At 73.2% G+C, this 54,971-nt stretch carries 53 protein-coding genes and 3 pseudogenes (1 of these 56 cut by a window edge); 33 read left to right on the top strand and 23 right to left on the bottom strand.

Going from position 1 to position 54,971, the window contains the following annotated elements; all coding sequences use genetic code 11:
• Positions 1–855, top strand: the 3' portion of a protein-coding gene (locus tag ACFYUY_RS24890) for a RimK family alpha-L-glutamate ligase (RefSeq protein ID WP_387903764.1). 39 nt of this gene lie to the left of the window's left edge; 855 of the gene's 894 nt are visible here — the last part of the coding sequence; the start codon falls outside the window, past its left edge; it ends in the stop codon at positions 853–855.
• A gap of 118 nt (positions 856–973) precedes the next feature.
• Here the strand turns inward: ACFYUY_RS24890 and ACFYUY_RS24885 are convergent, their stop codons facing one another.
• Positions 974–2,077, bottom strand: a complete 1,104-nt coding sequence (locus ACFYUY_RS24885; protein WP_387903762.1) for an NADH:flavin oxidoreductase/NADH oxidase — start codon at positions 2,075–2,077, stop codon at positions 974–976.
• Between the two features lie 107 nt (positions 2,078–2,184).
• Positions 2,185–2,901, bottom strand: coding sequence for a GntR family transcriptional regulator (locus ACFYUY_RS24880; RefSeq protein ID WP_360206587.1), 717 nt, complete (start codon positions 2,899–2,901; stop codon positions 2,185–2,187).
• Between the two features lie 186 nt (positions 2,902–3,087).
• Here ACFYUY_RS24880 and ACFYUY_RS24875 point away from each other — a divergent pair, with 186 nt between their 5' ends.
• The 6 genes from ACFYUY_RS24875 (at position 3,088) to ACFYUY_RS24850 (ending at position 7,569) form a co-directional block, all read left to right on the top strand.
• On the top strand, positions 3,088–3,885 hold the full coding sequence (locus ACFYUY_RS24875) for an SDR family oxidoreductase (protein ID WP_360206590.1): 798 nt from the start codon (positions 3,088–3,090) through the stop codon (positions 3,883–3,885).
• Positions 3,886–4,031: 146 nt separating this feature from the next.
• Positions 4,032–4,316, top strand: coding sequence for a hypothetical protein (locus tag ACFYUY_RS24870; protein WP_360206593.1), 285 nt, complete (start codon positions 4,032–4,034; stop codon positions 4,314–4,316).
• Between the two features lie 214 nt (positions 4,317–4,530).
• A complete protein-coding gene (locus ACFYUY_RS24865; protein ID WP_360206596.1) occupies positions 4,531–5,328 on the top strand; it encodes a GNAT family N-acetyltransferase in 798 nt (265 codons plus the stop codon).
• 112 nt (positions 5,329–5,440) lie between these two features.
• Positions 5,441–5,665 carry a translation initiation factor IF-1 gene (gene infA / locus ACFYUY_RS24860; RefSeq protein WP_360206599.1) on the top strand — a complete coding sequence of 75 codons (225 nt, stop codon included), beginning with the start codon at positions 5,441–5,443 and terminating at the stop codon, positions 5,663–5,665.
• A 554-nt stretch (positions 5,666–6,219) separates the two neighbouring features.
• Entirely contained in the window at positions 6,220–6,573 is a 354-nt protein-coding gene (locus ACFYUY_RS24855) for a beta/gamma crystallin domain-containing protein (protein ID WP_360206601.1), read from the top strand.
• Between the two features lie 273 nt (positions 6,574–6,846).
• A complete protein-coding gene (locus ACFYUY_RS24850) occupies positions 6,847–7,569 on the top strand; it encodes a hypothetical protein (protein WP_387903756.1) in 723 nt (240 codons plus the stop codon).
• 283 nt (positions 7,570–7,852) lie between these two features.
• Here the strand turns inward: ACFYUY_RS24850 and ACFYUY_RS24845 are convergent, their stop codons facing one another.
• Positions 7,853–8,293: an ATP-binding protein gene (locus ACFYUY_RS24845; protein ID WP_387903754.1), complete on the bottom strand. Its 441-nt coding sequence runs from the start codon at positions 8,291–8,293 to the stop codon at positions 7,853–7,855.
• Positions 8,294–8,451: 158 nt separating this feature from the next.
• Positions 8,452–8,841 carry an STAS domain-containing protein gene (locus tag ACFYUY_RS24840; protein WP_360206610.1) on the bottom strand — a complete coding sequence of 130 codons (390 nt, stop codon included), beginning with the start codon at positions 8,839–8,841 and terminating at the stop codon, positions 8,452–8,454.
• 221 nt (positions 8,842–9,062) lie between these two features.
• On the opposite strand from ACFYUY_RS24840, the gene ACFYUY_RS24835 reads away from it, so the two are divergent.
• The 11 genes and pseudogenes from ACFYUY_RS24835 to ACFYUY_RS24785 all read left to right on the top strand — a co-directional run bounded on the left by ACFYUY_RS24835 (position 9,063) and on the right by ACFYUY_RS24785 (position 20,852).
• Positions 9,063–10,718 (top strand): PP2C family protein-serine/threonine phosphatase, encoded by a 1,656-nt coding sequence (locus ACFYUY_RS24835; protein WP_387903752.1) that lies wholly within the window; start codon positions 9,063–9,065, stop codon positions 10,716–10,718.
• Positions 10,719–10,729: 11 nt separating this feature from the next.
• Positions 10,730–11,839, top strand: a complete 1,110-nt coding sequence (locus ACFYUY_RS24830; protein WP_387903816.1) for a B12-binding domain-containing protein — start codon at positions 10,730–10,732, stop codon at positions 11,837–11,839.
• Positions 11,836–12,195 (top strand): STAS domain-containing protein, encoded by a 360-nt coding sequence (locus ACFYUY_RS24825; protein ID WP_360206613.1) that lies wholly within the window; start codon positions 11,836–11,838, stop codon positions 12,193–12,195. The genes ACFYUY_RS24830 and ACFYUY_RS24825 overlap by 4 nt, the downstream gene beginning before the upstream one ends.
• 191 nt (positions 12,196–12,386) lie before the next feature.
• Positions 12,387–14,351, top strand: coding sequence for an APC family permease (locus ACFYUY_RS24820; RefSeq protein WP_360207162.1), 1,965 nt, complete (start codon positions 12,387–12,389; stop codon positions 14,349–14,351).
• Between the two features lie 315 nt (positions 14,352–14,666).
• Positions 14,667–15,509, top strand: coding sequence for an STAS domain-containing protein (locus ACFYUY_RS24815; protein WP_360206614.1), 843 nt, complete (start codon positions 14,667–14,669; stop codon positions 15,507–15,509).
• Complete coding sequence (locus ACFYUY_RS24810; RefSeq protein ID WP_360206616.1) at positions 15,506–15,883, top strand: STAS domain-containing protein; 378 nt, start codon at positions 15,506–15,508, stop codon at positions 15,881–15,883. Before ACFYUY_RS24815 ends, ACFYUY_RS24810 begins: the two co-directional genes overlap by 4 nt.
• Complete coding sequence (locus ACFYUY_RS24805; RefSeq protein WP_360206618.1) at positions 15,880–16,296, top strand: anti-sigma regulatory factor; 417 nt, start codon at positions 15,880–15,882, stop codon at positions 16,294–16,296. Before ACFYUY_RS24810 ends, ACFYUY_RS24805 begins: the two co-directional genes overlap by 4 nt.
• Positions 16,284–17,552, top strand: a complete 1,269-nt coding sequence (locus ACFYUY_RS24800; RefSeq protein WP_387903750.1) for an ATP-binding protein — start codon at positions 16,284–16,286, stop codon at positions 17,550–17,552. Before ACFYUY_RS24805 ends, ACFYUY_RS24800 begins: the two co-directional genes overlap by 13 nt.
• Positions 17,549–19,396 carry a hybrid sensor histidine kinase/response regulator gene (locus ACFYUY_RS24795; protein WP_387903749.1) on the top strand — a complete coding sequence of 616 codons (1,848 nt, stop codon included), beginning with the start codon at positions 17,549–17,551 and terminating at the stop codon, positions 19,394–19,396. The genes ACFYUY_RS24800 and ACFYUY_RS24795 overlap by 4 nt, the downstream gene beginning before the upstream one ends.
• A gap of 206 nt (positions 19,397–19,602) precedes the next feature.
• Positions 19,603–19,767, top strand: a pseudogene (locus ACFYUY_RS24790) (hypothetical protein); the annotation flags it as partial.
• A gap of 389 nt (positions 19,768–20,156) precedes the next feature.
• Complete coding sequence (locus ACFYUY_RS24785; RefSeq protein WP_387903813.1) at positions 20,157–20,852, top strand: STAS domain-containing protein; 696 nt, start codon at positions 20,157–20,159, stop codon at positions 20,850–20,852.
• A 263-nt stretch (positions 20,853–21,115) separates the two neighbouring features.
• Here ACFYUY_RS24785 and ACFYUY_RS24780 read toward each other — a convergent pair.
• Both ACFYUY_RS24780 and ACFYUY_RS24775 read right to left on the bottom strand, forming a co-directional pair.
• A pseudogene (locus ACFYUY_RS24780) lies at positions 21,116–21,322 on the bottom strand (response regulator); the annotation flags it as partial.
• A 41-nt stretch (positions 21,323–21,363) separates the two neighbouring features.
• Positions 21,364–22,842 carry an ATP-binding protein gene (locus ACFYUY_RS24775; RefSeq protein WP_387903746.1) on the bottom strand — a complete coding sequence of 493 codons (1,479 nt, stop codon included), beginning with the start codon at positions 22,840–22,842 and terminating at the stop codon, positions 21,364–21,366.
• 16 nt (positions 22,843–22,858) lie between these two features.
• On the opposite strand from ACFYUY_RS24775, the gene ACFYUY_RS24770 reads away from it, so the two are divergent.
• The 4 genes from ACFYUY_RS24770 (at position 22,859) to ACFYUY_RS24755 (ending at position 25,198) form a co-directional block, all read left to right on the top strand.
• Positions 22,859–23,080, top strand: coding sequence for a hypothetical protein (locus ACFYUY_RS24770; protein ID WP_387903743.1), 222 nt, complete (start codon positions 22,859–22,861; stop codon positions 23,078–23,080).
• Between the two features lie 158 nt (positions 23,081–23,238).
• Entirely contained in the window at positions 23,239–24,219 is a 981-nt protein-coding gene (locus ACFYUY_RS24765; RefSeq protein WP_387903741.1) for a SigB/SigF/SigG family RNA polymerase sigma factor, read from the top strand.
• Positions 24,216–24,614, top strand: coding sequence for an STAS domain-containing protein (locus ACFYUY_RS24760; RefSeq protein ID WP_387903738.1), 399 nt, complete (start codon positions 24,216–24,218; stop codon positions 24,612–24,614). Before ACFYUY_RS24765 ends, ACFYUY_RS24760 begins: the two co-directional genes overlap by 4 nt.
• Before the next feature lie 104 nt (positions 24,615–24,718).
• Entirely contained in the window at positions 24,719–25,198 is a 480-nt protein-coding gene (locus ACFYUY_RS24755) for an ATP-binding protein (RefSeq protein WP_387903810.1), read from the top strand.
• Between the two features lie 251 nt (positions 25,199–25,449).
• Here ACFYUY_RS24755 and ACFYUY_RS24750 read toward each other — a convergent pair whose 3' ends face one another.
• The 3 genes from ACFYUY_RS24750 to ACFYUY_RS24740 form a co-directional block, all read right to left on the bottom strand.
• The gene (locus ACFYUY_RS24750; protein ID WP_387903736.1) at positions 25,450–27,180 is read right to left on the bottom strand and encodes a thiamine pyrophosphate-dependent enzyme; all 1,731 of its coding nucleotides are present in this window, start codon (positions 27,178–27,180) and stop codon (positions 25,450–25,452) included.
• A 498-nt stretch (positions 27,181–27,678) separates the two neighbouring features.
• On the bottom strand, positions 27,679–27,849 hold the full coding sequence (locus ACFYUY_RS24745; RefSeq protein WP_387903734.1) for a hydrophobic protein: 171 nt from the start codon (positions 27,847–27,849) through the stop codon (positions 27,679–27,681).
• Positions 27,850–28,428: 579 nt separating this feature from the next.
• Positions 28,429–29,871: a bifunctional phosphatase PAP2/diacylglycerol kinase family protein gene (locus ACFYUY_RS24740; RefSeq protein ID WP_387903731.1), complete on the bottom strand. Its 1,443-nt coding sequence runs from the start codon at positions 29,869–29,871 to the stop codon at positions 28,429–28,431.
• Between the two features lie 357 nt (positions 29,872–30,228).
• On the opposite strand from ACFYUY_RS24740, the gene ACFYUY_RS24735 reads away from it, so the two are divergent.
• On the top strand, positions 30,229–30,933 hold the full coding sequence (locus ACFYUY_RS24735) for a metal-dependent hydrolase (protein ID WP_387903729.1): 705 nt from the start codon (positions 30,229–30,231) through the stop codon (positions 30,931–30,933).
• Between the two features lie 90 nt (positions 30,934–31,023).
• Here ACFYUY_RS24735 and ACFYUY_RS24730 read toward each other — a convergent pair whose 3' ends face one another.
• Positions 31,024–31,617 carry a hypothetical protein gene (locus ACFYUY_RS24730; protein ID WP_387903726.1) on the bottom strand — a complete coding sequence of 198 codons (594 nt, stop codon included), beginning with the start codon at positions 31,615–31,617 and terminating at the stop codon, positions 31,024–31,026.
• Between the two features lie 114 nt (positions 31,618–31,731).
• Here ACFYUY_RS24730 and ACFYUY_RS24725 point away from each other — a divergent pair, with 114 nt between their 5' ends.
• Entirely contained in the window at positions 31,732–31,956 is a 225-nt protein-coding gene (locus ACFYUY_RS24725; RefSeq protein ID WP_360206656.1) for an e9imm peptide, read from the top strand.
• A 103-nt stretch (positions 31,957–32,059) separates the two neighbouring features.
• Here the strand turns inward: ACFYUY_RS24725 and ACFYUY_RS24720 are convergent, their stop codons facing one another.
• The 5 genes from ACFYUY_RS24720 to ACFYUY_RS24700 form a co-directional block, all read right to left on the bottom strand.
• Complete coding sequence (locus ACFYUY_RS24720; RefSeq protein ID WP_387903723.1) at positions 32,060–32,221, bottom strand: hypothetical protein; 162 nt, start codon at positions 32,219–32,221, stop codon at positions 32,060–32,062.
• A 19-nt stretch (positions 32,222–32,240) separates the two neighbouring features.
• Positions 32,241–33,008: a 4'-phosphopantetheinyl transferase gene (locus ACFYUY_RS24715; protein ID WP_387903720.1), complete on the bottom strand. Its 768-nt coding sequence runs from the start codon at positions 33,006–33,008 to the stop codon at positions 32,241–32,243.
• A 173-nt stretch (positions 33,009–33,181) separates the two neighbouring features.
• Positions 33,182–34,678: an FAD-binding protein gene (locus ACFYUY_RS24710; protein WP_360206664.1), complete on the bottom strand. Its 1,497-nt coding sequence runs from the start codon at positions 34,676–34,678 to the stop codon at positions 33,182–33,184.
• A gap of 208 nt (positions 34,679–34,886) precedes the next feature.
• Positions 34,887–36,479, bottom strand: coding sequence for a flavin-containing monooxygenase (locus ACFYUY_RS24705; protein ID WP_387903717.1), 1,593 nt, complete (start codon positions 36,477–36,479; stop codon positions 34,887–34,889).
• Between the two features lie 18 nt (positions 36,480–36,497).
• Positions 36,498–37,385 carry a class I SAM-dependent methyltransferase gene (locus ACFYUY_RS24700; RefSeq protein WP_360206670.1) on the bottom strand — a complete coding sequence of 296 codons (888 nt, stop codon included), beginning with the start codon at positions 37,383–37,385 and terminating at the stop codon, positions 36,498–36,500.
• 3,236 nt (positions 37,386–40,621) lie between these two features.
• Here ACFYUY_RS24700 and ACFYUY_RS24695 point away from each other — a divergent pair.
• The 4 genes and pseudogenes from ACFYUY_RS24695 to ACFYUY_RS24680 all read left to right on the top strand — a co-directional run.
• Complete coding sequence (locus tag ACFYUY_RS24695; RefSeq protein ID WP_360206673.1) at positions 40,622–40,882, top strand: hypothetical protein; 261 nt, start codon at positions 40,622–40,624, stop codon at positions 40,880–40,882.
• A 21-nt stretch (positions 40,883–40,903) separates the two neighbouring features.
• Complete coding sequence (locus tag ACFYUY_RS24690) at positions 40,904–41,887, top strand: beta-ketoacyl-ACP synthase 3 (RefSeq protein WP_360206675.1); 984 nt, start codon at positions 40,904–40,906, stop codon at positions 41,885–41,887.
• Positions 41,884–42,639, top strand: a complete 756-nt coding sequence (locus ACFYUY_RS24685; protein ID WP_360206677.1) for an SDR family NAD(P)-dependent oxidoreductase — start codon at positions 41,884–41,886, stop codon at positions 42,637–42,639. Before ACFYUY_RS24690 ends, ACFYUY_RS24685 begins: the two co-directional genes overlap by 4 nt.
• A gap of 839 nt (positions 42,640–43,478) precedes the next feature.
• Positions 43,479–43,782: pseudogene (locus tag ACFYUY_RS24680) on the top strand (transposase); the annotation flags it as partial.
• Between the two features lie 53 nt (positions 43,783–43,835).
• Here the strand turns inward: ACFYUY_RS24680 and ACFYUY_RS24675 are convergent.
• Complete coding sequence (locus ACFYUY_RS24675) at positions 43,836–44,147, bottom strand: hypothetical protein (protein WP_360207169.1); 312 nt, start codon at positions 44,145–44,147, stop codon at positions 43,836–43,838.
• 482 nt (positions 44,148–44,629) lie between these two features.
• Here ACFYUY_RS24675 and ACFYUY_RS24670 point away from each other — a divergent pair, with 482 nt between their 5' ends.
• Entirely contained in the window at positions 44,630–45,016 is a 387-nt protein-coding gene (locus ACFYUY_RS24670; protein ID WP_387903712.1) for a hypothetical protein, read from the top strand.
• A 36-nt stretch (positions 45,017–45,052) separates the two neighbouring features.
• Here the strand turns inward: ACFYUY_RS24670 and ACFYUY_RS24665 are convergent, their stop codons facing one another.
• The gene (locus ACFYUY_RS24665; RefSeq protein ID WP_387903710.1) at positions 45,053–45,538 is read right to left on the bottom strand and encodes a hemerythrin domain-containing protein; all 486 of its coding nucleotides are present in this window, start codon (positions 45,536–45,538) and stop codon (positions 45,053–45,055) included.
• A gap of 310 nt (positions 45,539–45,848) precedes the next feature.
• Between ACFYUY_RS24665 and ACFYUY_RS24660 the strand changes: the two genes are divergently transcribed.
• Positions 45,849–46,106: a DUF6221 family protein gene (locus tag ACFYUY_RS24660; RefSeq protein ID WP_387903707.1), complete on the top strand. Its 258-nt coding sequence runs from the start codon at positions 45,849–45,851 to the stop codon at positions 46,104–46,106.
• A 126-nt stretch (positions 46,107–46,232) separates the two neighbouring features.
• On the opposite strand, the gene ACFYUY_RS24655 is transcribed toward ACFYUY_RS24660, so the two are convergent.
• Positions 46,233–46,634 (bottom strand): DUF6188 family protein, encoded by a 402-nt coding sequence (locus tag ACFYUY_RS24655; protein ID WP_387903705.1) that lies wholly within the window; start codon positions 46,632–46,634, stop codon positions 46,233–46,235.
• A 562-nt stretch (positions 46,635–47,196) separates the two neighbouring features.
• Between ACFYUY_RS24655 and ACFYUY_RS24650 the strand changes: the two genes are divergently transcribed.
• Both ACFYUY_RS24650 and ACFYUY_RS24645 read left to right on the top strand, forming a co-directional pair.
• Positions 47,197–47,442, top strand: coding sequence for a hypothetical protein (locus ACFYUY_RS24650; protein WP_387903702.1), 246 nt, complete (start codon positions 47,197–47,199; stop codon positions 47,440–47,442).
• 255 nt (positions 47,443–47,697) lie between these two features.
• Entirely contained in the window at positions 47,698–48,597 is a 900-nt protein-coding gene (locus ACFYUY_RS24645) for an aminoglycoside phosphotransferase family protein (protein ID WP_387903699.1), read from the top strand.
• A gap of 600 nt (positions 48,598–49,197) precedes the next feature.
• Here the strand turns inward: ACFYUY_RS24645 and ACFYUY_RS24640 are convergent.
• From ACFYUY_RS24640 to ACFYUY_RS24620, 5 genes are all read right to left on the bottom strand, one after another.
• Complete coding sequence (locus ACFYUY_RS24640; protein ID WP_387903696.1) at positions 49,198–49,686, bottom strand: tyrosine protein phosphatase; 489 nt, start codon at positions 49,684–49,686, stop codon at positions 49,198–49,200.
• A gap of 239 nt (positions 49,687–49,925) precedes the next feature.
• Positions 49,926–50,678, bottom strand: coding sequence for a dienelactone hydrolase family protein (locus tag ACFYUY_RS24635; protein ID WP_387903694.1), 753 nt, complete (start codon positions 50,676–50,678; stop codon positions 49,926–49,928).
• A gap of 546 nt (positions 50,679–51,224) precedes the next feature.
• Positions 51,225–51,869, bottom strand: a complete 645-nt coding sequence (locus ACFYUY_RS24630) for a response regulator transcription factor (RefSeq protein ID WP_360206703.1) — start codon at positions 51,867–51,869, stop codon at positions 51,225–51,227.
• Positions 51,857–53,077 (bottom strand): sensor histidine kinase, encoded by a 1,221-nt coding sequence (locus ACFYUY_RS24625; protein WP_387903689.1) that lies wholly within the window; start codon positions 53,075–53,077, stop codon positions 51,857–51,859. Before ACFYUY_RS24625 ends, ACFYUY_RS24630 begins: the two co-directional genes overlap by 13 nt.
• A 68-nt stretch (positions 53,078–53,145) precedes the next feature.
• Positions 53,146–53,904, bottom strand: a complete 759-nt coding sequence (locus ACFYUY_RS24620) for a DedA family protein (protein WP_387903687.1) — start codon at positions 53,902–53,904, stop codon at positions 53,146–53,148.
• A gap of 539 nt (positions 53,905–54,443) precedes the next feature.
• Between ACFYUY_RS24620 and ACFYUY_RS24615 the strand changes: the two genes are divergently transcribed.
• On the top strand, positions 54,444–54,683 hold the full coding sequence (locus ACFYUY_RS24615) for a hypothetical protein (RefSeq protein ID WP_387903685.1): 240 nt from the start codon (positions 54,444–54,446) through the stop codon (positions 54,681–54,683).
• Positions 54,684–54,971: the final 288 nt, after the last annotated feature.

Below are 54,971 nucleotides of genomic sequence, written 5' to 3'. Positions count from 1 at the left end.
GGGATCGAGTTCGACGAGGACCTGCCGCTCATCGTGCGGGCGCTGCGCGCTGACGGCCTCTCGGCCGAGTCCGCGCGCTGGGACGACGGCTCGGTGGCCTGGCCGGAGTACGACCTGGCCGTCATCCGCTCGACCTGGGACTACGTGGAACACCTCGACGCGTTCCTGGCGTGGGCCGACGGCGTGGCGGCCGCCACCCGGCTCTGCAATCCGGCGCCGGTGGTGCGCTGGAACAGCGACAAGCACTACCTGAGGGAGCTCGCCGCGCGCGGGGTCGCCGTGGTGCCGACCCGGTTCCTCGAACCGGGGGAGCGGTTCACCGCCGCGGACCTCGACGGGATCGGCGGCGCGGACGGCGTGGTGGTCAAGCCCGCGGTCTCGGCGGGTGCGCAGGACACCGCGCGCTACCGGCCCGGAGGGTCGGCGGACGCCGCCCGGCACGTCGGGATGCTGCAGGAACGGGGACGCGCCGCGATGGTCCAGCCGTACCTGCCGCGGGTGGCGGAGGGGGAGCGTGCCCTGGTCTTCCTCGGCGGCGTCTTCAGCCACGCGATCCGCAAGGACCAGCTGCTCACCGAGCCCGGGCTGATCGACAACGACCGGATGCCGCACCTCGGCGTCACGCCGTACCGGCCGACCGGTGCCGAGATCCGCACCGCGCTGGCGGCGCTGGCGGCCGTCCCGTCGCCGGACGCGCCGCTGTTCGCCCGGGTGGACCTGGTCCTGGACGGGGCCGGGGAGCCGGTGGTGCTGGAGCTGGAACTGATCGAGCCGAACCTGTTCCTGGCGGCGAACCCGGACGGGCTGGGGCGTTTCGTCGCGGCGGTGGCGGCACGGGCCGCGGCGCCGCGCTGAGCGGGGACCGCTCCGGCCGGGCTCTTCGCGGGCCGGGTCCTGTTCGGGCCGGGCCGCTCGGGCCGGCGCCGACCCCGGGTGAGGCGAAGGGCCGCCCGGGGTCGGCGCGCGGGGCGGCTCAGGCGCGGTGGTACTGGATCGGCCTGGTGACCTCGCCGCCGAGCTCGGCGGCGGCACGGCGGGCCCAGGAGGGGTCGCGGAGCAGCTCGCGGCCGAGCAGGACGGCGTCGGCCCGGCCCTCGGCGAGGATGGCCTGGGCCTGGGCGGGCTCGGTGATCAGGCCGACGGTGGCGACGGGCATGCCGGTGCCGTTGCGCACCGCCTCGGCGAAGGGCACCTGGTAGTCCGGTCCGGCCACGATCCTGGCGTCGGGGGCGTTGCCGCCGGTGGAGACGTCCATCAGGTCCACGCCGTGCGCCAGCAGCTCCTTGGCCAGTCGGACGGTGTCCTCCGAGGTCCAGCCCTCGCGGTCGTCCTCGGGGTTCTCGGTCAGCCAGTCGGTGGCGGAGATGCGGAAGAACACCGGCAGGTCCTCGGGCCACACGGCGCGCACGGCGTCGACGACCTCCAGGGCGAGGCGGATCCGGCCCTCGAAGGAGCCGCCGTAGGCGTCGGTGCGGCGGTTGCTGTACGGGGAGAGGAACTGGTTGATCAGGTAGCCGTGGGCGCCGTGGATCTCGACCCCCTGGAAACCGGCCTCGAGCGCGCGGCGGGCGGCGTCCCCGAACTGCCGGACGATCCCGGCGATCTGCTCGGTGGTCAGCTCCTCGGGCGTGGTGGACGCCGCGTCGAACGGGACGGCGCTGGGGCCGACCGGGGTCCACCCGTGCGGCTCGTCCGGGGCGAGCGCGCGGCCGCGCTCGATCCAGGGGCGCTCGGTGGACGCCTTGCGGCCGGCGTGGGCGAGCTGGACGACCGGAACGGTGCCCTGCTCCTTCAGGAAGGAGGTGATCCGCCGGAACGCCGTGGTCTGGGTGTCGTTCCAGAGCCCGAGGTCGTACGGGGAGATGCGGCCCTCGGGGCTCACGGCCGTCGCCTCGGTGATGATCAGCCCGGTGCCGCCGGCGGCGCGGGCCGCGAGGTGGGTGAAGTGCCAGTCGTGCGGGACACCGGCCGCGTCGCCGTCGGGGGCCGCGCTGTACTGGCACATCGCCGCCATCCAGATGCGGTTGGGGACGGTGAGTTCCCGCAGGGTGTACGGGGCGAAGAGTGAGGTGCTCATGTCGGACTCCCGGTGAGGCTGTCGGCGCGGTGGTTGCGGCCGATCTTTGCGCGTGAACACAATAATTGTGCACGCGCGTAAGTTGCAAGCGCTGCCTATTTTTCCCGTCAGGCGACGCCTGGGTCGTGCCCGGGGCCGGTGCCCGCCTCGCCGGGCAGCAGGGCGAGCAGGCTGCGGCGGGCCGAGTCGACGTGCTCGCCGGCCAACCGGTCGAGCTCCTCCGGCGCGCCGCCGCCCCGCAGCAGCCGGGCCAGCTCGCGGTGCTCGTCGACGACCAGGGCGCGGTACTGCCCGCGGGCGAGCGCGACCCGCTGCAGCTGGAACAGGAACACCTGGGAGCGCACCGCCTGCCAGGCGTCCGTGAGGCGCCGGTTCCCGGCGGTCGCGTACACCTGGTCGTGGAAGGCCATGTCCAGTGCCAGCAGGTGCGGCACCCCGGCGCCGTCGGCCAGTGCGGCCGCCATCGACTCGACCAGTCGGTCGAGCTCGTCCAGCTGTGCCGGTGTCGCCCGCCGGGCGGCGGTCACGGCGGCCAGCCGGTCGAGCGCGGCACGCACCCGGTAGACCTCCTCCACGTCGTCGGCGGTCGCCGCCACCACGGTGGTCGGGCGGTGCCAGCCCGTCCGGACCAGCCCCTCCCGCTCGAGCCGGGCGATGCCCTCGCGCACGGCGCCGCGGCTGACGCCCAGCGAGTCGGCCAGCTCGGTCTCCCGCAGCGGGGAGCCGGGCGGGAAGTGCCCGTCGAAGATCGCCTCGCGGACCCGGTCCGCGACCTCGTCGGCCAGCCCTCTGCGGGTGGCCTTCATCAGGGGTAGGTCACTCATGCCCGAATGTTGACATTCGGACGCTGTCGGGATCAAGGTGGAACCGCCGCCGTGTCGTGCACGGTGCGTCCCGCTCGCGACCCCCAGGGAGCGTCACCCATGACCCGTCCAGCCCCCGCGGCGACTGTGCCGACCGCGGAGCCGGAAACGACCGTGGTTCCCGCGGAGCCGGGAACGACCGCGGACGTGACGGCGTCCGCAGCGACCCCGGCGTCCCGTCCGGTCCGGGGCGTCCTGGTCACGGGAGCCTCCCGGGGCATCGGCCGCGCCGTCGCGCACGCCTTCGCCGCCGCCGGCGACCGCGTCGCCGTGCACTACGGCTCGAATGCCGCACAGGCCGAGGCCACCCTGCTCGCACTCCCCGGCGACGGCCACGTACTGGTGGGCGGTGACCTGAGCGACCCCGCGACCGCGCAGCGCGTCGCCGACACCGCGCACGCGGAGCTCGGCGGGGTGGACGTCCTGGTCAACAACGCCGCCGTCGCCACCTCGGAGGCCAACGCGCACCCCGTGGCCACGGTCCCCTACGAGGACTGGCAGCGGATCTGGCGGCAGATGGTCGACGTCAACCTGCTCGCCGCGGCCAACCTCAGCCACTGCGTCGCCCGCCACCTCATCGCCCGCGGCGCACCCGGCCGGATCGTGAACATCGGCTCCCGCGGGGCCTTCCGCGGCGAACCGGACCACCCCGCCTACGGTGCGACCAAGGCCGCCCTGCACGCACTCGGCCAGTCCCTCGCCGTCGCCCTGGCCCCGCACGGCATCTCGGTGACCTCCGTCGCCCCCGGCTTCACCGCCACCGAACGCGTCGCCGACCGGCTGACCGGCCCCTCCGGCGACACCCTGCGCGGCCAGAGCCCCTTCGGCCGGGTCGGCACCCCCGAGGAGGTCGCCGCCGCCGTTCGCTACCTCGCCTCGCCCGAGGCCACCTGGGCCTCCGGCACCGTCCTCGACCTCAACGGCGCCTCCCACCTGCGGCTCTGAGCGGCCCGGGCCGCCGCAGTCCGACGGCGGCCGCCCGGTCGTCCGCGCGCCGTCGAACGGGTGGGTAGCCTTCCCTGCGGCAGGGGTTCCACCCGAACCGCCCCGGAGCGATCCGGGTCGTGCCGCGGTGACCCGGGGGAGGCGTCGTGCCGATCGAGTTCGTCCGTCGCGTGGACGGCCTGGTGTACCGCTTCCGGGAGGACGGGACGTTCAACGGCCGACCGTCCTACCGGCGGCTGGACCTGGACGTCCGGTGCCGGTGGCTGCCGGAGCGGGGCTGGTGCACCGTCGACGCCGACGGAACCGCCAACTCCTGGCCGCTGCACGGCCGGAGCGGCGAGGAGGAGGTGCCGCCGCGCGGCCCGTGGCGCAGCTGGAAGGCCGGCAGGTCGTACCTGTACGACCTACGGCACCTCGACGAGCCGCGCTGAGGGCCCCGTGCGCCGCGGCGCGGGCCGCGTGCGTAAATCGGTTGGGCGGACGACATCCGGCTGGTAACGTCTGCGCAGCCGTGAACGAACGCGAGGAGGTGAGACCCATGAAGGCTGTCAGCAGGTGGGTGCTCCCCCTTGTCGTCACGGCGGGCGATTGACGAAGGTGTCGCCGGGAGCGCCTCGGAACAGGTACTCCCGAAAGGCCACACCCATGAACCCTTCCCATCCCGCCTCGAACCAGGTCGACCGCGAGGTCGCGGTGACGAGGATCTCGGACACCCAGTGGCAGGCCGTCGCGGACGACCAGGTGGTCGGCTGCGGCGACGCCTCGCGCCGACCCGACGGCCGGCTCTTCGTCAGCGTCGACGTCTGGCAGGACGCGGACTTCGACCTCGTCGCCACCGCCATGCTGGCGGACCTGGCGGTCCCGCTGTACACCGTGGTCGACGAGGCCGACCCCGCGTCGACGGCCGCCTGGCAGCGGGTCGGCTTCGCGGTCGAACGCCGCGAGTGGGGCTACGTCGTGCCCACCGACCCGCAGGTCACCGGACTCGGCGAGGTGCAGCCGCCCGCCGGCGTCACCGTCCTGCCCGCCGGCGAGGCACAGGAGGCCCCGCTGCTCGCCCTGGACCGCGTCGTCCGCGACGAGGTCGAGGCCTCCGTCGGCTGGTGCTCGATGCCGGCCGAGGTCCTGCCGCGACCGGCGGGGACGACCGTCGTCGACTCGTCGCAGTACGCTGTGGCTCGGCAGGGCGACGAGTACGTCGGCCTGATCCGGGTGAAGCGGCTGCCGAGGCAGCCGCGGATCGGACTGGTCGCCGTCCGCGCCGACCAGCACCGCCGCGGGGTCGCCCGGGCGCTGCTCGCCCACGCACTGGGCGAGCTGCACCGCTCCGGCACCGCCACGGCCTGGGCCGAGGTCACGGAGACCAACACGGCCGCCACCGCCCTGTTCGAGGGCATCGGAGCCCGTCGCTCGGGCAGCACCCTCGAGCTCGTCCGCCGCTGACGCCCTGTCACGCGTTCGGCGTCTCGTCGCACGACCGTATGACCGCACGATCGCCACACCGCCAAGCCGTATCCGCACCCACCGTACGTCGACGAACGAAGAAATGAGACTCATGACCAAAGCAGCAGGAAGCAGCATCGAGGTCGAAGGCACCGTCACCGAGTGCCTGCGCAACGCCACCTTCAGGGTGGAGCTCAAGAACGGGCACACCGTGCTCGCCCACATCAGCGGGAAGATCCGGAAGAACTACATCAAGATCCTCCCGGAGGACCGGGTCCTGGTGGAGCTCAGCACCTACGACCTGACCCGCGGCCGCATCCGCTACCGCTACAGGTAGGACCGCAGCGACGCCGGCGCCACCCCACGGTGGCGCCGGCGTCGCCGTGTCCGGGCCCGTGCCGCCCGCCCGTTCGGCCGAGGGCCCGTCCTGCCGAACCCGTGGGGCGGGGGCGCAGGATATATCGCGCGCCGGTCGGGCGCCTCGCCCGCCGGGGCGCCGCGGCCGGTTCCACTCATCCGGCGGACGGTTGCCGCCACGGCCGCTGCCCCGCGCCACCGGCGGCCCGGCGGACGGACCGGGGATGAGCCCGTCGGCCCAGGTCAGGACGGGGGTGATCACCGCGGGGCCGGCTGCTGGCGGCCACCGCCGCGTCCGCGTGTCGCCCCGTCGCACGCGCCCCACCCGCCCGACGAGCCCCGCCACGCACGGGCGAGGCGGATGGATCTGGCCGATAAGCCGTCAGTCCGTGGTCGATGAGATTGACTGCGAACGAAGGGGCTGGGGATGCTGATCGGGCACGATGCAATCGCCAATCGGTTGCGCGGTGGATTCCGGGCTCCGGATTCCGGGTTCTGATTCGGAATTCGATTCCATTCGGATGAGGAGAATTCGTGATCTCGAAGACGAAGAAGATCGTCGGCTCGCTGACCGCCGCGTTCGCCGCGGCGGCGGCGTTCACGGTGGCGGTGCCGTCCGGCACCGCGTTCGCCATCGACCACATCGAGTGCCGGGGCGGGGAGGACTTCCTGAAGATCTGGTCGCACAGCGGCGGCAGCCAGAGCGTCGACTGTTACGCGAACGCCGGCCGGACGTCCTTCGGCGGCTGGTGGGTCGACCGGATCTCCACCGGGAACAACGACCTCATCTACTACGATGCCAACGGCGACTCCGTCAAGATCCCGCGCTGGACCGACATCTCGTTCCCGAACCGACCGCCGCAGGTGAACTCGATCGAAATCCTCTGACGGACCGCCGGTTGAAGGCCGGGCGCAGGCTCTCAGCCGAGTTCCGGAACGGCTGAGCGCTCGCGTCCGCCGACCCGACTCCGGGTGGATACCGAATTCCCCTGCCAAAGGAATGCGCCCACCCGGCTCCGTCCCCGCGGCCGTCCCCGGATCCGTCCCCGGGGCCGGCCGCGGAGGGCGTCCTGGCCTCGGTGGTACGCCGCCTCACCGCGGTGACGCTGGGTGACCCGGGGCCCAGGACAGATGACGGACCGCCACCACTAGACTCCCCGCGTGTCTTCCCATCAGCTGATAAGCCTGGCCTCCGGTCTGAGCCTCGTCACAGCACTCGTCGTCCTGGTCAGTCGCTGGAGCGCCGGCGCCCGGGCACCGGAACGGCCGTCGGTCGCGCTACCGACCTTCGAGTACCGGGCGCACGGCGGTTCCGGCTGGATCGACCAGACCCTCGCCATCACCAACCCGAACGCCGTCGACGTGGCCCCGGTCCTCGCCTTCACCCCCGTGGACGCCGACGGGCGCGCCCTGCGCAAGGTCCGCGTCGGCACGGCGTACGGCAGCGACCGGGGCGAGCTCGTGGTCCACCCCGACGGCGGCTTCGACGTACTGAACTTCTCCGGCCCGGACGCGGACCGGGTGGCCGACGTCCGGGTGACCGTCACCAAGCTCCTGGTGCTGCCCGCCGCCGGCCCGTCCGGCTACATCGAGGCCAAGCCGACCCGCGGCGGCGAGGCGGTCAGCCGCTTCGCCACCTTCGACGCCGTCGTCCTGGAGAACCCGCATCCGGAACCGGTCACCCGACGTGTGGTGCACCTGGTCTACGACTCCCCGCGGCCCGGGGCCTCCCAACAGGTCGTCCACGTGACCCCGATCGGAGACCTCGCCGTGGTGCCCCCCGAGGGCCACCTGGTCGTCCCGGTCACACCCCCCGTCGCCGCCCTGATCCGCGACCGCGGCGCCGGCCAAGCCGTCAGTCTCAAGACCTACCCCTCCCGCTGACCCACCGCCCCTCGGGCCCCCGGGAACCGGCCGCCCCACGGCCCAGGGACGCTCTGATCGCCGTTGCTGCGCGCCGGCCCGGTCGGGTGCAGCCCCGCTGCCCGCGTTCCCGCGGCCGGCGCCGGGCCGGCGGCACAGCCGCGTACGGGACCGAGGGCGGGACGAGGCCAGCCCGTTCCGGGCTCTGCCGTCCGGTCGTCCTGTCGTGCCTCCGGCTCGCCGACGGCTCCCACCGGGAGCGCCCGGAATCGCCCCGCAGACGGGGTTGACGACGGTGCAAGCCCTAGCGGACGGGAACCGTGATGCTGATGCGCTTGCCGCCGGTGGGCAGCGGCCGGACGGTGCAGCTGGCGGAGATCCGGCGGACGATCATCCAGCCGCGGCCGCCGAGCCGGCTCGGGTCCCGGCCGTCGGGCTCGGGCTCCCGGGGGCACTGGCTGGTGGCGTCCTCGACCTCGATGCAGAGCACCGTGGCGTCCGCGACCAGCCGGGCGCGGAACGCGGTGAGGCCTCCGCCGTGGCGTAGGGCGTTGGTGACGAGTTCGGTCGCCGCCAGGTGGGCGTCCCGACGGGCGGCGCCGGTGTCACCGGGGACGTGGTCGAGCAGGCCGGTGATGACTGCCCGGGCCTGCGCGGCCGTGGTCACCGCGCGGCCGGCGTCGACCGGCCCGGACAGCGGCTCGTCCGCGAGCTCTCCCGCGGGGGCCGGTACGTGTGCGGACACGGGGCTCGCCGTGCGGTCGGGGCGGGGGGACGGTTCCGGCATGCGAGGACCTCGAATGAGTGGAGTCGCAGGGCGTCCGGCGGCGTGCGGGGCCCCCGAGGCGTCGGCTGCCGCGTGCCCCGGAGGTCGGGCACGCCGCCGCACCGCACCGGCCGCGGTCATCGGCGGTCGCCCCTGCGCGGCTTCGTGACGTCCGCGCCGGCAGCCGCCTCCCTGGCCGAGGCTGCGAAGTGGAAGTAGCCGGCGGTGGCGGAAACGTCGAACAGTCGCTGCACCACCGGGTCCAGCGGACCGGCGATGACGAGTCGCCCGCCGGCTGCGGCGAGGCCCCGGTGCGCCTCGAACAGGGTGTGCAGGGTGGAGGAGTCGGCGAAGGTCACCCCGGACAGGTCCGCGATCAGCAGGGCCGGACGGCGCCCACGGGCGCAGCGGATCCTCTCGGCGAAGTCCTGGGCGCTCTCCCAGTCGAGATCGCCCCGGGCGCACACCACTTGATGGCCATCCGGCTCGCGGGCTTCGCGGCTGCCCGCCTCGGCGTTCTCCGTCATAGCGGGATGCTACGGCATCCCGCTGTGACGGTGCCGGGCGGGTCCCCCGTCCCTGTGCAGGACGTTACGATCGCCCGGTACGGGGCGTACTGTCGACTCTGTCGGCCTTGGACGGACATCGGGCCACCGGCGTGGTTCGTCCCCGTCCGCGCCGCATCCGCGGTGGTCTCCGGCCGCTGACAGCACGAGTGACGAGGTGATGGTCCGACAGGGCCGACGCGATGGTACCCCTTCCGACGGACACCCCCCGCACGACGGCCGAACCCGGGCTGACCTTCCTCGGTGATGCCCCTTATCCGGTCCTGGTCCTGGCGGCCGACGGATCGGTCGTACACGGCAGCGACGCTGCCTGGGAGCTGATCGGCGGCCCCGCCGGAGCGGAGGGCGGGACGATCGCACCGTGGCTGCTCGACGCGCACCTGCGGATCTCGGCCGACCGCGACGGCCGCGACCACGACCCCCGACCGGCGGCGGTGCCGGTGCGCGGGCTCCTCGCCGGTGGCGAGGTGGAGGCCCATCCGTCGGTCCGGGCGGACGGCACCGTCGTGTGGTGGCTGGTGGACGGCGCCGACCGTGGTGTCGCACTCGCGGTCGAACGCGAACGTTGGTCACTCCTGGCCCAGTTGTCGAGCCTGCTGCTCTCCTCGCTGAACGTCCAGCGGTGCCTGGAAACCACCGCGCAGCAGGCGGCCGCCCACCTCGCGGACGCGGCGGTGGTCATCTCGCCGACCAGCGGCCGGGTCTTGCGCTTCGTGTCCTGTGTACGCGGCGGCCGACCGGTGCACGGCGGCGTACGGGCGGACCCGGCGGAGGTCCCCGGCCTAGCGGAGGCCCTGCGCGGCTTCCCGCCGGTTCCGTCGCGCTGGATCGACCCGGATGCGGCGCCGGACTGGCTGCTGCCCGACGGTCTGGACGCCCTCGGCGCGGTGTCCGTCACCCCGCTGCCGGGTCACGGCGTGCCCGCAGGGGCGCTCGTGCTGCTGCGCGGCCCCGGGCACGGCGCGTTCGCGCCGTCGGAGGAGGTCTTCGCCCGGCTGTTCGCCGCCCGGGCGGGCGCCGCCGTCTCCGCCGCGGTGATGTACTCGGAGCAGGCCGCCGTCACCGACCTGCTGATGCGCGAGCTGCTGCCGCCGCGGCTGGAGCAGGTCAACGGAACGGACTACGCGGGTGGCTACCGGGCCTCCGTCGACCGGGACCGGATCGGGGGCGACTTCTACGACGTCCACCCCGCCGCGGATCCCGATGGTGAGACGCTGGCGGTGCTCGGCGACGTCTGCGGAAAGGGGCTCGAAGCCGCCGTGCTCACCGGCAAGATCCGCAACACCCTGCACGCGCTGCTGCCGATGGCGGACGACCACCCCCGGTTGCTGACGCTGCTCAACCGAGCCCTGCTGACCTCGCACCACACCCGGTTCGCCACGATGGTGCTGGCCTCGGTCCGCCGCCGGGAGGAGCGGGTGACGGTCCGGCTGTCGGCGGCCGGCCACCCGGCTCCGCTCATCGTCCGTGCCGACGGGCGGGTGGAGGCGGCCCGCACCTCAGGGAGCCTGGTGGGCGCGCTCCCGGAGACCACCGTCGAGTCGGACACCGTCGTCCTGGCACCGGGCGAGGCGTGCGTGCTGTACAGCGACGGCGTCACCGAGGCCCGCGGCGGCCCCCTCGGCGACGCGATGTTCGGCGAGGAGCGTCTGCGCCGGGTACTCGGCGAGTGCGGGTCCATGCCCGCGGAGGCGATCGTCGAACGCGTCCTGATGCTCGCCTCCCAGTGGGTCGGCAGTGGCCGCCACGACGACATGGCCGTCATGGTCGTCGCCGCGCCGCGCAGCGGCGGGCTGCCCGGGGACGGCGGGCGCGGCATCGACGGGTTCGCCGCGTGACGGCCCTCGACATCACCGTCACGACACCGTCGGCGGGCGCGGCGGACCACTGGGCCGACGAGCTGTGGGCCGCGGTCGCCGCCGGCAGCGAGTCGGCGGCTCGTGCCGTCGCCTTCGGAGCACTGAACGCGGGCGTGAGCCCCGAGTCCGTCCTCCTGGACGTGATCGCCGAAGTCCAGGCCAGGGTCGGCCACGCCTGGGCGGCGAACCGGATGACGGTGGCGCAGGAACACGCGGCCACGGCCGTCAACGACCGGGTCGTCACCGCGCTTGCGCACCACCCGGCCGTCCTCGACGCCACGCCCCGGGATTCCCGGGGGCGGGTCACCGTGTCGTGCGTCGACGGTGAGTGGCACGCCTTTCCCGCCCGGTTGCTCGCCCAGGTGCTGAGTCTGCACGGCTGGGAGGTCGACCACCTCGGCGCCCAGGTGCCGACTCCGCACCTGATCGGCCGACTGCACCGCAGCGCCCCCGTCGCCCTGGCGCTGTCCGCCTCGCTCGCCCCGCGCCTGCCCGCCGCCCACACGGCGATCACCGCCGCCCAAGCCGCGGGCGTCCCCGTACTGGCGGGCGGGGCGGCCTTCGGCCCCGACGGCTGCTACGCCCGTCTGCTCGGCGCCGACGGCTGGGCGGGGCACGCCCGGGGCGCGGCCGAGTGGCTCGCCGACGGCCCGCCCGCCCCCGTGCGGCACCAGCCCCTGGACGACCTGCCCCACCTCGCCGACCAGGAGTACACCCTGGTCAGCCGGAGCGCGCCGCGCCTGGTCGGCGCCGTCATGTCCGGCCTGGCCGAGCGGGTCCCCGCCGTGCGCGGCTACGCCGAGGTCCAGTTGCAGCGCACCGCCGAGGACATCGCCCACATCGTGGACTTCCTCGCCGCGGCCCTCTACACCGACGATCGGGACCTGTTCGGCCGGTTCCTGACGTGGACCGCCGGCGTCCTCACCGTCCGCGCGGTCCCGGCCGCCTCCCTGCTGCCCGCCCTGGACGTCCTCCGCCACGAGCTACGGGACCTGCCGCGCTCCGTCACGATCCTCGATCACGGCCGCACGGTCGTCGACCTCCTGACCGACCCACCGAACGTCCTCCACCAGCACCAGCACCACGGAAACCCGGCATGACCGCGACCCCCGAACCCGTTCCCGACGTCCTCACCCCCGAGCCGTCCGCGACGCTCACCGTCGAGGTCGAGGGGGACCTCGACCACGAGACCTGCGACGCGCTCCTCACCGACGTCACCACCGGGCTGTCCGCCCGGCCGTCCGTGACGACCGTCCACCTGGACTGCAGCGCCATGACCATGTGCGACTCCATGGGCCTGTCGACCCTGCTCCAGATCCGCCGACACGCCGACGCCGCCGGGTTGAGCCTGCTGATCGAACCCCGTCCGGCGCTCCTGGACCGCGTCCTCCAGCTCACCGGCACCTCCGACTACCTGCTCCGCCGGTCCCCAGGGAGCGGCTCCCCGGGCCTCTGACCCCCGCACGCCTCACCCGAACGAGCGGCCTTTCCACCGTCGCCCGACACGTTCGGCATGCTCCGCGGTTCCCGGGGCAGTCGAGCGGGAGCCTCCGGCAGAACGCCGGACGGACCGCCCGAAGGGGGACGAGGGTGACGGTCACGGAGCGGACGCGGGCGGAGCAGCGGCAGGTCGCCGCGGCGGGCGAGGTGCCGGAACGCCTCGGGTACCGGGTCAAGCGGCTACTGCTGGGGCCGCCCCTGGTGACGGCGCAGCTGCGCGAGGAGACGCTCTCCAAGCCGGTGGCGCTGGGCGTGCTCGCACCGGACTGCATCAGCTCCAGCGCCTACGGCACGGAGCAGATGCTGACGCAGCTCCTCCCCGTGGCCGGCATGGCGGGCTTCGCCCTCGTCATGCCGGTGACCGGGGTCATCCTCGCCCTGCTGCTCCTGCTCACCCTGTCGTACCGCGACGTGGTGACCACCTACACCCGGGCCGGGGGTTCCTACGTGGTGGCGCGGGAGAACTTCGGCCCGCGCACCGCCCAGATCGCGGCGGTGGCCCTGCTGATCGACTACGTCGTCACCGTCGCGGTGCAGACCGCCGCGGGTACGGACGCCCTGGCCTCCATGGCACAGCTGCTCCTCCACACCGACATCGGCCCGGACAAACTGTGGATCTCCGTGGGGGTGCTGGGCCTCCTGTGCTACGGGAACCTGCGCGGCATCAGGGAGGCGGGCAAGGCGTTCTCGGTCCCCACGTACCTGTTCGTCGCCGCCGCCGGCCTGACCGTCGTGGTGGGGCTGGTCCGGTTGGCGGCGGGCAGCCTGCCGAGGCTGGGCACGGCCGAGCTGCACGCCGTCGGTGCCGTGCCGGTGGGCACGCCGGGCGACGGCCTGCTGATGGGCGCCTCGCTGTTCGTCCTGCTGCGGGCCTTCGCCAACGGCGGGTCCTCGCTCACCGGCCTCGAGGCCATCTCCAACGGGGTCGGCGCCTTCCGCGAACCGCGGGGCGTCAACGCGCGCCGCACCCTGGTGGTCATGAGCGCGGTCCTCGGCGGCCTGGTGCTCGGGATCTCCGCGCTCGCCTGGTGGACACACGCGATCCCGTACACCTCCGGCAGCCCGACCGTGCTGGCCCAGGAGGCGCACCTGGTCTTCGGCGGGAGTGCCCCGGGACAGGCGATGTTCGCACTGGTCCAGGTCGCCACCGCGCTGATCCTCTACACCGGCGCGAACACCTCCTTCAACGGCTTCCCGTTCCTGGCCGGCTTCGTCGCCGAGGACTCCTTCCTGCCGCGCCAGCTCACCCGGCGCGGCCACCGGCTCGCGTTCTCCAACGGCATCCTGGTGCTCACCGCCGTCTCCCTGGCCCTGCTGCTCGTCTCGCGCGGCAACCTCACCCACCTCGTCTCGCTGTACGCGATCGGGGTCTTCACCGGCTTCCTCATGGCGACCGCCGGCCTGGCCAAGCACCACTGGCAGCGCCGGGGGAGGCACCGCACCGTCAAGACCGCCGTCAACGCGGCCGCCGCGGCCGCCTCCGCCGCCGTGGTCGTCGTCTTCGTCGTCACCAAGTTCACCGAGGGCGCTTGGCTCGTGGTGGTCGTCTTCCCGGTCGGCGTGTGGGCCCTGATCCGCACCAACGAGCGGTACCGCAACGAGGCCGAGGCCCTGGAGGCGGCGCCCGCCACCGCCACCGGCGCGACCCGCCCGCGCCACGTCGTGCTGGTGCTGGTCGACCGGCTCGACCTCGCGGTCCTCACCGCGCTGCGCTACGCGCACACCCTGCGCCCCGACGGGCTGCGCGCCGTGCACGTCGCCCTCGACACGGCGCACGCCGAGCACCTGCGGCGTTGCTGGGAGGCCAGCCGGGCCGCCGACGTCCCGCTCGACCTGGTGGAGTGCCCGGACCGCCGGCTGCACCGCGCGATCGCCCGGCTCGCGGGCCGCACCACCGCCGACGGCCGCACCCAGGTCACCCTGCTGATCCCGCGCCGCTCGTACGGCCCGGTCCTGGGACGCCTGCTGCACGCCCGCAGCGGGGACTCGATCGCCCACGCGGTGAGCCGGCTGCCGCACACCGCCGCCACCATCGTGCCCTTCGACGTCTCGGCGGCCGTCCGGGAGCACCGGCACGGCGGACCACCGGCGGCGTCGTCGCGGTGCCCCTGAGCGCACGGGTCGTCGCCGGGTGCCTGCTGCTCAACGGGTCCGGATGGTCCGCAGGGAGGGCGGCCTCCCGGCCGACCCGCTCGCGCTGCCGGCCGGGCTCGCCGTCCTGGGCACGCCCGGACGGCCGGTCGCGGCGACCCCCGCCGAGACGGGCCCGTCGCGGCCGTGATCCGGGCCGATCGGAAATCGGCGGGCCCGAACGTGCATGGGATCCGGATCGCGGGGCAGACGGGGCCCGGTTGACCCGGGGCGACGGGTCGGGCCCCGGCCCGGGTCTCCCGGGACCGGTATGCCTGTGATGGAAGGGTGCGCCTGATGGCGGTAGAGGAATCGTCCGAACGGCTCGTCGAGCTCCTGACGCGAAACGACGCCGTGCTGGACCAATGGGTGGAGGCCGTGTCGGCCATCCTGCGCGGCCGGATCAGCCGGGCCGAGCTCGAGAAGGAACTGACGGACCTGTACCAGGCCCTGGCCCAGGCCCTGCGCCAGGGCGGCCTGGAGTGGCAGGAGGAGGGGTACTCCGAGGTGCGGGCGCTGCTGGTGGAGCTCTCGCGCAGCCGGGCCCGGCACGGGTTCACACCCACCGAGACCGCGATGAGCGTCTTCGCCTGCAAGGACGTGCTGGAGCCCACCACCGCCAGTTCCGCCGAGGACATCACCGCCTACCTCCAACTCGCACGCTTGCTGGACGCGTTGGGCCTGTTCACCATCGAGGTGTACGCCCGCACCCGCGAGGAGATCATCAGCGCCCAGGCCGAGCAGCTGCTCGAACTCTCCACCCCGGTGGTGAAGCTGTGGGAGGGCGTACTGGCCGTGCCGCTGGTCGGAACCCTGGACTCGGCTCGCACCCAGATCGTCATGGAGACGCTGCTCCAGAGCCTGGTGGACTCCGAGGCCGAGCACGCCATCATCGACATCACGGGTGTACCGGCGGTGGACACCGAGGTCGCCCAGCACCTGCTCAAGACGGTCGTGGCCGCCCGGCTGATGGGTGCGGAGTGCACCATCTCCGGCATCCGGCCGCAGATCGCCCAGACTCTCGTGGCGCTGGGCGTCCAGTTCGGGGACATCGTCACCAAGGCGACCCTGGCCGACGCGTTGCGGTACGTGCTCCAGCGCATCGGTGGCGACCACGCCGTGACCGGCGGTCACCAGTGACCGAGCGCGTCCCCATCCTCAAGCTCGGCCGGGTCCTGCTGGTGTCGATCCAGATCGACCTGGAGGACCAGACCGTGGTCGACCTACAGGACGACCTCGCCGCACGGATCGTGGCGACCGGTGCCATCGGGGTCGTCATCGACATCACCGCGCTGGAGATCGTCGACTCCTTCGTCGGCCGGATGCTGGCCAACACCGCGGCGATCTCCCGGATGCTCGACGCCGAGACGGTCGTCGTGGGCATGCGGCCCGCGGTGGCGATCACCCTGGTCGAACTCGGCCTGTCCCTGGGCGGGGTGCGCACCGCCCTGACCCTGGACAAGGGCCTCGCCCTCCTGGACCGCGACCGCACCGCACGTGCGGACCGCGCATGACAGGGTCAGCCGGAGAAACGGAGCAGACGGTCCCGATCATGTCCAACGACGACGTCGTCCGGGCCCGGCAACTGGTGCGCACCCTCGCGCAGCAGGCCGGGCTCTCCCTGGTGGACCAGACCAAACTCGTCACCGCCGCGAGCGAACTGGCCCGCAACACCCTGGTCTACGGCGGCGGTGGAGCGATGCACTGCGGCACGGTGCGCCGGGACGGACGGAAGGGCGTGCACGCGGTGTTCGAGGACAGTGGCCCGGGCATCCCCGACATCCACCTCGCCCTGACCGACGGTTGGACCTCCGGCGGGGGCCTCGGGCTCGGCCTGAGCGGTGCGCGCCGCCTGGTGGACGACTTCGCCCTGGAGAGCGCGGCCGGGGCCGGCACGAAGGTGTCGGTGACCAAGTGGCGACGCTGACGGTCCCGTTGCTCGAGTGCGAGGACGCGGTCTGGTTCCGGGACGCCGAATCGTTGCCCGCCGCCGCGCGCAGTGCGGCGCGGGCCATCGCGCACCGCGCCGGGCTGCTGCCGGAGAGGGTCGCCGAGGTCGGGCTGGCGGTCAGCGAGGCGGCGACCAACCTGCGTCGCCACGCGGTGGACGGCTCGCTCCTCCTGCGGGTGGTGCGCACCGACAGCGAGGCGGCCGTGGAGTTCGTCGCTCTGGACAGTGGCCCCGGGATGGCAGACGTCCCCCGCTCGCTCACCGACGGAGTCTCGTCCGGAGGGACGCTCGGCATCGGCCTGGGCGCCATCGTCCGGCTCGCCGACACCTTCGACGTGCACTCGCTGCCGGGCAGGGGCACCGCGATGACCGCGCGGTTCTGGAACCACACGCCCGGCGGCCGCCGCGCGGCGGCCGGCAGGGAGGCGGTGGTGGCGGGCGTCACCCGGCCGATGAGCGGCCAGGAGCTCTGCGGGGACGCCTGGGCCGCACGGCCCGTGCTCGTGGCACCGCCGGCCGGACCGGACCGGGCGCCCGCGGGGGCCGGAGCAGGACGGTCACGCCGCCAGACCGCCGATGGAACCGTCCTGGACTGGTCGGTGCTCACGGGCGCGGCCCGGCGCTCGGCTCAGCCCCCCCTTCAGGACCACGGCACGCCGGTCTCCTCACCCGGCGGGCCGACCCGGTCGACCGGGCCCGTGGGGTCGACGGCCGACCCCACCACCGGGGCGTTCCTCGTCATGTTCGTCGACGGGTTGGGCCACGGGCCGCTGGCCGCCAAAGCCGCGCTGGACGCCGTCGCGGCCTTCCGCCGCAGCGCGGCGCGAACCCCGGAGGCCGTGTTGTCCGACGTCCACGGCGCCCTGCGCGCCGGACGCGGCGGAGCGGTCGCGGTCGCGCTCGTCGAGCCCGCAGCGCAGCGGATCGGCTTCTGCGGCGTCGGGAACGTCAGTACCTTCGTGGTGGCCCCGTCGACCGGGACCCGCCGCTCACTGCCGTCCGCGCCCGGCATCGTCGGACACCAGATGCCCGCCCTGCACACGGTCCGTCATCGGCTCGCCCCCGGCAGCGCGGTGGTCATGCACTCCGACGGCCTGACCGACCGCTGGCAGGCCCAGGCCTTCGCCGGCGTGCTCGAGCACCTGCCGGTCACCGCCGCCGCGCTCCTGCTGCGAGAGGCCGGCGTGCGCCGGGACGACGCGGGCGTCCTCGTGGCGAAGGGCCCGTGGTGACGGGCCCCGAGGAACCGCAGGTGGTCCGGCTGGGGACGGTCCCGGTCGCGTCTGCGCAGGACGGCTTCGCTCTGCGCCGCATCGGCAAGTCCGTCGCCGAACTGCTCGGCTCGGACGGCCAGGACGCGATCCGGCTGGCCACCGCCCTGAGCGAAATCAGCCGCGACATGCTCGGATCCGGCCGGCTCACCACACACTTCGACCTGTGCACGGCGCCCGGGAGGGTACTGAGCGTGACCGTGGACTGGCACGGCTCCGACGGCCCGTCCGCCGACGCCCTGAACGCCTCCGCCCGCCTGCTCCCGACCAGCCACGGACCGGCCGACGGCGGCGGCTGGGTGCGCCTGGACCACCGGCTCCCCGCACCGACCGGCGAGCAACCGGACGGCGCGGAGGAGGCCCGCCGGCTGTTGGACGCGCACGGCGGCCCGGCCGACCCGGACGACTTCCAGGCGCAGACCCAGGACCTGATAGCCGCGCTCGAACGGACCAGGGCCCAGAGCGAGGAACTGAAACGGCTCAACGACGAACTGGCCGAGACCAACCGCGGCGTCGTCGCGCTCTACGCCGAACTCTCCGAGGAACTTGAGGAGACCAACCGCGGCGTCGTCGCCCTCTACGCCGAGCTGGACGAGAAGTCGCGGCAACTGCGCGAGGCCAGCGAGGCCAAGACCCGGTTCTGGGCCAACGTCAGCCACGAGCTGCGCACCCCCGTCAACTCCGTCGTGGGACTGGCCGAGCTGCTCCTCGCGGACGCGGACGCGCCGGCGGCGGAGCGCGGACACCGGCTCTCACTGATCGCGGACTCCGGCCGCACCCTGCTCGCACTCGTTGACGAGCTCCTGGACGTCGCCAAGGCAGAGTCCGGGAACCTCGAACCCAGCTGGGCACCGATGGACCTGCACGCCGTGCTCGCCCAACTGGACGGCACACTGCGCGGTCTCGCCCGGCCCGGCGTCACGCTGTCCGTGACCGCCGACGCCGACCCCGGCCCGATCCTCGGCGACGAGACCATGCTGGCCAGGATCCTGCGCAACCTGCTGTCCAACGCCCTGAAGTTCACCGAGGCCGGGTCGGTCCGCCTGACGGCACACCTGGACGGTACCGGAGGCGCGGCCGGCCCGGGCGAGCTGGTGCTGACCGTCTCCGACACCGGCATCGGCATCCCGGCGGACCAGCACGCGCGCGTGTTCGAGGAGTTCTACCAGGTCAAGGGCCCCCACCAGCGCGGCCGCCACGGCACCGGGCTCGGCCTGCCGTACGCCCGGCGGCTGGTCGGACTGCTCGGCGGGACGATGCACCTGGAGAGCAGCCCGGGCAGCGGCACCACCATCACCGTCCGGCTGCCGGCCGCGCCCGCGCCCGGCCCGGGCGTGCTCCCCCGCGCAGCCCGCCTGGTCGTGGTGGACGACGACGCGGCGTTCCGGGCCGTCCTGCGGCCGCTGCTGCGAGACCTCACCGACCACGTCGTGGAGGTCCCGGACAGCGGCGACGCCCTCGCCACCCTCCGGCGCGAGCGCCCCGACGCCCTGATCCTCGACCTGCACATGAGCGGCCTCGACGGCTACGCGGTCCTCGCACGACTGCGGGGCGACCCGGACCTGCACGGGCTCCCGGTCGTCGTCCTGACCTCGGCCGACCCCTCCTCCCTCGACCGCGACCGGCTGACGCACGCCCGGTCGGTGCTGCAGAAGTCCGGCCTGACCGCCGGGCGGCTGTCCACTGCCCTGTCCACCGCGATCGCGCCCCCGAACGGACCGCTGGGCCGTCCCCTCCGGGACGCGTCCGCGGCCCCCGAGGGCGCACCGCCCGAGCACCACGTTGAAACGGAGGGCGGACCGTGACCACCGCAGCCCCCGACGCAGGCCCCGCCACCGTCCTCGTCCTGGACGACAACCCCACCACCCGCTACATCGTGGGCAGCTGGCTGCGCCGCTCCGGACACACCGTCGTCGAGGCCGTCGACGGCACCCAGGCGCTGGCCCTGCTCACCGGCGCCCCGACGCACGAACTGCCGGAACTCGCCATCGTGGACGTGAAACTGCCCGACATGACCGGCTTCGAGGTGTGCGAGCGGATCAAGGGCCGGCCGCGCACAGCCGACCTGCCGGTCGTCCACATCTCCGCCACCGCCATCGAAGCCAGCGATCGCACCCAGGGCCTGCACCGGGGCGCGGACGCCTACCTGACCGAACCCATCGACCCCGCAGAACTCCAGGCGACCGTCACCGCCGTGCTGCGCTACACCCGGGCGCGCCGCAGGGCCGAACGGCTCGCCGACCGGGTCGCCGCACTGCACCGCAGCACGCTGGCGCTCTACGACGCCGCCGACGCCGACACCCTGGTCACCGCCGCCGCGCTGGGCGCGACCGAGCTCGGTGCGGCCCAGGCCACCGTCGTCGTCCTGGGGCCCCACTCGGAGACGCTCCACCTCGCCCACTGCTCCCCGGCGGCGGCCCCGGACGGCGGGCCCGACGGACCCGCGCCGGACACGGGCCCGTCGGTCCGGCTGCGCACCGCCCCGCCGGTCCTGCTCGACACCCTCGCGCACCACACCCTCGGCGACGCCACCGGAACCGACTCGGCGCTGCTCACCGCCGTCGAGTGGCGGACCGCCCTGGCCGGCGCGGCCGCGCCGCAGGACGTGACACCCGACGGACCGGTCACCCTGGTCGTGGCCCGGACGAAGCCGGGCCGCCCCCTGGTGGCGCTGGCGGTCGATCCGCAGGCCGCCGCGGGTCTGGACCAGCACCGGTTGCTCTCCCAGCTCACCCAGGCCGCCGCCCTGGCCCTGGAGGCCCTGCGGAGCCAGGCGGAGGAGCACGCCCTTGCTCGCCCACCTCCAGTGACCGGATCGCCCGACCGCCGACCGCCGACCGCCGACCGCCGACCGCCGACCGCCCCGGAGCCCAGGTGCCCGCCTACGCCCTCACCATCCACGTCAGCGCCCACGCGGCAGGCGCGACCGTCGTCGTCCTCGCCGGCGAGCTCGACTACCACACCGCCCCACGACTGCGCAGGGCCATCGAGGGGACTCCCACCGCCCTCCCGCTGGTCCTGGACATCGCCGGCCTGCGCTTCTGCGACTCGATGGGCATCGCCGAGCTGGTCTTCGCCTCCCTGCGCGCCGGGACACCGGGAACCCCGCTCCCGCTGGTCGGCGCCCCGGCGGACCTGCGGCACCTGCTCACGTTGACCGGGGTGGACCAGCTGGTGTCCCACCACGCACACGTCGACCAAGCCGTCGGCTCCCCTTGCTTCCCCGCTCCCGGCCCCCCGGACCGGACCGACAGGAGCTGAGCCGGGTCGAGCCGCTGGACGGCACCACCGTCCCGGAACGCGACCCGCTCGTCCGGTACCCGGTTGCTCCACCTCCCGGTGTGCAGTCAGCCGAGCCGCTGTTCCGCCGCCGGGTGTCCGTGGCGGTGGGTGCCCCAGTCGAGACGGAGGACTGCCAGGTCGTCGGTGTGGCGGCCGGCGTTGAGGGTGTGGTCTGCGTGACGAGCTGGTCGATGTGCGCGGCGGGGTCGGCCGGTGGGAGGGCCTCGATCAGTGCGAGCAGCGGCCGTGACCGCGGATGTGCCGGAGGCGTCGGGCAGGTGCAGGTCGAGGAGGATGCAGTCGGTGACACCGGAGGACAACGTGCTGCTGGCGTCGGCGAGCGTGGCACAGGTGGTCAGCTCGAAGCGCAAGCCGGTGTCGTGGAGGAGTTCCTCGACCAGGAGGGCGTCGCCCGGGTCGTCCTCGATCAGGAGGATGCGGTACGACGGCCCCCCGGTGGCCGCCCCCGCGGAGGACACCATGGTCGTGGTCATCGTGCGTGCTCCTGGTGGGTGCGGGAGGTCTCGGGCATGGCCGGAAGGCCGGGGGGCTTCGGCGGTTCGGCTGCCAGGGTGAAGGTGATGCGGGTACCGGCCCGGTAGTCGGGGTCGACGGTGATGGTGCCGCCGTGGAACTCGACGATCTTCTTGCACATGGCCAGGCCGATGCCGCTGCCGGAGTACGCGTCCTTGGTGTGCAGCCGTTGGAAGATCAGGAAGACCTTCTCGGTGAACTCGGGTGCGATGCCGATGCCGTCGTCGGTGACCGAGAACCGCCACAGCGCGCCGTCGCGCTCGGCCGAGACGTCGATGTGCGGACGGGTTCCGGGCCTGCGGAACTTCACGGCGTTGCCGATCAGGTTCTGCCAGAGCATGCCCATCTGGGTGGGGTCGGCGACCAGCGTCGGCAGCGGGTCGTGGGTGATCTCCGCCCCGGCTTCCTCGATGCCCACGCTCAGCGCGGCCAGGGTCTGCTCCAACGCCTCGTCCATGTCGACTTCCAGGTGGGCGTGGTGGAGACGCCCGACCCGGGAGAAGTCGAGGAGGTCGTTGATGAGGGTCTGCATGCGGTTGGCGCCGTCGACCGCGAAACCGATGTACTGGTCGGCCTTGGCGTCGAGTTGACCGCCGTAGCGGCGCTGGAGGAGCTGGGTGAAGCTGGAGACCTTGCGCAGCGGTTCCTGGAGGTCGTGGGAGGCGACGTAGGCGAACTGCTCCAGCTCGGTGTTGGAACGCTGGAGGTCGGCGGCCTGCGCGTCCAGGCGCAGCCGGGCCTGCTCGCTGAAGCCGAGCTCCCGCACGAGGCGAACGCGCATGCGGTCGATCTCACCGCTGAGCCGGCGCAGGTCGGCGGGGCCGGTCGTGGTGATGGGGTGGTCGAACTCGCCGCCGGCGATGACGCGGGCATCGGCTCCGAGTTGTTCGAGCGGGCGGTTGATGCCGCGCCGCAGTCCTTCGAACACCAGGGCGGCGAGGATCAGGATGAGGCCCGCGATGGCGCCGAACACCCAGTTCCGCAGCGTCAGTGTGGAAGCGAGCTCATCTCTCGCCCTGGTGCGCTCCGCGCGCAAACGGTCCTGCTGCTCGGCCAGTCGGGCCCGGACGCCGTCGAAGGAGGCCTTGCCCGGCGCGGCGAGGGCGGCGGCCGCCGGCGCCGGCGCGCCGGGCGGGGAATCGGCCACCGGTCGGGCCAGCTCCGACTGCCACGCCGAGATCGCGCGCCCGACGCCGGCCAGGTCCTCGAGCGCGGAGGCGTCGTCCTTCAGCAGGTCCGCGAGGCGCGCTGTCTGGGTCTCCTCGTCGGACAGACCCTGCTGGTACGGAGCCTGGGTCCGGTCGAGGACCCAGAAGCCCGTCGCCCCGAGCACGGTCAGGACGACGAGCGCGGCCGTCGCGCCGGCGCGAAGCCACCGACGGGTCGTCCAGGCGGCGAACCACCGAGTCCGCACCAGCCGCTCTTCGCCGGTCATACTCCACCCCTCCACGGTGACGGCTGCCGCACGACTGGACGCGGACCCGGCCGTGCTGTGCATCGAGGTCGAGGACGCCACGGAAGAGCGTCCACGGCAGCACGCGCTGCACGGCGGGGACCCGGCCCGCCCCGGCGGCCGCGGTTGGACGATCGTCCGTCGGGTGGCCCTCACGTGCACCGTCCAGCTGCTGCCCGGCGGCGGGAAGCGCATCACCGTCACGCTTCCCGTGTGCTGAGGGCGCTCAGGGGTGAACGTTCCGCCACCCGGCCGGCCCCCGTTCGCGGACGCCGTCCAGACATGCACAGAACCTTCACGCGCGGCGGTGGCATGCATGTCGCCCCGAGGGGTAACCGCGGACGGCCCGCGCCGTGGTGACGGAGGAAAAGGATCGACATGACCATGACCAGTAGCGAGCTGCTCCCGTGCGCATCCCGGCCTGCGCCGTCGTCGCCCGGCGCCCCCGTCGTCACCCGCGGCCCCGATCCCGAGCTCGCATCGTTGCTCGCCGACGTCGGCGACCCGTGCGACGTCGCCCCGGCCGACGCGCGGGAGTTGACCCGAACGCTCCTGGCTCGACTCGCGGCCCTGGACGAGGGCACCATGGAGTACTCCTACGTACGGGGCACGCTGATCGAACTCAACATGTCCCTCGTGCAGTTCGTGCTCCGCCGCTTCGCACCTCACCACGAGAGCCGGGACGACCTGCTCCAGGTCGGTGCCATCGGCCTGATCAAGGCGATCGACCGCTTCGATCCGGATCACGGGGTCGAGTTCAGCAGCTTCGCCATCCCGACCGTGATGGGCGAGATCCGCCGCCACTTCCGTGACAACACCTGGGCCGTCCACGTGCCCAGGCGGCTGCAGGAGCTGCGGCTGGCCCTGGCGAAGGCCCAGGACGCACTCTCCCAGCAGCTCGACCGAGAGCCCACGGTCGCCGAACTGGCCCGTCACCTCGAACTGCCCGAGGAGTCGATCACCGAGGGCCTTGCCGCCGCCCGTGCCCGCAGTGCCGGCTCGCTGGACCTCCCGGCCGGTCCCCAGCAGGACGGTGCGGCCCGGTCGGCCGACCGCCTCCTCGGCCCGGATGCGGACCACGCCGAGTTGGTGACCGACCTGGTGGCGCTCAAGCCCCTGATCGCGGCCCTGCCGCCCCGCGAGCGACTCATCCTGTCGATGAGGTTCACCGAGGACCTGACGCAGTCCCAGATCGGCGGCCGGCTCGGTCTGTCCCAGATGCACGTATCACGCCTGCTCAGCCGTACGCTGAGGACGTTGCGCGAAGGCCTCGTGGGTGACGGGGAACCGTCGGTGCGGGCCGGGAAGCGGGACGGGCAGGAGCAGGGGGTCACGCGCCGGGGTGGAGGGGACGAATGACGAGCGAGTCCGGGAGCACGAGTGCCGCAGAGGCATGGGGGCCACCCACGAGTGGTCTCGCGGTACGCGTACGCCGCACCGCCACACGTGCGTCCGTCTGCGAGATCGCCGGGGACCTGGACGCCGAGACCCGGGCGCCCGTCATCTCGGCGCTCGACGGCCTGACGGCGGAGCGCCCCTCGTCGATCGTCGTCGACCTCCAGCACGTGGCGTTCTGTGACTCGTCAGGCCTCAACCTGCTCCTGCAGGCCCGCATGAACGCCGTGGCGGCCGGCATCGACTTCCGGATCGCCCGCCCTTCACCCGCTGTCGCGCGGGTCTTCGAGCTCACGGGCACCGACGCGGTCTTCTCCATCCACCTGGACGACACGGCCGTACCCCGACCGTCGGGCTGACGTGCCGGTGGGGCGGGCGGCCACACCGACACCGTGCTCGACGCGGCTCGCCGGGGAAGCCGGTTCAGGAAGGGACCGCTGGACTGGAAGGGGGACAGGTGCAGATGACCGGCAGCGGCGGGGCCCTGGAGGACGGTCGGACTGCTGCCGGTCCGGCGCGGCCGCCCGTCGCACAGCTCCGGCGGCTCCGGCTGGCGGGAGTCCCGAAGCCGGTCGCCCGTGCGAGGGAGTTCACCTCGCGGGCGCTCGCGGACTGGGCCGGTCCCGGCAGTTCCGCGGAGGCTGAGCGGGACGTCGTCCTCCTGGTGGCCGAGCTGGTCTCGAACGCCGTGATGCACGCCGGAGGGGCTTTGGAACTCGCGCTGTCGGCGCGTACGGGCAGGCTGCGGATCGAGGTCGGCGACGGCTCTCCGGCACTGCCCGCCCTGCGCACTCCCCGGCCACCCGCGAGCCCCGGCGGTCACGGGCTGCTCATCGTCGAGCGGCTGGCCTGTCGGTGGGGCGTCGAGCCCCGGGGCCCCGGCAAGACCGTGTGGGCCGAGACCGGCATCCCCGGCCGTCCACCCGCTGCCGACTGCGCGTAGGGTCGGCTACTGGCCCGGGGGCCCCGGGGCTTCCAAGCCCCCGGAGCCCTGGTGGACCCGCCGAGCGGCCCCGCAGCCGAGCCGGTGAGGTGACGCGGGCGACGGACACGGCGGGGCCGACCGCCGGGACGCGTCGGCCTTCGCCGCAGCGTCCCGGCGGTAAGAGCACCCGGCCCCACAGGCAGGCGTCGGGTCGCCCGGAGCCGGGTGCCGGGCGACCCGGGCAAAGGCCCTCCGCGCCCGGGGGAGTGTCAGCCGTCGTGGCTGCGGAGGGTCTCCTTGATCCTGGCGATGGCGAAACCCCATCCCTGCTCGACGGTCGGCTTGCCCGGGACCGCCAGCTCTTCGGGGTTGGTGAGGACGTCGAGCAGCACCGGCCCGGGCGTGCCGAAGGCCCGCCGTACGCCGTCCTGCAGGTCGGAGGGGTCGGTGACGCGGATGCCGGTCAGCCCGAGGGCGGTGGCGACCGCGGCGAAGTCGGGATTGTCGAGCTCCGTTCCGTACTCCGGCAGGCCCGACTGCTCCTGTTCGAGCTTGACCATGCCGAGTCGTCGGTTGTCGAAGACCACGAGCTTCACCGGCAGCCGGTAGGCCCTGATCGTCATCAGATCGCCGAGCAGCATGCTCAGACCACCGTCGCCGCAGAACGCCACGACCTGGCGGTCCAGGGCCCAGAGCTGTGCGCCGAGGGCCTGGGGCATGGCGTTGGCCATCGAGCCGAGGTCGTAGGAGCCCAGCAGCCGGCGCCGGCCGCGCATGGTCACGAAGCGCGAGAGCCACACGGTGGCCATGCCGGTGTCGGAGGTGAAGATGGCGTCGTCGTCCGCGAAGGCGTCCACGGCGGCGGCCAGTGCCTCGGGGCGGACGTCGTGGCCCCGGTTGTCCAGGGCGCTGCGCATGCGGCCGAGCAGGGAGTGCTGGTCGCGGCGTGGTTCGGCGAGCTTCCGCTGGCCGGCGAGCCAGTCGTCGAAGCGTGCGCGTGCCCGGTCGAGGTGCGCGCTCCCCTCGACCGCGTCCACGTGGGGGAGCAGCGCGCGCAGGGTGGCCGCGGTGTCCCCGACCAGACCGACGTCCACCGGTGTGCGACGGCCGAGGTGGCGTGGGTGGAGGTCGATCTGCACGGTCCTGCAGCCGGTGGGGTACCAGTCCCGGTACGGGAAGTCCGTGCCGAGCATGATCAGCGTGTCACAGCCCTCGAGCGCGTGGACCGCGGCGGGGTTGCCGATCAGGCCGGTCTGACCGACCTGGTACGGATTGTCGTGCTCGAAGCCTTCCTTGGCCTTCAGGGTGAGCACCATCGGTGCCGACAACCGCTCGGCGAGGGCCAGCACCTCCGTGCGGGCCTCCCGGGCGCCGCGTCCGACCAACAGGGTGGTCCGGCCGCCGGCGTTGATCAGGTCGGAGGCCGCCCGGATCCCCGTGTCGTCCGGTCGGATGACCGGGCCGGAACGCGGGAAGCGGGCCGGGCGGTCGTCCGGTACCTCGCGCTCACCCAGGTCGGCGGGGACGGTGAGGACCGCCACGCCCCGCTCGCCGGTCGCCGCGCGGACGGCGGCCTCGAGCATCCGGGGCAGTTGTCCGGGGGAGGTCAGGGTGGCCCGGTAGACCGCGACGTCGCGGAACAGCAGGTCGTTGTCGACCTCCTGGAAGTAGTCGCCGCCCATCTCCGCGGTGGGCACCTGCCCGGCGATGGCCAGTACCGGGGTGCGGCTCTTGGCCGCGTCGTACAGGCCGTTGAGCAGGTGTACCGAGCCGGGGCCGACGGTGCCCATGCACACGCCCAGCCGTCCGGAGAGCTGCGACTGGGCACCGGCGGCGAACGCTGCGGCCTCCTCGTGGCGGCAGCCGACCCAGGAGAGGCCGTCGGTGGTGCGGATGGCGTCGGTCAACGGGTTCAGGGCGTCGCCGACGACGCCGAAGACATGGCGCACGCCCAGTTCCTGCAGGGCGTCGACGATCAGACGGGCGACGGTACGCGGCACGGGGACTTCCCTTCGCAGGAGCGGTCACGGGGTCAGAGGGTGAAGCGGTCGGGGCCGGCGGCCTTCCCGGTCCTGCTCCCAGGACGGGGGCGCCTCGTGGAGGATCCGGCCCGGCGCCGGCCGGGGCTGGAGGTGCGCGGGGCTGCGCAGGGTCTGCGGGTCGACCCGGCGGTGCAGCATGTGCGGGGTTCCGTCGGGGCGGGTGGTCGACGCCCGTCGCGGCCACGATCTGCCGGGCGCTCCGCAGAGTCGGCTGCCGGGGGCGGTGAACCCGTGCGGACTCGTCACCGCCGTGCCGTGCACGTGCCCGGTCGCGGTCCTGCGTGGACACGCCGGGACAGGATGGCGGCCGTCGCCGGGAGGGCGACGGCCGCCACCGTGAGGCCGGTGACCTGCGGGAGCCTCACGACGGCCACCGGCCGGCCCCGTTCGTCGCCGCCGTGCCGGGGGCCGCCCCGTGCGCCGGGCAGTCGGCGACCGGTTCGGGGACGTGACGGGTCACCAGCGGTACCACCGTCCGCGGGTGCCCGAGGCGCCGGTGCTCCGGGCGACGAAGCCCAGCAGCCAGACGACGAAGACCGCGATGGCGATCCACCAGAGGATCTTGACGGCGAAGCCGGCGCCGAACAGGAGCAGTGCCAGCAGGAGGACGAGCAGCAGGGGAACCATGGTCAGTGGCCTTTCAGTTGGTGATGGGTCCCCGCATGCCCCGCTTCCGCAGACGTATGCACATGGCTGCTTCACACGGCGGCGAGGGTCTCGGCGCGGCCCGGTCGGCCGGGCGCTGCGAGTCCTTCCGGGCCCGCGGACCGCCGCCGGCAGGTGCGGCGGCATCCCGTGCCGTCGAGACGGGCCGTTCCTCCCCGACATGGCCAGGGGAGATCGGGGAAGCCGGTACAGATCCTGCTCGTCACCCGAGGGGCGTCCATGATCATGGCCGTGGTCCTGCTGCCGGTTCCGTTCGCGCTCGCGGCGATCCTCACCGCGCTCGTTCCCCCGTCGGCCCGCGCGGACCGGTGTCCGCGGCCCGGCCCGGCAGCCGGAACCACCGCCGCGGGCCGACCGTGTCGACGTCCCGGCCGGTGACGTGACCGGGGCCTCACCGGCGTCACCGGGAGCCCCGGGAACCCGGCAGCCCCGAACGGCCGGCCACGGCTCCGGACCTCGCGGGCCTCCAGCCCTCAGCCGCCTTCGTCACCGGATGAGGGCCGAGCCGTGGATCGCCGCGCGATACCGCGCGGCGCCGGGTCACGGCGTGGCGGGGTGCTCGGGGCGGTACACCGTCAGGCCCCTGACACCGGTGCGCAGTCGCAAGCGGTCGGGGGCCTCGACGCTCTCGCCGTCCAGGGACATGCGGGGCACGTCGTGGAGGTCCGTCAGGTCGAGTGCGGGCAGGCGCACGGACCGGTACACCCGGGACCGTGCAAGCGTGCCGGAGAGGAAGGCCGCGACCAGCCTGGTCCGGGCGAAGGGGTGGCTGCCGTCCACGACCCTGATGTCGAGTCTCCCCCCGTCCAGCGCGCTGCGGTGGCTCGGGGCGAAGCCCGGTGGGTCGTAGGACCCGTTGCCCGCGAAGAGCAGCCACAGCTGGCGGGCCCGCCCCGACACCTCGATCGGGACGGGCTCGGCGGTGGCGAGGACCCGGACCAGGGCGACGAGCAGCGCCGGCCACTTGCCGAGACGCGGTTCCAACTCCTCTCGCACCCGGACGAGTTCGGGGTAGACGCCAAGGCTGAAGGTGTTGAGGAAGACGCGGTCGCCCTCAGCGGCGAGGACCTGGCCCAAGTCCACGGCGGCGGCGCTGCCCGCCTCCACCGCCTCGGCCGTCGAGCGCAGGCTCGGGCACCCCAGGTCGACCGCGAAGTGGTTGAGGGTGCCGCCGGGAAAGACCGCCAGTGGCAGGCCCCGCCCGGACGCCACCTCGGCCGCCAGGTTGACCGTTCCGTCTCCGCCGCAGACGCCCAGCGCCCGGCAGCCCTCGGCGGCCTCGGCCATGACCTTCTCCAGCTCCTCGTCGGCGCCGCAGACGAGGATGCGGGCCGCCGGCAACAGCTCGCGCAGCTCGGCGGCCCTGCCCTCCGCGGTGGCGTCGGAGCCGGGCAGGAGGGAGCTGCCGGACCCGCTGTTCACCACCACGTTCAGCCCCTCGCCGCGCGGCAGCGCCGGTGCGGCGACGGCTGGGGGCGCGGCGGAAGCCGGGCCGGAGGGCCGCCGCGGCCACCAGCGCAGCGTGAGCGCGGCCATCGAGACGCCGAGGGCGGCCCCGGCGACCACGTCGCTCGGGTAGTGCGCGCCGACGTAGACCCGGGAGACCATCACGGCCCCCGCCAAGGGTGCCGCGATCGCTCCCAGGGCCGGGGACTCCAGTGCGAGACCGGTGGCGAACGCGGCCGCGGACGCCGCATGCCCCGAGGGGAACGAGGTGGTGACGGGCTGCCTGGTGAGCCTTCGCACCAGAGGAACGGCGTCGAGGACGGGTCGCTGACGTCCTGCCACGGACTTTGCCACCACGTTCGCCGCCGCCGAGGCCAGGAGGAGCGAGCCGAGGCCGCGCAGGGCGGCCCTTCTGGCGGTGCGGTCACCGCATGCGGCCAGCAGCCCTGCGGAGGCCGTCCAGAGGAGCCCGTGGTCAGCGGACCGGCTGAGCCCGGGGAGCCAGCCTTCGAGGCCGTGCAGTCGTGCGTGCGCCACCCGTGAGAAGAGTCCGGTGTCGAGTTTCGAGAGGGGTCCCATGGCGACTCTGCTGCCCCGTCGGCGGTCGGTGTAACGCTGGAGAGCGCGGAGCCGCATGCTGTCCGGCACCGGGACGGTGGTGACCACGTGAGTGGCGCTGCCCCAGCAGGTGGGCGCTGCCCCAGCAGGTGCGCCACCTCGTCAAGGTGTCGGGATCACACGGGCGGTGCTTCAAGATGATGATCGCGGGTAGCCGACGTGCTGTCGGGCGCACAGCGCGAACCGGCCGTCCCCGATAGCCCGGCGACCCGTCTCGTGTCGACCGCCCGATCGGTCGGCCGGCCGGCCGAAGAGAGCGACAGGGGGCGGGGCAGCATGATGGGACATTCGCACGCGGTGGGTGGGGCGCTGCTGTTCGCGGCCGCTTCACCCCATCTCCCGCCCGTACTCGTCGGCCGACCTCTCGGGCCGGCCGACGTCCTGATGGGCACGATCCTGTGTGCTGGTGCTGCCCTCCTGCCCGACCTGGACCACCACGACAGCACGTTCGCGCACTGGCTCGGGCCGGTCTCCAGAGCGCTCTGCCGACTGGTCGGTTGGATCTCCGGCGGTCACCGCCGCGCCACCCACTCGCTGCTGTTCGTCGTGCTGGCGGGCGGTGGCACCTGGACCGGCATCAGCTGTCTCGGGCGCGGCTTCACCCTCGGCCTGACGTTCTGCCTCCTGACGCTGGCCGTCCGGGCGTTGCACCTGCATCCGCCCGGCAGCGGTCCGGCGACCTGGGTCTACCCCACCGGCCTGGCCGCGCTCGGGGCGGCCGGGCTGGACTCCTGGCTGCCGAACACCCCGCAGTGGCTGCCTTGCGCGGTGGCCCTGGGCGTATCGGCGCACCTGCTCGGTGACCTTCTGACCAGGCGGGGAATACCCTTGTTCTGGCCTCTCGGGCGGCACTACGAAATCGCCCTGATCAAGCGCACCGGCAACAGGGTGGAGACGAGGTTCCTCGTCCCGCTCATGACGATCGCGACCTTCGTGGTGCTCTGGTTCGCGGCCTTCCCGGCCTTCACGCCGGCCACCTGAGGACGGCGACCCGGTAGACCGGCCGGATCCGGCAGGCCACCCGGTGCGGCCCCGTTCGGCGGCGGCCGCCGCCGGGCGGATCTGCGGCGGTCACTGGCCGCGGGTCACGGTCCGGGTGGGGCGGCCGGATGCGGTGAGCTCCACGACCTGCGTCCGGGTGTCGCCGGTGGTGAGGCGGATGCGGTCGGGGCCGTCCCAGGCGGCGCCCGTCAGGGCGTTCTTGCCCGCGTCGCCGTTGAAGTAGCCGACCCTCCACCGGCGTTCGGTGAGGCCGGTGCCTTGGTCGACGTAGACCCACCAGAGCGGGTCGATCATCGCGGACCCCTCCTCGACGACGAGGTGGCGGTCGTCCCGGCCGGGTGCGGCCTCGTTCATCGATGTCCTGGTCCCGTCGCCGGCCAGGATGTAGAACGGCGAGGCGAGCAGGCCGAGGAGGACGGCCATGACGGTGGTGAGGGCCCGGACGACGATGTCGCGGACGCCGATCAGGACCGCGGCGAGCAGCGCGCCCGCGATCAACGTGCCGAACAGCAGCGGGTGGTGGAACAGCTCGGCGGGGGTGAGCAGACCGCCGTCCTCACTGCACCGGTCGCCCACCAGCCCGAGGGCCGCCAGCACCACTGCGCCGCCGACGATCCCCTGGACGGTGCGGCGTCGCCATCGGACGGCTGTGGTCGTGGTCATCTTGGCCCCCCCGGGCGCTCGGTGATCGTTCTTCGGTCCCACCCTAGGGACAGTCCGGTCGATCACGCGACTCGCTAAACTCTCCGCGTCCTGGAGGGAGTGGTCGGAGCAGTGATGACGTTTGAGTCGGCCGTTGCGATGGTGCAGAAGATCATGGATGGGGACTGCTACAACGACGCCGAGATCGACCGCACGCTGGAGGCGCTGGACAGGGGCCTTGGCTGTCCGACTGGCTATGTCAGCGACCTGATCTACTCGATCTACCCGCCCGGCGAGCCGGAGCCGACAGCCGCCGAGGTGGTCGAACTGGCCCTCGCCTACCGGCCGTTCGCGCCGTGAGAGCAGCAGCCGTTCCTCGTCGGCCGGCCGGGGCCGCGCTGCTCGGGGGCGGCCCGCCGGTTGCGGGCGAAGCCGGCCCGCACCGCCCGCTCCGGGTGCGCGATCACCGCCTCGACGACGTCGGCGGGCAGGCGCGCTCCCGACAGAGCGGCGCCCGGGCGGCGCGGGCCTGCGGGCTCAGCGGCCGCAGCAGCACCTCGGGCGGTGCGGCCGGATTGGCGGCGACCCCGCGCAGGCGGGCTTCCGTGAGGGCACGGGAGGACACCGGGACATCCTGGCAGCGGTCAGCGCGGCGCGTCGACCCCGGGCAGGGGGCGCTGACCTGCCGGTTCTTCCGTCCGGGGGATGACGAGGGCGGTGATGAGCACGTTCTGCACCATCGTCCAGCGGCCCCGGTGGGCGTCGGGGAGATCGGGGTGGTGCGCGGTGAAGCCGTGGCCCCGGTCGAGGGTGACGGTGATGGCGGCGAGCGGGATCCAGCGCCGGGTGAGCGGGTAGCCGGCCTTGTACACGGCCTCCTTGGCGCTGAAGAGGAGGCGGTCCCAGGGCACGCGGCCGGCCGGCAGTCCGGCGAGGTGGTGCCGCTCCGCCTCGCTGGTGACGAGCTGCAGGGGGCCGTGGGGGAGCGGCTGCGCCGGCTCGGCGTCGATGCCCAGGGAGGCGAGGCGCGCGGTGGGGGCCGTGGCGCAGGCCGTGTAGCCGTGGGTGTGCGTGATGCTGCCGGTCACGCCTTCGGGCCACTGGGGGGCGCCGCCGGGGCCGGGCACGAGCGGGACGGGCGGGTGGCCGAGGGCGGTGAGGGTGGTGCGGGCGAGGGTGCGGGCGGCGGTGAACTGGCGCCGCCGGCGGGGGGTCCGGCCCTTGATGTGCTCGGCCTCCGGCCCGAGGAGCGGGCCCTCGGGCGGGGGCCCGAAGGCCTCGGCGCACGCGACGCCGGGCGGGAGGAGGGTGCCGAGGACGGTGGCGACGCCGAGGCGTCGGATGCCACCGGGGGCGGCGGGCCCACCGGGGATGGTGTGGACGGCCGTCGGGGCGGGGTGGGTGGTGGTCATCTCCGGCCTCCGCTGGTGGCCTCGACGAGGCGTGGTGAGGTGGGTTCCGGGCGGTCTGGAGCTCCGGGCGGTCCGCGGGCGGTGCGGGCCCTGGACCCGGTCGTTCGGTGACGCGGTTGGTCGGGGAGGGGAAGTAACCGGGGTCGCGTCAACGGGCGGTGCGGCGCGGCGCCTCAGCCGAAGATGTTCTGGCCCGGCGTGAGGATGCGAGCCGGGTCGTAGCGGAACTTCTGGGCGGTCAGGGTGGCCCACTGGGAACCGTAGTGGCGCTGCCAGTCCGTCTGGGTCATCCGCGGTACGGCGCCGACCAGGTAGCGCTTGGCGCCGAGCGTGGTGGCGTAGTCGTACAGGGTGCGGTTGCGCTGCAGCTGGGGGGCCGGGTCGGTGCCGGGGTGGGGGAAGGTCAGCAGGTCGAAGAGGTAGGTGACCGGCTCGTTGGGCGTGATCGCGTTGGGCCGGGTGATCTTGTTGGTCGGGAAGGGGTAGAAGAGCAGCAGGCCGCCGCCGATGGCGTCCGGGGTGAGCGCGGGCAGGGCGTAGTTGACGAAGGTGGCGGCCTTGGAAGCGGGGAGGAAGAGGCTCAGCCACGGCTTGGGCTCGTTCCAGTAGCCCAGGTTCTTCAGGTTGTCGGCGAAGGCGTCGGCACGGAACGTGTACTCGCGGTACGTCTGGTCGGCGATGAGCGTGTCGGCGGCGACGGGCGACAGACCGGCCAGGTAACGCGCCGGGTCGGGCGCGGTGGTGCCGTTGTAGTAGACGACGGTCTCGATCTTGTACCGGGGGGCGGCCCCGTTCGGCTGCGGGACGATCTCGCCGACCTGGCTGGGGAAACGGCCGTCCCGGAGGATGGTCTCCTGGTCGGCGAGGTACGTGGCGAGGTTGTCGTAGAAGAGGTTGAAGACGAGGGCGCGCTGCGGGGCGGGCACCAGCTTGACCGTCGCGCGCAGGATGATGCCGAACTGCCCGGCGCCGGCCAGCGCGGCGTTGAACAGGTCGCGGTTGCGGGTGGCGGTGGCCGTGACGAGCTGCCCGGTGCCGGTCACGATGTCGATCGACTCCACGGTGTCCGCCTGGAGGCCGTACTTCTGGACGGTGGAGCCGATGCCGCCGACGCTGATGGTGCCGCCGACGGACAGGTGGAGGTAGTCGGTCAGGCACGGCGGCGTCAGACCCTTGGCGAGCGCGGCATCGGTGAGCTGGGCCCAGGTGACGCCGGCGTCGACGGTCGCACTGGTCGCCGAGATGGAGTGGATGCGGTTCAGCGAACGGGCATCGATGCTGATGCCGCCGGCGACCCCGGCCTGGCCGTAGTTGGAGTGCGACTCGAGCTCGGTCCCGGTGCCGCTGCGACCGTTCATGGCGACCTTGAGGCCGTTGCAGCGCGCGTAGTTGACGATCTTGACGACGTCCTGGTCGGAGCCGGGCCGCAGGACGGCGTACGGGGTGCTGGTGGTCAGCCGCCCGAAGTCCTGGCTGAACTCGGCCACGGTGGCCGCGCTCGAGGTCAGCGTGCCGTCCAGGGTCGGGACGGGGACGAGGCGCCCGGCCGGGACTGCGTCCTGGGTGGTCGCCCAGGCGCGCGTGGCCGAGTCGAAGCCGATGACCATCGCGGTGGCGGTCGCGGCGGTGCCGGCGAGCACGGAGCGTCGGGACAGGGGCGGGCGGGTCATGGGAGGTCCTTCTCTCGGTCGGATTCGGTGTTTCGCATGTCCGTACTTCGGCTTTCGGTGGGTCTGGGTCTGGGTGCGGCGGTCGGGCGTGTGCCCGCCGGTCCGTGGGGGTGGCCGGCGGGCGTGGGGGGCGTCGTCACCGGTGAATCCCGGCGGTGATTTCCGGTTGTTTTGGGGGTGGTTGTTTTGGTTTTGGTGTGTGGGGTGGTTAGGGGTGGGTGTGGGTGGTGGTTTGGTAGTTGGTGAGGTCGAGGTGGCGGGTTTGGTTTTTGAAGCGGTAGGTGTAGGTGGGCCAGATGTTGGGGTTGTTGCCGTGTTTGTCGGTGTACCAGCTGGTGCAGCCGCCGGTGTTCCAGACGGTGTTTTTGAGGCGTTTGTTGAGGGTGTTGTTGTAGGTGGTTTGGGCTTCGGGGCGGGGTTGGATGCTGGTGATGTTGCGGGTGGTGAGGGTTTTGATGGCTTGGGTGATGTAGGTGATCTGGGATTCGATGATGACGGTTTGGCTGGAGTGGCCGAGGGTGGTGTTGGGGCCGAGGATCATGAAGAGGTTGGGGAAGCCGTGGATGGTGGTTCCGCGGTGGGCGGTCATGCCGTGGGTGGTCCAGTGGTGGGCGAGGGTGGTGCCGTTGGTGCCGTGGATGCGGTGGGCGATGGGGCGGGTGGTGGTGGTGAAGCCGGTGGCGAGGATGATGGTGTCGATGGGGCGGGTGGTGCCGTCTTGGGTGGTGATGTGGGTGGGGCCGATGTGGGTGATGGTGTCGGGGATGATGGTGACGTTGGGTTGTTGGATGGCGGGGTACCAGGTGTTGGAGAAGAGGAGGCGTTTGCAGCCGACGGTGTAGTCGGGGGTGAGGAGTTTGCGGAGTTCGGGGTCGGGGACGGATTTTTTGAGGTGGCCGGCGGCCATGTTTTTCATGCCGGTGGTGCGGCTGGGGCGGGACATGAAGAACGCGACGATTTCGCGGCCGTGTTTGTTGAAGTTGCGGCGGAATTTCTGGTAGCCGGGGAGGTGGCGGAGGAGCCAGGTGTGGCGGGGGGTGTTGGGTTTGTCGGGTTTGTGGGCGACCCAGGGGGGTGTGCGTTGGTAGAGGTCGAGGTGGGCGACGGTGGGTTGGATCTGGGGGACGAATTGGATGGCGGAGGCGCCGGTGCCGATGACGGCGACGTTGCGGCCGGTGAGGTCGTGGTCGTGGCGCCATTGGGCGGAGTGGAAGAGGGTGCCGGTGAAGGTGGAGAGGCCGGGGATGTCGGGCAGGGCGGGTTCGGAGAGGTAGCCGGTGCCGGTGATGAGGATCTGGGCGGTGTAGTGGCCCTGGGTGGTGTGGATGTGCCAGTGCTGGCGGGTGGGGTTCCAGCGGGCGGTGAGGAGTTCGTGGTCGTAGCGCAGGTGGGGTTCGACGCCGAAGCGGCGGGCGGTGTCTTTGAGGTAGGTGTGGACTTCGGCTTGGGTGGCGAAGGTGGATTTCCAGTTGGGGTTGCGGGCGAAGGAGTAGGAGTAGAGGTGGGCCTGGACGTCGCAGGCGCAGCCGGGGTAGGTGTTGTCGCGCCAGGTGCCGCCGAGGTCGTGGGCGCGTTCGAAGACGAGGAAGTCGTCGGTGCCGGTTTGGAGGAGGCGGATGGCGGCGCCGAGGCCGGAGATGCCGGCGCCGATGACGGCGACTTTGAGGTGGCGTAGGGGGGTGGTGTCGGCGCCGGCCGTGTCCGCGGTCGTGGCTGTGCCTGTGCCCGGGTTGGTGTTTGTTGCCGGGGTGGTGGGGTGGTTGTGGGCGGGGCCGGTGGGGGGTGGGGCGGTGGTGGTCATGGTGGTGTCCCTCCGGGGTCAGGCGCGGCGGGTGAGGGTGACGCGGAAGTTGTTGAAGATGTGGTCTTCGAGGGTGTAGGCGAAGATGTCGAGGTAGCGTTCGAAGCGCTTGACGGTGGTTTCGTCGGACATGGTGACGGCTTCGTCGCGGCGGGCGGCGAGGAGTTCGAGCCAGGCGCGGCAGGCGCGGGCGAAGGATTCGGGTTCGTTGCGGATTTCGGTGACTTCGAAGAGTCCGTCGAGGCCGGCGGCGAGTTCGGGCAGGCGGGGGATGTGGCAGCCTTCGAATTCTTCGCGCTGGAGGAACTTGAGGTCGTCGAGGAGCTGGCGGCGCAGTGGGGGGTTTTCGACGGTCATGGTGTGGAGGACGAAGCGGGCGCCGGGCTTGAGGAGGGAGTGGACCTGCTTGAAGAAGACGCGGTAGCGCTGGGTGCGCTCTTTGGGGGTGAGGGAGGACAGGACGAAGTGTTCGAGGGCGTTGATGCAGAACGCGGCGTCGTAGGGGTCGCCGTCGGCCTTGTGGTCTTCCCAGCTTTCGACGCGGGCTTCGATGGCGGGGTTGCCGAGGGCGTGGACGAAGTCGGCTTGGGTGCGGGAGAGGGTGACGCCGACGGCGTGCTTGACGCCGTGGACGGTGGTGAGGCGGTTGAGCATGGTGCCCCAGCCGCAGCCGATGTCGAGGACCTTGGCGGTGCCGGTGGCGTGGGCGAGGTCGGTGAAGACGTCGAGCTTGCGTTCCTGGGCTTCGTCGAGGGTGGCGACGAGGTCTTCGCCGTCCTCCCAGTAGCCGCCGGAGTACATCATGGTGGGGCCGAGGATGAGGCGGTACAGGTCGTTGCCGACCTCGTAGTGGTGGCGGATGGCTTCGACGTCGGGGTTGATGGTGCGGGCGTCGATGGTGGTCATGGGGTGGGTCCTCACGTGGTGGTGGTGGGTGGGCGGTGGTGCCCGGGTGGTCGCGGCCGCGGGCCGGGCCCCTGTGGGGCCGCGGCCGTGGGCCTGAGGGGCCGCGGGCCTGTGGGCCCTGGAGCCGTGTGGCCGTGGGGCGTTGAGTCTGTGCGGCCCTGAAGCCGTGTGGCCGTTGGCCTGTGGGGCCGCGGGCCTGTGGGCCCTGGAGCCGTGTGGCCGTTGGCCGTTGGGCGTTGAGGCTGTGGGGTCTTGGAGCTGTGGGGCCGTGGAGCGTTGAGCTCGTGGCGCCTGGAGCTCGTGGGGCCGTGGGGCCTTGAACCTGTGGGGCCTTGAACCTGTGGGGCCGTGGGGCGTCGAGTCTGTGCGGCCCTGAGGTCGTTGGGCCCTGAGGTCGTTGGGCCGTGAGGTTGTGTGGTCTTGGGGGCGTGGTGGCCGGCGGTGATCGCCGGTGCCATCGGCGCCCGGTGGTGCCCCGGTGTCCCGGTGTCCCGGTCCCTCAGTGCCTTGTTGCCTCAGTGCTGTGGTGCCTCAATGCCTCGGGCCGCTGTGGTGCTTTGGTGCGGTGGTGCTGGGGTGTGTTGTTGGGTGGGGCTTTGGGTGTCTGCAGGGGTGTTGGCGGTGGTCGCCGGGAGCAGACGCCGGGTGGTGCGGTGGGCCTGGTGGGCCTGGTGGCCGTTGGTGGTGCGGGGGCCGGCTTTGGGTGGGCTGGTCCGGGGGGCGTTGTTCGGCGCTGGGTGGCACGCCCGGGTCGTGCTGGGTGGCGCCGGGGTGGCGTCGGCGTGGCTTGCGGGGGTGTGTCGGTGAACTGCGGTGTTTCCGTGGTTGGTTGACGTCGCCGTCGGGTGTGGGTGCCGGGCTGTGTCGCGTTTCGTGTGCGGCTTGTGGCCTGGCGGGGTTGCGCTGTGTGGCTGGTTGCGCTGTGCGGTGGTGGGTGGTGCGGCCTGGTGCCGGGTGGTGGGCCGCCTTCCATTGGGTTGGTGCTGCCCCCCGGGGGCGGTTGGCCGTTGTGCGTCGGGGCTGGTGCTGTCCGTGGGGCGGCCTGGTGCCGTCCGGTGGGAGGGGTTGCCCGGGTGCTGGTGGCCTGCCTGCCTGGGTGAACGGCCTGGTGCTGGTGGCCGGTTGGTGTGGTGGTGTCCCGCGCTGAGGGGGGTGGGGCTGTTCGTCGCCCGGTGCGGGCCGGGTGTGTGGTGCGGTCCGCGTCCTGTTGGCCCGTGGAGGGGCTTGTGGTTGCGGGGTGGGACGGGGGTGGCGGTCCGGGTTGTGCCGGTGGGCGGCGTGGTCGCTCTTGGTGTGGCTGTGAGCGCGGTTGCTGCCGCCGTCCCGTGCCCCCCTTTGTCGGCCTGTCGGTCGTTGCCGGGTGCGGTCCCTGCCGTTGGGGGCAGGGGCGGCGGTGTACCCGGGGTGTGGGTGGCGGGTAGCCGGGGGCTGCCGGTCCCGGTGCGGGTCCCGGTGCGGGCCCGGTTCCGTTCCCGTTCCCGGTGCGGGTGCGGGTGCGGGTGTTGGCGGAGGTGGGGTGCTGTCCGGCCGGGGGTGTTGCCGTGGTGGTGACGGTGCGGGGTGGTGGCCGGTGCGCGGTGGTGGGTGGCGTGGTCGTCGGGGGTGGGGGTGGTGTGCGTTGTTGGTGGTGGTTGCACGTGGTCCCTTCCCTTCGCGTCCTGGTGCCGGTGCCCGGTGTCTGAGGTGCTGCCGGTTGGTGGCCGGCTGCCTGTTGCCCGCGGTTCGGCTTCCCGCTGTCCCGCTGTCCCGTTGTTCGGGCGCCTGGTGGCCTGGTGGCCTTGCCCGGCTGCCCGGCTGCCCGGCTGCCCGGCTGCCCGGTTGCCCGGTTGCGCGGCTGCCCGGCTGCCCGGCTGTTCTGGTGCCTGGTTGCCCGGTTGCCTGGCTGTTCTGGTGCCTGGTTGCCCGGTTGCCTGGCTGTTCTGGTGCCTGGTTGCCCGGTTGCCCGGTTGTTCTGGTGCCTGGCTGCCTGGCTGTTCTGGTGCCTGGTTGCCCGGTTGCCTGGCTGTTCTGCCGGTTGCCGGTTGCCGGTTGCCGGTTGCCTGGTTGCTCTGGTGGTGGTTGTTGGGGTGTTGGGCTTGGGTGTTCGTGCGTGTGGGTGCGGTGTGTTGTGGGGTGGGTCAGGTGGTCAGGTAAGCGTGCTTGTCGCAAGCGGTGCGCAAGCGTGGTGGCTGGTGGGGGGTTGCGGGTTGTTTGCGTGGGGGCGGGTTTCATGCGGTTTCGGTAAGGCAGACGGCTTCGGGTCTCGCGGTGTCGTGTCGCGGGGTGCGGGCTGACCGTTCCTGTTGCTTGTTCGTGTGTCGTCTCGTTCGTCTTTCGTCGCGTTCGTTCTTGTCTCCGGTGAGTCGGGGGTGGGGGCGGGGCGGGGCGGGGGTGCGGGGTGGTGTGCGGGCGGGGGCGGGGGTGGTTTCCCGCGGGTCTGTCCGGCCCGGGCTTGCTTCGGTTCTCCCGTTCGCGGGGGCCGGCCGTTGCAGGGTCCGTGGGTGAGGGTCTCGTTCGCGGGGCCGGCGTCGGGTGTCCTGCTTCGCGGGGGCCGGTCGCGGGCTGGTTCTGCCGTGGGTGGGGCTCTCGCTGTGGGGTCCGGTCCGGGTTCGCGGGTCGGGTCTCGTGTGGGCTGTGCGGGTGGCGTCGTCGCCCTGGGCCGGTGGCCTGTGGGGTGCGGTGTCTGTCCCGGCCGTGCGGCCCACGAAGCCCGTTCCGTTCCGGCCCGGTCCTGTCCGGCCTTGTCCGGCCGGGTCCGGTCGGGCCTGTCGGGCCTGTCGGGTCTGTTTCGGGCCTGTCGGGTCGGGTGTCGTCCAGCCTGCTCCGGCGCGGCCTGCTCCAGGTCGTGCAGCCAGGTGCAGTCCGGCCTGGTCTGGCGCGTGCCGTCCGGTTCACCTGGCCCGGTCCGTCCGGTCCGTCCGGTCCGCCGGGTCCGGTCTGTCCGGTCCGTCCGAGCGTTGCCCGGTCCGGTCATTTTCGGTCCGGCCTGTTGGAGTCCGGGTGGTCCAGCCCTGTTGTGTCCGGTTCGTTCGGGCCTGGCCCGGGATGGTCTGGCTCGTTCGAGCTCGGCCTGGTCCGGTTCCTCTGGTCTGGTTCCTCCGGTCCGGTCCGTGCGGCTTGTTCGGCCTGTTCGGCCTGTTCGGTCCGTGTGGCCTGTTGGTTCGGGTTGTGCGGGTTCGGTTGTGTTGTGGCTCTGCCTGGTGGTTGTGGGTGGGGTCTGTCTGTCAGGGATCGTCTGAGTGAAAGGGAAGATGGTTATGTCCGAGGTTCCGAGTGTCGAGGATCTGGCCGCGCAGTTGCAGGCGGTGTCGGGTGCTCAGGAGATCGATGCGGATGCGGCGTTGCAGCACATCGCGGATGTGGATTCGCTGGATCTGATGGAGTGGTTGTACGGGTTCCAGAACCGGTACCCGCACATTCCGGCGGATGAGTCGTTGTTCGCGGACATCGATGACACGACGACGTTGCGGGTGGTGCACGGGCGGATTCTGGCGCTCGTGGGCCAGGCCGGCGTCTGATCCGCAGGGAAGGGTCGGTCGATGAGCGGCTTCGACATCACGGGGTGGGGGATTTCGGTCCCTGAGCGTGTGGTGACCAGTGTGGAGCTGGCCGAGCGGTTCGGTGTGGATGAGCACTGGATCGTGTCGCGGTGCGGGATCCGTGAGCGGCGGGCGGTCGGGGCGGGGCAGTCGACCGCGTCGATGGCTGTCGAGGCCGGTCGGCGGGCGTTGGAGCGGGCGGGGCTGTCGGGTGCGGACATCGCGCATCTGATCGTGGCGACGGCCACGCCCGAGCAGCCTTCGCCGGCGACGTCGGCGTTCGTGCACGAGGCGCTGGAGATCGCGGGCAGTGCGCATGACGTGAATTCGGAGTGCGCGGGGTTCGTGTACGGGTTGGTGACGGCGGCGGGGTTGTTGCGGATGGATCCGCGGCCGGTGCTGCTGATCGGTTCGGACACGCACACGCTGACGGCGAATCCGCAGGACCGGGATCTGTCGATCCTGGTGGGTGACGGTGCTGGTGCGGTGGTGTTGCAGCCGGGTTCGGTGGAGCGGATCCTGGCGTGGAACCTGGGCGCGGACGGCTCGTGCAAGGACAGTCTGAAGGTCCTGGCGGGTGGTTCGCGGTTGCCGACCAGTGAGGAGACGGTCCGTCGGGGTCTGCACTACGCGCAGATCAACGGGAACGAGATCTATCTGAACGCGGTGCGGTACACGGTGCGCACGATCCGCGAGACGCTGGAGCAGGCGAAGCTGACGCCGGCGGATGTGGATCATGTGGTGCCGCATCAGGCGAACATCCGGATCATCAACTCGGTTCTCGCGCACACGGGTATTCCCTCCGATCGGTTGGTGACGAATCTGGAGCGGTACGGGAACACGGCGTCGGCGTCGATTCCGATCGCGTTGGCGGAGGCGTTGGACGCGGGCCGGATCCAGGACGGTGACACGGTGTTGCTGGCCGGGTTCGGGGCGGGGATGACGTGGGGTTCGGTGCTGTTGACGTGGGGAGGGGCGCGGTGAGCGGGGCTCAGGTGTTCGGTGTGCGTCCGGATGCGCCGGTGGCGTTGGTGACGGGTGCCTCCGGTGGGCTGGGGCGTGAGCTGGCGTTGGAGCTGGACGCGGCCGGGTGTCGGGTGGCGGTGCACTACAACAGTGCCCGTGAGGCGGCCGAGGACGTGGCGGGCAAGCTGGTGAACGCGCATGTGGTGGTCACCGGTGACGTGGCGGACTTCGCGGCGGTCACGGCGATGTACGAGCGCATCGGTGAGGTGTTGGGGCCGGTGGACGTGCTGGTCAACAACGGTGCGGTGCGCAAGGACGCGTTGATGGCGATGCAGGATCCGGTGCAGTGGCGGCAGGTGATCGACACGAATCTGGTGGGTGCGTTCCACACGGCGCGGGTGTGTGTGCCGGCGATGCTGCGGGCGCGGTGGGGGCGGGTGGTGAACATCGTGTCGCCGTCGGCGCTGATCGCGACCGCCGGGCAGACCGCGTACGCGGCGTCCAAGGCCGGTCTGGTGGGGCTGACCCGTACGCTGGCCGCGGAGTGCGGGCGGCGGGGGGTGACGGTCAACGCGTTGTCGCCGGGGTTCATGATCACGGGGATGACGGACACGCTGCCCGAGCACGTGGTCACGGGGATGCTGCAGAAGGTCCCGGTGCCGCGGTTCGTGACCCCGCGGGAGGTGGCCCGTTCGATCGGGCTCTTCCTCGATCAGGACTGTATGACCGGGCAGGTCATCAGCATCGACTCGGGCGCCTCCATCACCTGACCCGCCCCGGGGGGCCGCCCCACCCCCCGGGGAGCCCCCGGGCGGCCCCCCCCCGGGCGCCCAAGCCCCGGGGCGGCCAACCCCCGGGGCGGCCCGCCGGTGCGGGCGTCTCACCCGCCCCGGGGAGGGCGGCCCGCCCTCCCCGGGGCGCGCGCCGTCCGCAGGCGCCCCGGTTCGGCCGCCTCCCGGCCCGCTCGGCCGGCCCGTTGGGCCCGTCCGGCGGGGTGGGGTCTGTCTGGTCTGTCTGTTCTCCTGCCCCGCCCTGGCGGTGGCCCCTCCTTCCTGGGGTCTGCCGCCTTGGTGGGGTCCCGTCGCGGGGCCCCCCCCCGGCCCCGGGGGGGGGGCCCGGCCGGGGGGGGGGGGGGGGGGGGGGTGCCCCGGGGGGGGGGCCCCGGGGGGGGGGGCGGGGGCCGGGGCGGGGCCGGGGGGGGGGGGCCGGGCGGGTCTGTCTTTTCCCCGCCCCCGCCGGGGGGGGGCCCCCCCCTGCGGGGGGTCGGCCGCGTGGGGGGGGCCCCGGCGCGCCCCCCCCCGGGCCCGGGGGGGGGGCCCGCGGCCGTGTGTGTGGTGGGTGACCGGTTTCCCCGGGTGGGTGTCCCCGGTGGCTTCTGCCGGGTCGCGTGCGGGCCCGGTGTGCGGGCGCCGGGGCCTCTTCGGGGGTTGCGCGGGCCCGGGGGAGGGCCGGGGTGTGCGGTGGGTTCCCGGCGGGTGTCGTGCAGCCCCTGCCGGGCCGCGTGCGGGCCCGGGGTGTCCGGGCCCGGGGATGTTGGGGTCGTGGGGAGGGCGGTGGCCTGCCTTCACGAGGGCAGGTCCCGTCGGCTTCGACGCGATCGTGTCCAGGGCCGCCCGTCCGCTCACGATGTGGCCCCAGAAGACGCCGACCCGGCAAGCCGCACGGCGACGAAGCCTACGACCACCGCTTCATCCGCTCATGCCTGCGGCGACGGCAGATACCGGCTCGTATCGCCCGCCGAGGCGTCGACTCCTCCCAACGCCTCGGCCGGCACCGGTGGGTGATCGAGAGGACTGTCGCCTGGCTCGGCGGCTTCCGTCGGCTCCACCGCCGCTACGAACGCAAGGCTGGCCACTTCGCCGCCTTCGCCAGCATCGTGGCCGCCTTGGTCTGCCCACCGCCGACTCGCCGGGTGCTATGACGAAGGAGCGCCAGTACATGGTCTGTCGCCTCCCCGAGGCGCCGTTCAGGAGGCCGTGCCCTGAGCCGGGCACTGCCAGTCGGCCGCGTCGATCGCCTGGCCCGCCATGTCAGTGAGGTGGAAGCAATAGCCGTAGGCCCACACCGTGACCGAATCCCGTCGATGCACGACCTGGAAGGGCTCATCCCCACGCAACGTCCCGGACCAGGAATCGTCCGCCGCCGGCGAGTGGGTGACAACGACGCAGGTCTGCTGCCGCTGGATCTGGTAGGTATCGGCCCAGGGCTCCACCGTCAGCTCCAGCGGCGCTTCACCGTCGTTCGTGACGAGCAACCGCGCAGTTCCCCCGGCGAACATCTCCAGCACTCCTCGTTGCCTCTGGGGCCGGTCTTGCAGGCGTGCACCCCTCACAGGCACGCACGGTCTGATCCTCACACACGGGATCAGACTCGTCGGCGCCACCCCGTATCTGCCATCGCAGACCCTCCACATGAGATGACTCCTTACACCCGGATGTCCTGGTGTCCGTGGACAGGGCGGTGATCTGCGGGCTGACCGGGGGTGAGGGCCTTCACCGGCCCCTGCCGGGGCGTGCACGGGCCCCGGGGCCTCTTCGGGGGTTGCGCGGGCCCCGGGGGAGGGCCGGGGTGCCGTGCGGGTGAAGGACGTCCGGGCTGCCGGCCGAGCGCCGCAGCGCCCGGCCGCGGTCCTCGCAGGCCACGCCGCCCGTACGGCCGGCGAGATGACCACCCGGGCCGGCCACGAACACCTGACTGCTTCCCGACGCGAGGCCGTCGACGCCTGCCACCGTTACCCGTTCGGCCACTTCGCCCGGCTCCGTGAACGACACCGCCCCCGACCGCGGCCGGCCGATCGCCACCGGCGCGATCGAGGGCGCCTGCCGACACCTGACCGCCGACCTTGACGGCGCCTGCCGACACCTGACCGCCGACCTTGACGGCGCCTGCCGCCACCTGACCGTCGATCTTGAGGGTGCCTGCCGCCACCTGGTCGTCGATCTTGAGGGTGTCTGCCGCCGTCTGGTTGCCGAGCGTTTCGAGGTCACCGGCGCCTGCCGGGGCTTTCGCGGAGTCGAGGATGTCCTGCGACTGTGCACCCTCGTCTGCGGCGGCGGCCTCGACCCGTGCTGGCGCTTGCGCACCGCCGGCGGGCACCGGCGTCCCTGCCCCGCCTGCGATCAGGGCGGATACGGGCTCATGGCCTGAGCGTGAGTCTCCGGACGAAGAGCCACCACCAGGTACTCATGTCCTGCCGAACCGGAAGACCGTGTCGGTCCAGCCGGGGTCCGGTGCTCCGTCGTCGAGGGCCTCGCTGATCGTCCGCTCCTCGTAGCTGAAGTGTGATTCCATGATCGCCGCCAGTCCGTCGAGTTCACGTCGGACCGCCTCCCGGGCCGGGCCGCCCGATGCGCCGGCCCTGTCGGCGAGTTCACGCACCCGGGACAGGATGGATGCGATCATGCCGTGATCCTCGACGAGATTGGCGACCGTCGTCGCGAGATCCGGGCGTTCGCGCAGCAGCTGGGAGAACATCGCGTCGTCCTCGCCCTGATGGTGTGACGTCAGCGCGGCACAGAAGGCCAGGCAATGGGCGGCGAGTGTGTCGTCGCTCGACCGGCGGTGCCCGAGACGCGTCCTGATCTCGCTGATCTGGCGGCGCAGTTCGTGATGTGCTTGTGAGAGTTGCAGGCTCAGGGCGACTACACGGTCGCCGTCGCGGGAGGCCACGGACGGTGGTCCCTTCGGTTGCGCACCTCCATGCCTGGCGCGGTCCGCCACCGGCACGCGATGCTGCCGCGATCCGATCACGTAACGGGCAGGCACGGCAAGCACGTTGCCTGCCCGCACCTGTCACCGGCTCCGGGCCCCGGCGTTCGGCCGGCTCGGCCCGTCACTGCGGAAGAATCGCACCCGAGGGACAAGCCGGCCATCGCCTGCCGGGCGGCACGTCACCTCGCGGCCGTCCTCGTCCGGGCCCGCAGACGACCAGCGCAGAAGGGGGCGGCCGTCAGGTGGCGCGGTGCACGAGGATGAGCACATGGACGATCTGCTGAGGTTCCTGCGGGCCCGCACCACGGAGGACAACCACGCCTACGCCTACATCGCGCAGGTCTTCGGCAGCGAGGCCCTCCTCGACAGCCACCTGCCCCTGCTGGACCTGATCGACGTGCTGGCACGGGAGCACACGGCGATGGACCGCTCGGATCCGCGTTCAGCCGGCCTGGCCCATGCCCTTCGTGTCCTTGCACAGGCCTACGCCGAGCACCCCGACTTCCGCGAGCAATGGCGTCCCTGAACCGTATCGAAGAACAGTCCCTCGTCGGCGGTGTCGGCGGTGTCGGCGGTGTCGGCCTGGGCGGTGTGGGCGGTGTGGGCGGTGTGGTGGGGGTGTTCGCGGGGTGGGTGGGGTGGTTCAGGGCCTTCAGGGCCTTCGCCGGTCGGAGGTGGTGGTGCCGCCGGGTGTGGGGGTGAGGAAGTGCCGGCCGGCCAGGGCGATGGTCCAGGCGGGTCTGTCGGTGGTCGCCGGGACGTCGAGGTGCCATCCGTTGGCGAAGCGGATCTGTAGGGCGCCCGTGTCGTGGGGGTGGATGTCGGCGATGACCTGGTCGAGGAGCTGGGCGGCTTGGTCGAGGTTGGTGCGTGCCGGGGCGTGGACGGGGTGGGTCTGGCGGCCGGTGGTCAGTACGGCGGGGCTGTGGATCTCGATGCCGTGCGGGCCGATGTGCAGGCGCAGCGAGGTGCCGAGGACGATCTCGCTCACGCTGATGCCGCGCATGACGCGTAGGTCCGGGCTGTGCGGGGTGGGTTCGGTCGGGTGGTGCATGGGGCGGAAGGCTATCCGCTCAGGCGGGGTGGTGTGGTCGGGTGGTGGTGGGAGCTGTCGGGCCGGGTGTGGGGGAGGGCTGGGTCCAGGCCGTTGGTGGCGGTGGTGTGTTCGGCAGTGGCGAGTGTTCGTCGGCGCGTTCGGGAGCCGTTCTGCGGAGCGGGTTGTGGGGTGCGGGGTTCGGCGGGTTCGAGGGTGTTGGTGTTGTTGGCTTGTCCTTCGATGGTGGGGGGTGGCCGGGATCGCTGCGGGGAGTTCGGCGGCGGGTGCGGGCAGGGCGGTGTTCGGGCGTTGCCGCGGGGCCGAGCGCGAGCGCGAGCGCGAGGTGTGGGTGTGGGTGTGGGTGCGGGTGTGGGCGTTGGGGCGGTGCGTGTTCGGTCGGCGGGTGTGCGGGTCATCGGCCCGGGACCGTGCGGGCGGGCTCGTGCGGCGTGGCCCGCAGCGCGGTGGCGCCGGCCGGCGGCGGTGCTCGAATGGCGGTGTTTCGGCTGGTCAGCGGTGGTATTGCCCGTTGTGTCGGCGGGCTTGGTCAAGATCGCGGTGAGGCCCTACAGTGCGCGGCATGAACCTGCGTACCAAGAAGACGCTGTCCATCCTGCTCAGAGGCATCGCCGTCCTCGCCTTCCTGACCCTTTTCGGCGTGCTCAGGAACGGGTGGCACGGCCTGGGTCCGGGTTTCTACGTCTGTGTGGCCCTGAACGTGGCGGTCACCGGGTACGCGTGGTGGTGGTACGGCGATTCGCCCAAGGCGGTGGAGGCGCGGATGAAGGTGGAGGCCAAGCGGGCCGCCCGGCAGCAGACGCGCTGATCGCTTCGTCTCCTGTTCGCCGGTGTGTTCATCGGTGTTCGTCGGCGTCCGCGCTGTCACGGGCCGTTCGTCACACCGATCCTGACGACGGGCCGTTCGGCCCGCGGGGCGCACGGCGCGCCCGCCTCGCCCGGGCCTCGCCCGGGGCGGGCCCGGGGCGGGTCCGGGGCGGGCCGGCGAGAACACGGGAGATCGAATCCCCGGCCTTCCCGAGAGCAGGACCGGCCGCACCCACCTCGAGTACGGTGGCTTCGCGTGATCGAATCCGAGACCGAGATCAGCGAGGACCTGCTCCGCGACCTGTTGCGGGAACAGCATCCGGATCTGGCCGAACTGCCCATCCACGAAGTGGAGGGCGGTTGGGGAAACCAGATGTGGCGCCTCGGGGACACGCTGGCCGTCCGGGTACAGCGGATGGACCCGCTCCCCGACCTGCAGCTCAAGGAACGCCGCTGGCTGCCGGTACTGGCCCCGCGCCTGCCGCTTCCGATCCCGACCCCGGTGCGAAACGGGACACCGTCCGAGCGCTTCCCCAAGACCTGGACCGTCATGACCTGGGTCGAAGGCACACCACTGGACCACGCCTCGATCACCCGCGGCGACCACGCGGCCGACACCCTGGCGGCCTTCCTCAAAGCGCTGCACACGCAGGCGCCCGCCGACGCGCCGCCCGCCGCGGACTTCGGCGCCCACCCCCGGGAGTGCACGGACGCCTTCGAGAACCACCTGCAGGCCGTCGACCTCGGCGACCTCCCCGAGGACGACGTCCGGGCCGTGTGGGACGACGCGACGACGGCCCCCGCGTGGCAGGGCCCGCGCGTGTGGGTGCACGGCGACCTGCACCCCGCGAACGTCGTCGTCACGCACGGAACACTGGCGGGCGTCGTCGACTTCGGCGCACTCTTCGCGGGCGACCCGGCATGGGACCTGACGGCCGCCTGGCTGCTGCTCCCGGCGGGCGGTGCGTCCCGGTTCTTCGCCGGCTACGCGCGGGCGGACGCAGCGGCGCTGCGACGGGCGCGCGGGCTGGCGGTGATGAAGAGTCTGTTCCTGATGCTGATGGGGCAGAACGGGGACCGCGGCCTGCCCGGTGGCAAGCCGAACTGGGGGCCTGTGGGCCGGTCGGCGCTTGAGCGTGTCCTGAAGGGTCCGTGACGTCGGCACGTCGGCACGTCGGCATGGATCGGCCGACTGGCCCGGGCCGCCGCCGGCGTCCTGTCGCGGCGGCCGCCGGGCGTGGTGGCCGGGGGCGCGAGGTGGCACGGCCCGGTGCCGGTGGCTGACGAGTTCCCGAACAGAAGGCGCGAGGCGGCAGGCGGGGGCCGTTGCCGCCGGGTACCGGCCCCGGCCACCTGGCGGCGGACCACCGCACGGCCGAGGCCGAACGACGCCGGCCCCCGGCCCCGGCCCCCGCCCCCGGCACCCGGACCCCGGCCCCGGTCCCTGGTCCCGGCCTTGCAACCTCAGCCTCGGTTACGCCCTGGCCCCGTCCAGGCCGGGGCCAGGGCGTGACATCGCCGCCCGGCGCGTCCGTTCCTTCGCGGCTGCTCTTTGGCCGGGCCGCCCGGCTGGGCGGGGCCGCTGTGGTGTGCTGCCTGCTCCGGCAGACCGGTGCGCCCGTGGCCGTGGCCGTGGTTGTTGTCGTGGGCGGTGGGCGGTGGGCGGTGGGCGGTGGGCGGTGGGTGGTGGTGCGGGCGTGGTGGGTTCGTCGTTGGCCGGGGCCCGTGCGGGGGTGTTGGGGGTTGGGTGGTGGTGTCAGGGGTGGTTGAGCAGGTGCAGGGGCCATCGTCGTTGTTCGGTGGTGTCGGGGACGGTGAGGCCGCGGGCTCGTTCGATGTGGTGCCAGGCGGTGTCGGGGGCGGTGCCGGTGAGGGTGAGGACTGCGGCCGCGAGGAGGGATGAGCGGCCGATGCCGGCTCGGCAGTGGGTGACGATGTGGGCGCCGTCGCGGAGCTGTTCGGCGAGTGTGTGCAGGGTGGGCAGGATCTCGGCGGGGTCGGGGACGGTGCGGTCGGGGATGGGGGCGGCGAGGAACCGCAGCCCGGCTGCGGTGGCTGCGCGGGGCTCGTCGGTGAGGCCGAGTTCGGCGAGTTCGGGGCCGGTCAGCGCGCAGACCAGGATGTCGACGCCGTGGTTGCTCAGTGCGGTCATCTCGTCGTCGAGCCAGTCGTGGCCGCGGGGTCTGGCCATGGTGCTCAGTCGTCCGGGGCCGGGCAGGTCGAGGGTGAAGAGCGCGGGGCGCATGGGCGGTGGCACCTTTCGGCCGGGTGGATTGCCCGCATCCGGGCTGGAACACCGACCCCCGGCCCGGGTCCTGAGCCCCGGCCCGGGTCCTGAGCCCCGGCCCCGGCCCCGGGCCCCGGCCCGGGTCCTGAGCCCCGGGCCCCGGTCCTGCGCCCCGGCCCCGGGCCCCGGGCTCAGGTCGCGAGTCCGGGGTCCGGGGTCCGGGGTCCGGGTTCAGGCCGGGGGCCTGGGGAGGGCGGCTACTTCTTCAGGTGGCGGTGGTAGAAGCGGCTGGCGTCTTCTGCTTCGAACCAGGGGGTGCCGGTGTGTCCGCCGAGGTTGGCGTGGAGGGTTTTCTCGGTGCTGGCGAAGGCGTCGAACAGCTCGAGGGCGCGGTGGCGGGGGTTGCCGTGGTCGTCCCACTGCAGCAGCATCAGCAGGGGGATGGTGATCTGCCGGGCCTGGGCGCGTTGGGCGTGGGGGACGTAGCCGCCGGCGAAGTAGCCGGCGGCGGTGATGCGTGGCTCGGCGGCGGCCAGGGCGATACCGACGGCCATCCACCCGCTGTAGCCGACCGGGCCGGTGATGCCGGGCAGGGTGAGCAGGGCGTCCAGGGTGGTGCGCCATTGCGGGACGGCCTGGTCGACGAGCGGGCCGATGAAGGACTCGAAGACGTCGTCGACGCTCTCGCCGGCCTGCATCGCCCGGCGTAGCTCGGCGCGGGCCTGTTCGGTGGCGGGGGAGCGGGGCCGGTCGCCGCATTCGGGGGTGTCGATGGAGGCGACGGCGTAGCCGTCGGCGGCCAGGTGGCGGGCCCGGGCGATCAGGCGGGCTTCGCGCCTGGGCAGGGCGTTGTTGTGGGCCATGAGGACCAGCGGCACCGGGGCGGGGGCCGACGCCGGTGCGGGGGCCGGGCCGGGTGTGGGTGTCCACAGGGTGCCGGGGATGTCGCCGAGGGTGAAGTCGCGGGCGAGGACGCCGTCGTCGAGGTGCTGTTCGGAGGTGAACTGCATGGTCGTGCCTTTCGGGAGGGCTGTGAACGGCGCTCCCGGACGACCTACCGCCCGACCGTGACCCCGTAGGAGAGCACCCGTGTCGTTACTGCGTTCACGGGTACCACCTCCTTGTTCTCTCGCACGGCCGGGGGAAACGTAGCAGGGCGTGTGGTGGTGCGCCAAACGGTTTAGCCACCCGCCCCTTCCGGCCCCCGCCCACCCGCCCCTTCCGGCCCCCGCCCACCCGCCTCCCCGCCTCCCGCGGGCCCGCGGCCTCCCAGGTCCCCGGGCCCCCTACTGCCCTCGCCCTCCTGGCCCTGGCCCTCGCCCTCCTGGCCCTCGCGCTCCTGGTCTTCCGGGCCAGCGGCTCTGCGCTCTGCTGGCCCGGGGTGGCTCTGGGCGCGGCCGGGCGCCACCCTCGGTGCCCGGGAGCCCGGTGGCGCCCGGTGGCGCACCTCCCGGGGGCTGCGCCGGCGGGGGCCGGGGACCCACCGGGTCCGGGGTGCGGGACGGGGGTGGGGGTACCGGCCCCGGGGTGGGGCCCCGGGGTTGCCGGGGTGGGTGTCAGGTGCCGAGGAAGCGTAGGACGGCCAGGACGCGGCGGTTGGTGCTGTCGTCGCGGGGCAGGCGGAGTTTGTCGAACACGGCGTTGGTGTGTTTCTCCACGGCGCTTTTGGACACGAACAGGTGTTGCGCGATGGCGGTGTTGGTGTGGCCCTGGGCCATGAGGGTCAGGACGACGTGTTCGCGGGGGGTGAGGTGGCGCAGGTCGTCGGTGTGGCGGGTGCGGGCGAGCAGGCGTCGGACGACTTCGGGGTCGAGGACGGTGTCGCCGTCGTGGATGCGTTGCAGGGCGGTCAGGAACTCCTCGACCCGGGCGACGCGGTCTTTGAGGAGGTAGCCGACGCCGCGGGTGTCGGCGGCCAGCAGGTCGGCGGCGTAGCGCTGTTCGACGTGCTGGGACAGGACCAGGACGCCGACCTGGGGGTGGGTGCGGCGCAGGTGCAGGGCGGCGCGCAGTCCTTCGTCGGTGTGGGTGGGGGGCATGCGGACGTCCACGACGGTGACGTCGGGCGGGTCGGCGGCGACGGCGGCCAGCAGGGCGTCGGCGTTTGCGACGGCGGCGGTGACGTGGTGTCCTTCGTCGGCGAGGAGGCGTTCGAGGCCGGCGCGCAGCAGGGCGGAGTCTTCGGCGATCATGAGGCGCATGGCAGCTCCGCGGTGAGGTGGGTGGGGCCGCCGGGTGGGCTGTCGATGGTGAGGTGTCCGTCGAGGGCGCCCAGGCGCCGGGCCAGGCCGGCCAGTCCGGTGCCGTTGGGGTCGGCGCCGCCGTTTCCGTCATCGCGTACCGACACCCGTACGGTGTGGGCGTCCTGGTGGATGGTGACGTCGATGCGGGTGGCGGCCCGGGCGTGTTTGGCGGCGTTGGTGAGGGCTTCGCGGACGGCGAAGTAGGCGGCGGTCTCGATGGCGGGGGCGGGGCGGTGGGTCAGGTCGCCGTGGAGGTGGACGGGCACGGGGCAGCGTTCGGCGTCCACGGCCAGGGCCTCGCGCAGGCCGAGCTGGTCCAGGGACGCCGGGTAGATGCGCCAGGCGACCTGGCGCAGTTCCTCCAGGGCCTGTTCGTTCTCGTGCCGGGCCTGGCGGTACAGCTCCTCGGAGTCCTTGCGCCGGGCCCGGCCCAGGAGCATCGCGACGACGATCAGGCGTTGTTGGAGGCCGTCGTGCAGGTCGCGTTCGATGCGGCGGCGTTCGGCGTCGACGGCTTCGACGATCCCGGAACGGGTGGCGGCCAGTTCGTCGATGCGCCGGCGCATCAGGGCCAGTTCGTCGGGGCCCAGGTGACGCCGCACCAGACGCCGTTCGAGTTCGGCGACGGCGGCCAGACCGGCCAGGTCGAGGAAGAGCAGCAGCAGAGCGGCGGCCAGGAGGTAGCCGGCGACGGGCCAGGTCGGCCGCATGCCGTCGGCGGCGTGTCCGCTCAGCCAGGCGCCCAGCGCGCCCGCCACCGTCCACGCCCCCGCGCCGAGCAGGACCAGGGCCCCGCCGCCGAGCAGCCCGACCGGCAGGCGCGCCCACAGGTAGGCCCGGGCCCGCCACACCTCCACACCGCCGCCGGCCCCGGTGACACCGCCGCCGGCCCCGGTGGCGCCGGCGCCTTCGGCACCTGCTCCGGCACCGGCGTGGGCGGACCTGCCGGTGTTGCCGTGACTCCCGCTTCTGCCGGCCTGGTCGGCCTGGTCGGGGTGGGCGGGGGTGGTGTCGAGGAGGGCGGCGACGCGCCGCTGGTCCAGCTCGGCCAGGCGTACCACCGCCGTGCCGCGACGCGTCAGCGCGGCCGTGGCCAGGACGGCCGGCGCGGCACACGCCGTCACCGCGCCCAGCGCGATCCCGGCCGCCGCCCGCACCGCACCCACCACCCGCTCCGTGCCCGCCGCCCGCCCGGCACCTGCGGTGCGCGCGGTACCCGAGGTGTGTGCGGTTCTCACGCGCGGTGCCGGGCGCCGCGGCGCCGGCGCGCCCGTACCAGGAACCAGCGGGCGACGGCCACCACCGCCACCGCCACCACGGCCTTGGACACCCATCCCCCGTACTCCTCCACCAGGCGCCAGTTGTCGCCCAGCCAGTATCCCAACACCACGAACACCGTGTTCCACACCAGGCTGCCCGCCGCGGTCAGAGCGGTGAACACCGCCAACGGCATGCGCTGGATCCCCGCGGGAACGGAGATGACACTGCGCAGCACCGGCACCATGCGCGCCAGCAGCACGGTGATCCGCCCCCGCCGCTCGAACCACGCCTCCGCACGGTCGATCTCGTGCGCGTGGAGCAGCGGGATCCGGGCGGCCAGCGCACGGGTGCGCTCACGGCCCAGCACGGCCCCGGCCGCGTACACGATCCAGGAACCGACGACAGAACCGAGCGTGGTCCACACGATGACCGCCACGAGACTCAACCGGCCCTGCCCGGCGGCGAATCCGACGACGGGCAGGACGATCTCACTGGGCACGAACGGCAGGACCGTGTCCACCAGGTTGGCCACCCCGGTCCCCGCGGCACCGAGGGAGTCCACGACGGACAGCACCCACCCGGCCACCCCACCGGCGGGCTGCGCCGGGGCCGTTGCGGCAAGGCCGGTGTCGGCGAGGACGGCGTGGGCGGGCCCGGCCCAGAGGGCGTCGGCGGGCCCGGGTGAGGCGGCGTGCGGGTCGAGGAACGGGAGGAGGACCGTTGCTGTGATCATGCCGTTCACGCTAGGGACCGGGCCCTGCCGGTCACCATGCGGCCGACCGCCCGGTCACCCTGCGGTTTCCCGCACCCCCGCACCCCCGCAGCCCCGCAGCCCGCGACACCCTGGTGCCGCGCCGCGCGGGCGCACCCGGACATCCGGACACCCGGACACCCCGGGCGGACGGGCGGTGGGCGGACGGGCGGTGCGCGGTGGGGGTCGTGAGCGGGGAGCGCGGCGCAAGCAGGCGAGGAAGGCAGCCGGGCGCCGGAAGCCGTCGGGCCTCCGCCCGCCCCGCCCGCGGCGCGCCCGGGTGCCCGTCCCGCGTCCGCGTCCGGTGCCCGGTTCCCGGTTCCCGGTTCCCGGTGGGGGAGTGTCCGGCGGTGTTCCACGCCCCGGGAACCGGGGGCGGCGCGAGACGAGGGGCTGGTGGTCCCGGGCTGTCCCGGGTGGCCGGGGTACGGGCCGAGGCAGGTAGCGGCGAGGGGCAGGCAGCGATGCCGAGGGGCGAAGTCGGGTGCCCGGTGGGCCCGGTGGCGCCTACGATCGCCGGCATGGACCGCCACCTACCCGCCGCCCTGGCCCCGGTGGACAGCCACGCCGCGTGGTGCCGGGAGCGCGGTGACGCCGAGCACCTGCGCAGCATCCGTCTGCACCAGGCCCATCCCGAGCGCAACCTCGCCCTGTACGTACGGCGCATCGAGGCGGCCGGCTGGCGGATGGCGGAACAGGTCTTCGGCGACGACGGGACACACCGCCGCTGCTCGATGCGTTTCGTCCCCGCCACCGGCTGAGCCACGACCCGGCCGGTCCTCGGGGCGCCGCGGCCGTGACGCGCTGCGCCACCGGGGTGTTTCGCCGGGGCCTCGCGAACGGCCCGCGCCGGCGCCCGGGTCCGCGTGGGTCTCCGCGCCCGTGCCCGCGTTCGTGCCCGTGCTGCTTGTGTGTGGGGGGGGGGGGGGGGGGGCGCCCGGGCGCCGCCCGGGGGGGCACAACCGGGGTCACCCCCCCCCCAATACACCAGCCCCCGCACCCCGAACCCCGCACCCCGCAAACCGGTGGAACGGGACCGGGGCGACTGG

Origin of the sequence: Kitasatospora sp. NPDC004745 (assembly GCF_042873275.1) — a bacterium.
Taxonomy (GTDB): domain Bacteria; phylum Actinomycetota; class Actinomycetes; order Streptomycetales; family Streptomycetaceae; genus Kitasatospora.
This window is presented reverse-complemented; position numbering and strand designations above follow the sequence as displayed.

Excerpts from the sequence above, each read along its gene's own strand:
- ACFYUY_RS24695 (WP_360206673.1), top strand. The coding sequence starts at position 40,622 with ATGTCCGAGGTTCCGAGTGTCGAGGATCTGGCCGCGCAGTTGCAGGCG.
- ACFYUY_RS24760 (WP_387903738.1), top strand. The coding sequence starts at position 24,216 with ATGACGAGCGAGTCCGGGAGCACGAGTGCCGCAGAGGCATGGGGGCCA.
- infA (WP_360206599.1), top strand. The coding sequence starts at position 5,441 with ATGACCAAAGCAGCAGGAAGCAGCATCGAGGTCGAAGGCACCGTCACC.
- ACFYUY_RS24745 (WP_387903734.1), bottom strand. The coding sequence starts at position 27,849 with ATGGTTCCCCTGCTGCTCGTCCTCCTGCTGGCACTGCTCCTGTTCGGC.
- ACFYUY_RS24775 (WP_387903746.1), bottom strand. The coding sequence starts at position 22,842 with ATGACCGGCGAAGAGCGGCTGGTGCGGACTCGGTGGTTCGCCGCCTGG.
- ACFYUY_RS24715 (WP_387903720.1), bottom strand. The coding sequence starts at position 33,008 with ATGACCACCACCCACCCCGCCCCGACGGCCGTCCACACCATCCCCGGT.
- ACFYUY_RS24815 (WP_360206614.1), top strand. The coding sequence starts at position 14,667 with ATGGCGGTAGAGGAATCGTCCGAACGGCTCGTCGAGCTCCTGACGCGA.
- ACFYUY_RS24660 (WP_387903707.1), top strand. The coding sequence starts at position 45,849 with ATGGACGATCTGCTGAGGTTCCTGCGGGCCCGCACCACGGAGGACAAC.
- ACFYUY_RS24730 (WP_387903726.1), bottom strand. The coding sequence starts at position 31,617 with ATGACCACGACCACAGCCGTCCGATGGCGACGCCGCACCGTCCAGGGG.
- ACFYUY_RS24755 (WP_387903810.1), top strand. The coding sequence starts at position 24,719 with ATGACCGGCAGCGGCGGGGCCCTGGAGGACGGTCGGACTGCTGCCGGT.
- ACFYUY_RS24710 (WP_360206664.1), bottom strand. The coding sequence starts at position 34,678 with ATGACCCGCCCGCCCCTGTCCCGACGCTCCGTGCTCGCCGGCACCGCC.
- ACFYUY_RS24735 (WP_387903729.1), top strand. The coding sequence starts at position 30,229 with ATGATGGGACATTCGCACGCGGTGGGTGGGGCGCTGCTGTTCGCGGCC.
- ACFYUY_RS24655 (WP_387903705.1), bottom strand. The coding sequence starts at position 46,634 with ATGCACCACCCGACCGAACCCACCCCGCACAGCCCGGACCTACGCGTC.
- ACFYUY_RS24690 (WP_360206675.1), top strand. The coding sequence starts at position 40,904 with ATGAGCGGCTTCGACATCACGGGGTGGGGGATTTCGGTCCCTGAGCGT.
- ACFYUY_RS24630 (WP_360206703.1), bottom strand. The coding sequence starts at position 51,869 with ATGCGCCTCATGATCGCCGAAGACTCCGCCCTGCTGCGCGCCGGCCTC.
- ACFYUY_RS24705 (WP_387903717.1), bottom strand. The coding sequence starts at position 36,479 with ATGACCACCACCGCCCCACCCCCCACCGGCCCCGCCCACAACCACCCC.
- ACFYUY_RS24885 (WP_387903762.1), bottom strand. The coding sequence starts at position 2,077 with ATGAGCACCTCACTCTTCGCCCCGTACACCCTGCGGGAACTCACCGTC.
- ACFYUY_RS24615 (WP_387903685.1), top strand. The coding sequence starts at position 54,444 with ATGGACCGCCACCTACCCGCCGCCCTGGCCCCGGTGGACAGCCACGCC.
- ACFYUY_RS24700 (WP_360206670.1), bottom strand. The coding sequence starts at position 37,385 with ATGACCACCATCGACGCCCGCACCATCAACCCCGACGTCGAAGCCATC.
- ACFYUY_RS24765 (WP_387903741.1), top strand. The coding sequence starts at position 23,239 with ATGACCATGACCAGTAGCGAGCTGCTCCCGTGCGCATCCCGGCCTGCG.
- ACFYUY_RS24880 (WP_360206587.1), bottom strand. The coding sequence starts at position 2,901 with ATGAGTGACCTACCCCTGATGAAGGCCACCCGCAGAGGGCTGGCCGAC.
- ACFYUY_RS24675 (WP_360207169.1), bottom strand. The coding sequence starts at position 44,147 with ATGTTCGCCGGGGGAACTGCGCGGTTGCTCGTCACGAACGACGGTGAA.
- ACFYUY_RS24865 (WP_360206596.1), top strand. The coding sequence starts at position 4,531 with ATGAACCCTTCCCATCCCGCCTCGAACCAGGTCGACCGCGAGGTCGCG.
- ACFYUY_RS24635 (WP_387903694.1), bottom strand. The coding sequence starts at position 50,678 with ATGCAGTTCACCTCCGAACAGCACCTCGACGACGGCGTCCTCGCCCGC.
- ACFYUY_RS24835 (WP_387903752.1), top strand. The coding sequence starts at position 9,063 with ATGGTACCCCTTCCGACGGACACCCCCCGCACGACGGCCGAACCCGGG.
- ACFYUY_RS24650 (WP_387903702.1), top strand. The coding sequence starts at position 47,197 with ATGAACCTGCGTACCAAGAAGACGCTGTCCATCCTGCTCAGAGGCATC.
- ACFYUY_RS24725 (WP_360206656.1), top strand. The coding sequence starts at position 31,732 with ATGACGTTTGAGTCGGCCGTTGCGATGGTGCAGAAGATCATGGATGGG.
- ACFYUY_RS24825 (WP_360206613.1), top strand. The coding sequence starts at position 11,836 with ATGACCGCGACCCCCGAACCCGTTCCCGACGTCCTCACCCCCGAGCCG.
- ACFYUY_RS24805 (WP_360206618.1), top strand. The coding sequence starts at position 15,880 with ATGACAGGGTCAGCCGGAGAAACGGAGCAGACGGTCCCGATCATGTCC.
- ACFYUY_RS24640 (WP_387903696.1), bottom strand. The coding sequence starts at position 49,686 with ATGCGCCCCGCGCTCTTCACCCTCGACCTGCCCGGCCCCGGACGACTG.
- ACFYUY_RS24840 (WP_360206610.1), bottom strand. The coding sequence starts at position 8,841 with ATGACGGAGAACGCCGAGGCGGGCAGCCGCGAAGCCCGCGAGCCGGAT.
- ACFYUY_RS24620 (WP_387903687.1), bottom strand. The coding sequence starts at position 53,904 with ATGATCACAGCAACGGTCCTCCTCCCGTTCCTCGACCCGCACGCCGCC.